Raw genomic sequence first — 57,671 nt, forward strand, 5'->3', positions numbered from 1 at the left:
GTTTTCCGTGAATTTTTGTTTCGAAATTGACGTTTCCTATTCAGTTTTAAAAGATCTAATCACTTCTTTTTCGCATCGGTTATCTCAACCGTGCCTGTTAATAATACCACTCTCACGCTAGCAAATCAATCACTTTTTTCAACTTTTTTGAAAAAGTTTTCTGAGCGATTATTTCGCATTGTTTCTCGCTTGAGCCTCATAGATATTATCATTTACATCACCCTGTGTCAACAACATTTTTTCAACTTCTTTCAGAAACTTTTTTACTGAATTTTCAATTGATTTTTTATGTGTTTTGCAGAAGCAACTTTGAAATAATACCATTTTGATTTCATAGTGTCAACAAGTTATTTTCACTTTCTGAAACTTTTATTTTTCTATATCAAAAATTCGTCTTTTTTCAAGAAAAAAAGGTACCGAAGTACCTCTATCTTGCATATTCTTGTTCATCACCTTTACGAAGCGATCCACATATTGGATAGTTCGGACATGATGGATTACATCCACAGTCCGCAATGTTTCTCAACTCTTTAGGGACAAACGCTGTGATTTCATCATCATCATAACCTACTAAGAAGTTATCTTCATTAATGATAATTGGGCGTTTCATTACAGATGGATTTTGTTGGACAAACCGAATGGTTTCCTCCATCGACATTTCATCCAAATCTTTAACAAGCTCTTGATATGGGCGTGAGCGTGTACTGATAAGGTCTTCCGTTCCATTATCACTACGACTAAGTAAATATTTGATTTCATCAGCTTTTAGAATTGTTGCGAAGATATTCTTTTCAACAAAATCAAGATTGCGTTCTTGTAACCAACGTTTTGCTTTACGACAAGAAGCACATCCTGGAGATGAATATAGTATAATCATAATATTTTTCCTTTCCTTATAAGTTCTCTATATGTATAGTATATCAAACTGTATTCAAAGTATAGAGCGAAGTAATCAGAAGTTCAAGATTTTTTTTCGTTTCTTTATTCTTATATATATAAGGGATTTTCTTTGCGCACTATATCAATAGTTACAAAATAAAATCATACGATAATTATAAAAAGTATATTTCTTATTTACTTGATTCTTGTTTTCCGTTACAATCTACTGCGTGAATAAAAGAGGAACACTTATGGAACGCAAGACAATGAAAAAACAATTTGGTTTACCTACTGCAATTAGTATGATTGTTGGAATCGTAATCGGTTCTGGAATCTTTTTCAAGACGGATGATATTCTCATGGATACAAATGGAAGCGTGTTGTATGGAGCAATTGCTCTAGTTCTTGGTGCAATTGGAATTATTTTTGGTGGATTAACCTTATCCAAGCTTTCAGAGAAAAGTGAAAAAACTGGCGGACTTATCACCTATTGTGAACTTGCCTTCGGTAAACGTTTCGCATTTGTTGCTGGATTTTATCAAATGGGAATTTATTATCCTGCTTTGTTAGGTGTGATTTTATATGTTGCTGCTAATTATACATGTATGCTATTTGAAGATGCACAACTTAATGTTTGGATAATTACCATCATTTACTTTATCGGTACATTTACCGTTAACTATTTGTCCGCTAAAATGGCAAGCTACTTTCAAAATCTAGCAACAATTATCAAGATCCTACCTCTAGTTATTATTGGATTTCTTGGTATTCGCTACGGAAGTTTTCATTCCATGCAAAACGAAAGTTTTCACATAACTGGAATTATCGCTTCAAGTAGTGCAATTGTAAGTGTTGCTTTTTCCTACGATGGGTGGACCGTCGCTCCTGCAGTTGCACATGAAATCAAAAACGCAAAACGTAACCTATCCTTAGCTCTTGCGATTTCTCCGGTGATTATTATGGTTATTTATTTAATCTATTTTATTGGTATGTCAAGTATACTTGGTCCGCAACAAATCCTTGCACTTGGTGATTCGCATGTGCAAGTTGCTAGCGAGCGATTGTTTGGATTACAAGGAAGCAAACTTGTTCTTCTTGCGATTATCATATCTGTATTAGGCACAGTTAATGGATTAACTCTTGCTGCAATTCGTGTACCTTATGCATTAGCGATTCGTAAAGAACTTCCTTTCAGTCATGAACTTGCTAAAATCAATCAAAAGACAAATATTCCTGGACGCTCTACATTACTGACTGTATTGCTAACGGCATTTTGGATGTTTGCACATTTTCTTACGACGCAAATTCATGCACTGCATCAAATTGATATCTCTAGCATTCCAATTTTTATGATGTATGTAATTTACCTAATCCTCTTTATTAGTGTGATTGGCAAGTACAAACAAAAGCAGTTGCATGGTCGCTTTCGTGGTCTAGTATGTCCAATCTTCGCCATCGTTGGAGCACTCCTTGTAATTAGTGGTGCACTCTATTCACCCATGTTCAAAATTTACTTGATTGTATCCTTACTATTTCTAATAATCAGTGGTATAATATACAACGTAGCGAAGAAACAAAGATAGTAGATATCCTGTATGAAAGTAGAGATTTGCCGGATGCTGCAAGGCAAACATCACTTGATATCGAATTGGGTTTGTGGAGCTTAAGCGTAAAGCCGGTCATTCCGTTATCATGAAGCGATTCATTTTTACACAAATATAAAATGAATAAGTCGGGTGGTACCGCGTATAAAACTATACGTCCCAACATATTGTTGGGACGTTTTTTATTTAACAGGAGGAAAAAGAAAGATTATGAAAAGATGTTTGAGTGGGATTCAACCCTCTGGACAATTAACCTTAGGAAACTACATTGGTGCAATTCGTCAATTTGTACAATTGCAAGATGAATATGAAATGTTTATCTTTATTGCTAATATGCATGCAATCACTGTTGCTCAAGATCCAAAGAAATTAAAAGCTAACACAAAAGACTTAGTTGCTTTATATTTAGCATTTGGTCTTGATCCAAGTAAAGTAAACTTGTTTGTACAAAGCGATGTTGTACAACATGCAGAATTAGGATGGGTTCTTAACTGTCACACATATATGGGTGAACTAAACCGTATGACACAATTCAAAGATAAAACCGCAAAAAAAGAAACAAATATCAGTGCAGGGCTTTATACGTATCCCTCACTTATGGCTGCAGATATATTATTGTATGATGCAGATGTTGTACCTGTAGGTGTTGACCAAAAACAACACGTGGAATTAACACGTGATTTAGCACAACGTTTCAATAACTTGTATGGAGAAACATTCGTTGTTCCTGAACCAGTAACTGCTAAAATCGGGGCAAAGGTTATGTCACTTCAAAACCCAGAAAAGAAAATGTCGAAAAGTGATGAAAACCCGAAAGCTTGTATCTACTTATTAGATGAGCCAAAAGTTGCACGTAAGAAAATTATGTCAGCTGTGACAGACTCAATCGGTATTGTACAATATGATCTAGAAAACCAACCTGGAGTATCAAACTTACTCACAATTCAAAGTTCACTGTCAGGTGAATCAATTGATGAACTGGTCGCTAAATTTGAAGGAAAAGGATACGGTGACTTTAAAGGATATGTTGGAGATACAGTGGAAGCATTCTTAAGTAACTTACAAGAAAAGTATCGCGCGATCCTACAAAGCGGTGAAATTGAAAGCGTACTTGAACAAGGTGCAAAAAATGCTGGAAATATCGCTTTCAAGAAAATGCGTAAAGTAAAAAAGAAACTTGGATTCCAATTATTTTAAAAGCGTGTTGCTTCTACAATGAAGCACACGTTTTTTTATAAAGAAAACCTATATATGGAACACAACCACATACAGGTTCAAACGGTTAGATAGAATACTTTCGCTTATATAAACATTAATAATAAAATGATGATTCCAAGAACGATACGGTAGTATCCAAAAATTTTGAAATCATGTTTGCGAATGTAGTTTAGTAAGAAACGAATCGCAAAGATACTTACGATAAATGACACAAGGGTTCCAATAAGTAACATGGCAATTTGTAATCCACTAAAGTTTAATCCAATTTTGATTAACTTTAATAAACTTGCCCCAGCCATCATTGGTACCGCTAGAAAGAATGAGAACTCACTAGCTACCGAACGTGAACAACCTAAAATCGTAGCACCAATAATTGTAGATCCGGAACGACTCGTTCCTGGAACTAAGGCAAGCATTTGGAAACATCCAATTCCAAATGCCGTTTTATAGTCAAGTTCTTCAAGCTTTGTATATTTTGGCAAGCGTTTGCGATTTTCAATAATGATAAAGATAATTCCATAGAAGATTAAGGCAATTGCAATAACAACAACTCCACTTAAGATATCTTCAATAATATCATCTAAGAAGACTCCAGCAATTCCCCCAGGAATACAACCAATAATGATTTTTAGCCATAAGTCCCAAGTCGCCTTTTTTTGAACTTCATTTTTTCTTTTTGTAAGTGGGTTCAAGCGATTAAAGTATAAAATACAAACCGCTAAAATCGAACCAAATTGAATGATGACTTTGAATAGTTCAAAGAACTTAGCATCACCAAATGGCATAATTTGTTCAAACAAGATCAAGTGCCCTGTACTACTGATTGGCAACCACTCTGTAATACCTTGAATAATTCCAAGAATTATTGCCTTAATAATTTCAATTAGTATATTCATTTTCTTTCTCCTAACAACTCATGTACACATTCTTTGAATAGTTCTCCACGTTGTTCATATGACGTGAATTGATCATAGCTTGCACATGCAGGAGAAAGTAAGATCACATCTCCTGGTTTTGCAATTGCATATGCTTCATGCACTGCTTGTTGCATTGTCTCACATTCATGTGTATTTGTAAAAATATCTTTAAATGCATGTTTGGTTTCACCAAAACTAAAACACATTTTTACTCGATCATCATAGGCTTTCAAAATATCAAATGATAACTTTTTATCATATCCTCCTGCTAGAAGGATAATGTTTTTATCAAATGCTTCCAATGCAGGAACAACTGCTTCAGGATTGGTTGCCTTTGAATCATTGAAGAAGCGAATATCATTGATGCTTGTTACATACTCCAATCGGTGTTCTACACCTTTGAAACTTGCAAGTACATTTTGAATCGTAGTAGTATCTACACCCATCAAATATGCCATTGCACTTGCAACCATTGCATTACTGATATTATGTTTACCAACAACTTGCAATGAATTTGTATCAAAAAGTTTTACATCGTGGTAATACACTTGATTTGCTTGCAAATAAATGTCAGCTTCTTTATCTAAGGAATAATCTAGAACACGACAAGGTATGTTTTTTGCATATGCTACAACTTGTGTATCATCTAGATTTCTTAGAAAATACGCATCAGGATCTGCATGTTCATAGATCTTCATTTTTGATTGATAATAAGATGCAACCCCATCCATATAATCTAAGTGATCTGGACTTAAATTGGTTACGCAGCTCACTTTTGCTTTAAATGTATCCACACCGAGTAATTGAAAATTACTTAACTCTAGCGCAATATTTGCAGTTACATTTTCATGTTGTAATACTACTTCACTAAGTGGTATTCCAATATTTCCAGCAACAAAACTTGTACTATGTGCTTTTAATATTTCATATAACATCGTAACCGTTGTTGTTTTCCCATTGGTTCCTGTGATTGCTCCATACGTAAAATGCTTCGCAAAACGATATCCAATTTCAATTTCTGTATAGATTGGAATATTTTGCTTCACAAAATAAGACACAAAATCCCCATGATATGGAATTCCCGGATTTTTCACAATGAAATCATAATCCATTTCTTTTAGAGATTCTGGATGCCCTTGATCAAATACTTGAATGCCAAGTGCTTCCAGTTCAACTTTTTCTTTGATTTGATTTTGATCAGTCAAAATGACTTCATATTGATGTTGTTTCAGTAATTTACTTACTGCAATTCCACTACGGGCAGCACCAATCACAAGTACCTTATTCATCTATATCACTCCAATCACATATCCTAATATAGCTAATACTACAGAGATTCCATAGAACATCCAAACAACCTTCGTTTCTTTCATCCCACCCATTTCAAAGTGGTGATGTAATGGTGCCATTCGAAATACTCGTTTTCCTCTAGTTTTAAATGATAGAACTTGAATAGTTACTGACAGTGTTTCCATTAAGAATAATCCACCAATAATTACAAGTAATATTTCTTTACGTAATACAAGTGCAATTGCTGCTAGTAATCCACCAAGTGCTAGTGAACCTGTATCACCCATAAAGATTTTAGCAGGATGAATATTAAAACGTAAATAACCAATTAAGGAACCAGCAACTGCTAAGATAAAGTAGAATAAGTTCATTTGATTATCTTGATATGCAAATGCTGCAAATGGAATCAGTGCAATTAATACCGTTCCAGCACATAATCCATCAAGTCCATCGGTTAAGTTTACAGCATTGCTTTCTGCAGTAAACATTAAAAACACCAACAAGAAGAAGAAAAATCCAATATTGATATCCATATGTAAAATTGGAATCCAAAGTGTATTATCTCCATAACTTTTGTAGATTAAATATAAACAAATAGCTAATGCAGCTTGTAATAAAAATTTAATTCTTGGAGGCAATCCATTATTGTTTTTTTGAACAACAATAATAAAATCATCAATAAATCCAATAAGTCCATATCCCACATATGCAACAAGAATGGTAATCATTTTTACATCTTGTAAGATCGAAGGATTTATTGCAATTGCAAGGATGACAGGAACTACGATAAAAATGAGTCCACCCATCGTTGGTGTGCCAGTTTTTATCTTATGCGACTCAAGTCCCTCTTCACGTTCTGATTGTGAGAATTTGATTTTATGTAGTACCGGAATAAGTACAGGCATAATCAACAATACCGCGATCAAACTTACCCCAAAATATAAGATTGCTTCCATGTAAACTCCTTTATTTTAATTCAACTTCTAAATTTGCTCCTTTGACAATTGCGCTCCCTGGTGCAATGGACTGTCCACTCACATTTCCAGAATTTGTAAATGTGGCATTAAGTCCTGTCATATTGGCAAATACACTTACATCACGCCGTGACCAGCCATTCATATCTGGCATCGTAATGTTTGCACCATCAGTTAATAGGAAGGTATTTTGTGCATTTGAGACTTTCTCCCCTTCAAGTGGGAATTGCTCAATAACTGTCGTACCATCACCGATGACTTGCTTCTTAATTTTAAATCCATCTAGTTTACGATTCACATAGTCTAGTGAATGATTTACTAAGCTTGGCATAGTATATTCTACATAGTTATCTGTAACTTGTACATTATTCTCTGTAGTTTGATTACTTGATTCTGTATATTTGTTTAAAGATTGTAGTGATTCACGCACAATATCTTTAAAGAAATCTGTACTATAGAAACGGAAGTTCTCACTTTGGAATCCATAGTAAATGAGAATTTGTGGATCATCTGCTGGTGCAGCAGCAATAACTCCGGATGTATAGTACGAAGGTGAATATCCTTTAATTTCTGGATCATACATTTGCCCTGTACCTGTTTTGGCGATGATTTTTACATCACTCATTTTATATTGTGAAGCTGTCCCACGTTCATCTTCAACAACTTGTTGCATCAAATGTTGCATTTGTTTTGCTGTTGCTTCAGAAATTACACGCTCACCTTTTTTCGTTTCCGCTTGATATGTTGCTTCTCCTGTCGTAGAATCGGTAATTTTTTCCACAATGTATGGTTCCACAATTGTACCATCTCCTACGATTGCACTTGTCGCACGTAATAATTGATATGTATTCACTGTACTTGCTTGTCCAAACCCAAGTGACATAATATCGAATGGATGATTTTCATTTAGGGTACCATCCACTTCATTTAACCCATAAATATTCAACGGTTCAAAAAGTTTAAATTTTTTCATGTACTCAATCATTGTAGTCGGACTAATGTAATTTGTAATTAATGAAGCAATCCCAGTATTTAGTGAATAGATAAATCCTTGATCGAATGTCACAATCCCATTATCTTTTCCTAAAGCATCACTTACTGTACCAATTACTTGTGCACCTGTTAGTGAATCATTACGTACAGGAAGTCCATTTTCATTTTGTCCAATAATAGCAGTTCCAGATTTAAAGGTATCAGAACCTACATATTTTCCTTCATTCATCGCAGCAGCGTAAACAAAGGTTTTCATTACAGAACCTACCTCAAAAGGAAATTCACTAGGAACATTTAAACTGTTTGTAATGTTCTCTCTTGTATTTAAATCAAATGTTGGATACCCTGCTTGTGCAATAATACGTCCGGTTTTGATATCCATTACAATACACCAAGCATATTTTGCCTTATTACTTTCCATTGTATCAGCTAGTGCTTTTTCTGTTGCTAATTGTGTATCATAATCGATCGTTAACCATACATCATTTCCATTTTCTGCTAGACGTACATATTTTTGTGTATCTGGTAAACGGTTATTTTCACTATCGGTTTGATAACTTACTTGCCCATTTTTACCAGTTAATTCTTTATTGAAATATGCTTCTAACCCACTTACACCATATAAGTTGCGATCATCATCATAATTTGTATATCCGACAAGTTGACTTGCAAAGTGTCCTGTTGGATATGCACGTGCAACACTCTTTTCAAAATCTAAACCTGGAAGTTCTAATTCCTCAATTCGCTTTTTTTGATCTGCGGTTAGATTTCGTGAATAACTACCTAAGTTGGTTTGATACTGTCCAGCTGCTTGTGCTTCTGTTATTTTGTTGAGAATATCCTGATATGCTTTTTCTTGCGTTTCTGGGTCTGCAGAAATAACTTCAGCTAGTTTTCTAGCTGTATCATCTGCATCAACAACATATACTGGTTTCTTTGTTGCATTTATACGGCTTTTATCCACATACGCAATAACATCATAACTTTCGACATCTTGCGCAATGATTTCTCCTTTGTAGTCTCGAATGTATCCACGATTTGCCACAATCGTTTCAGTAGAACTCCCACTTCCGGATTTGTGAGCCAATACATTTTCCCCACTTCGTAAATGCACACCTGTAATCATAGTAAAAAGGACATTTGCGACAACAAGTGACACGATAATGCCCATAACTATCCCGATTCGACCTGTAGTTTTTACAGACTTTTTAAAATTCAGTACCTTCCTTTTTGCTTTCATGTATATCCTTTAATCTATTCGTTTTCGCCAGTCACAACTGAAACAATTTGACTTTCGTTTTGACGCAATTCGTGTTTTTCCGCAATTTCGATAATACGATCACGGTTGGCAAGTTTTTTAACTTCTAACTCCAAGTTTAACACATCATTTTTCGTTTTTCCGATTTCATGTTCCAATTGTGTTTCTTGTGATGACAATACTACATTGTATGAGTGCAAAAGTGTTACAGATGCAAAATACATAAGTAATGATAATACGAACACAAGTGATACAATTCCTTCTATACGAATTCTACGATTCTTTTTTACAATTTTCATGGTTTAACCTACCCTTCCCAAGAACTCTTAATTTCGCACTATGCGAACGATGATTCTCATCCAACTCTTCCTCGTTGGCGACAATCGGTTTCCTCGTTATTAGCGTATATGGTTTTTGCTTTACCTCATCAGGCATTAACGGAATACGCTTATCTGTTTTTTCCGGTTTTGCATATTTTTGAAATATTTTTTTCACAATCCGATCTTCTAATGAGTGGAATGTGATAACACACACACGTCCTTGGTTATTCAAGTGTTGAATTCCCGTTTCTAACACTTGTTCTAGGGCATGCAATTCATTGTTTACTTCAATACGTAATGCTTGGAACACCTTTTTCGCTGGGTGTCCTTTTTTATTAAGCACTTTACTAGGTAATGCGCTTTTGATCACATCAACAAGTTCAAATGTTGTTTCAATTGGTTTGTCCATTCGTGCTTGTTCGATCTTTCTTGCAATTTGTTTGGCAAATGCTTCTTCACCATAGTCTCTAAAGATATGCATTAAATCATGAAACGAATAAGTATTCACAACTTCATATGCACTTAGACTTTGACTTTGGTCCATTCGCATATCCAATCTTGCATCGTAGCGATAACTAAATCCTCTTTCACCATCATCAAACTGTGGTGAACTTACTCCAATATCAAGCAATAAGCCATCAATTGCTGGAATCTTATATTCTTCAATCACTTGTTCTAATTCTTCAAAACCTTTATGAATAATCGTGAAGTTATCACCAATTTCTAATAAACGCTTTGTTGATTCAGCAATTGCTGTTTCATCTTTATCAAAAGCATACAAGTGACCATTTGGAATGCGTTTTAGTATTTCACTACTATGTCCCGCACGTCCTAACGTTCCATCTATATAAATTCCATCTTCTTTAATATCAAGGTATTCAATCGATTCTTCTAAAAGTACAGAGTAATGTTTCATCACTGTAGAAACTCCGTTAAGCCTTCAGCAACTTCTTCAAAGTCATCACTGTGTTCATCCATGAATGCATCCCAACGTTCTTTGCTCCAGATTTCGATAAGATTTCCCACTCCTGCGATCACACATTCCTTTTCAATTTTTGCTTCTGCCACAAGAACTGAAGGAATCAATATTCTTCCTTGACTGTCGATTTCACATTCACTTGCTTTCGCCAAAATATTACGACGATATACACGTGCTTCTCTTTTTGTGTTTGGTAAACTAGCAAGTTGTTCCATCAGCACTGCCCATTGCTGTTGTGTATAGATGTTTAAACATCCATCCAAACCTTTGGCAACGACGATTTTACCGCTTAGTTCATCACGAAAACGTGCCGGAATGATAATACGACCTTTTTTATCTATATTGTGTGCATATTCACCAATAAAATTGGCTTGTGCTAACACATTTGTCATATCATCACCCACTTTCCGCCATTTTCTTACACTTTTCGCTACTTTCTACCACCATTATAGCGAATATGGAATAAAAATCATAGTCCAAAACATGAAAATGTGAAAAAAATTAAAAAATATATTATGTAATATAACTTTTAATTTTCCATGGTTTTATGCAAACAAAAAAAAGTAAGTAACAATTTTACTCATTACTTACTTCTATCGTGTGTATCTATATAATTTAATAATCTTTCGGGTATATATCCCTTTACTTACATCACTTTCAACTACATCATTTTACGAAAAAAGATTTTATATTTCGTATACACGTATATACAAATACAAAATCTTTCTTTTTAGAATAATGACATTTGATTTTCGTCTTGCAATCCTTCAAGTGCACCTAGTTGATCAAGTTTATCAACTAGTGTTTTACTTAATTGCGTACGATTTAATAAATCTTCTTTTGAAATGAATGGATGTTCTTTTCTTGCTTCTACAATACTAATTGCAACGTTGGTACCTAGACCATCGACACTTGTAAATGCAGGGAGCAAACTATCATCACGCGTCTCATCAACAACAAATCGTGTTGCTGGTGAACGGTTGATATCCAGTTTTTGAATTTTGAATCCACGTAAGTACATTTCTAATGCAAGTTCTAATGCATCATACACATTGTGTTCTTTTGCACTTACTTCATTTTTTGTCTCTGGATTATTACGGCGTTGATCGATGTCGCTCATACGTGCCTTGATTGTTTCAAGACCTTTGGTCATTGCATCAATATCGTATGCATCACAACGAATTGAGAAGAACATTCCATAATAATGAAGTGGCTTATGTACTTTAAACCACGCAATACGAACAGCCATCATTACATATGCAACCGCATGGGCTTTCGGGAACATGTACTTAATTTTCTTACATGAATCAATGTAGTATGCCTCTACATGATTTGCTTGCATGTCTTCAATCCATTCATCACGTAATCCACGTCCTTTACGAACACTTTCCATGATGGTAAATGCAGTTTTTGGTTGCAATCCTTTTTTCATCAAATCGACCATAATATCATCACGACAACCAATAACATCGCGTAGTGTTAGCTTATGATCTAATCCTAACTCTTGACGGTATTTTGCTTTATCATCATCAACAAGGTTTTTTGCGTTATTTAACCAAACATCCGTACCATGACTCAGCCCTGAAATCGTAACTAACTCACTAAAGGTCTTTGGTTTTGTTTCTTCAAGGATTCCACGGACGAATTTTGTTCCAAACTCAGGAATTCCAGCAGCTCCTGTTTTCTCCGTGTTTTGTGTTGTATCAATCATCAACGTATCTGGTTTTGAGAAAATAGCCATCGTATCTGGATCATTCATTGGAATTTTACGAACATCAACCCCACTACTTTCTTCCAAGATTTTCATCGCAGTTGGATCAACGTGACCTAGAATATCAAATTTCAGCACGTTAGCTTCAATATCATGATAATCAAGGTGTGTCGTTTTCATATCTTCATATGGGTTATTACTTGGGAATTGTACTGGTGTAAATTCATTAACACTCATATCTTGTGGGAAAACAATAATCCCACCCGGATGCTGTCCTGTACTTCGTCGTACTCCATCACATTGCTCTGCTAAATAGGTTATACGAGCATTGTTCATCGTACCTTCTTTTCCCATTTCCTCTAGATATCCTTTTACATACCCAAAGGCAGTTTTACTAGCAACTGTGGCAATGGTCCCAGCACGATATGCATGTGCATCCCCAAAGTATTCTTGTAAGAACTTATGTGCTTTTCCTTGATATTCACCTGAGAAGTTCAAATCAATATCTGGAACCTTATCCCCTTCAAATCCTAAGAAGGTTTCAAATGGAATGTTTTGTCCATCTCCACGCATATGGGTTTTACAGTGTGGACATTCTTTATCTGGTAAGTCAAATCCTGAGTTGATCGATGGATCATCCATAAACTCACTATATTTACATTTTGGACATATATAATGTGGAGCCAATGGGTTTACCTCAGTAATGTTTGCCATTGTCGCAACAAAACTACTACCAACCGAACCTCGACTACCTACAAGATATCCATCATCAAGGGAATGTTTTACTAGCAAGTGACTTACATAGTAAACAACCTCAAATCCATTTCCAATAATACTGTTTAATTCTTTTTCTAAACGATCTTTTACAATTTGAGGTAAATCTGGACCATATATATCATGCGCTGTATCGTAGCAAATATCTCGTAAGATTTGATCACAGTTTTCAATTGATGGTGGATATAAATCTTTTTTTACTGGATATGTATACTCGATACTATCAGCTATCGCATTTGTATTTTCAACAACGATTTCATATGCCAATTGTTCACCAATAAACTTAAAGCAATCTAACATTTCTTGTGTCGTTCGAAAATGTTGATCTGGTGCTGAAGTAGAACGACGAATTTCCTTTTTATAAATATATAGGGGGTGTCGTACTCCACCAATTCCTTGCGCATTGATAAAGATATCGCGCACTTCTTTCTTTTCTTCTTCTACATAGTGAGCATCACCAGTAGCGACTACCATTTTGTCCATATCTCTTGCAAGTTCAATGATATTACTTACGATCATCTCTACTTCTTTGATGGAATTAAGCGCACCACGATTCACTAAGTTCATATAGTTTGCAGGTGGTTGCACTTCAATATAGTCATAGAATTTCATTAATTCCTTAACAATTTCATCACTTTTTGTCATCGCTGCATCAAAAACTTCTCCGTTTTGACACGCACTTCCAATATATAGATTTCCTGCTTGTTTTTTCTTTTCGATTTCTTTACGTGGAATTCTAGGCTGACAAATTGGTTTATTATTACTTTTACTAACGGCAGCTAAGTATTCCGTATGAGAACTACTTACCAATTCGTAGATATCTTGTATCCCTTGTTGGTTTTTGGCAAGCACAACAATATGCTTATCACGAATACTACCAATCTCTTTCACTTTGTTTAGCTTTAATACATCCATGAGTGTTTTCTGTGGCTTCATTTGTTGAAGCATACGTAAGAATACTTCTGCTAGTACTTGCGCATCATAATCTGCTCTATGGGCAACATCTGCATCGTAGGTAATTTTATAGTGACGAGCAACATTCCCTAAGGCAAAACGCTTGGATTCTGTTAATAGCGCTTTTGCTAAATCTAGTGTATCAATCACTGGGTTTGTCAGTTTTTCTTTTCCCATGCGAACAAGTGCTTCATTCATAAAGCCATAGTCAAATCCTGCATTGTGTGCAACAAGTATACTATCACCAATAAAGTCTAGAATATCATCCATTGCTTCTTCAATGCTTTTTGCATTTTCTACTTCTTGATTACTAATATTTGTTAAATCAGTAATCTTTGCTGAAATTGGAACCGGTGGCTTAATAAACATTTGCATGGTTTCTTTTGGCATGTTGTTTTCAATAATTTGTGCCCCAAATTCGATAATGTGATCATACTTACTTGATAGACCTGTCGTCTCAAGGTCAAATACACAATAGCGAGCATTATGAATATCAACATCTGTAGGATTGTAAACGATATTTAACTCATCATCAATCATACTCATTTCAATTCCATAGATCATTTTAAATTTCTTTTCACGATCACTATTGATACCATTCACCAAACGTTGTGCCGTTGGATAGCCTTGAACAACATTATGGTCTGTAATTGCAAATGCATCATGCCCCCATGCATTTGCTTGCTTAATATAATCAGCAATTGCACTTACTCCATCCATTTCACTTAATTTTGAATGCGCATGAAGTTCTACACGCTTTCTGCTTGCATGATCTTGTTTTCTTACTTTTGGCACTTTAACAATCGAACGTCCACGTCCATTTGCATTAAATACAACATCTTTATCCCAAGTGGAATATTGAACTTTTCCACTGATTTCAACTGTATCTCCTTCTTTAAAATTATCTTCAGGTAATACATCTGCGGTTTTCTCAAAACGTTGTGCTTTGATACACGCATCTTTATCTACTAAATATAATGAACGAATTTGTTTTCCATTTTGAATTTCTTTAATTTCCGTTAAGAAGATTTCTCCACGAATTTTCACTTCTTCCATTCCATCCATCAAATCACGAATCGGTGTTAATGGATAGTTTTCCATTTTCATTCGTGGTTGATAACTCATTGGTTTTACACTTTCTTGGACAACTTGACGTTGTTCAGGATCATAATCCACCTTCACAACTTCTACTTCTGTATCCACTGTAAAATCTTCTACTACAAGTGGCAAACAGATTCCATAGTGTTCTAACTCATGTGCCATTTGTTGGGTTTTACTTTTTGCCTCATTTTGCGCTTCTACACTTTCATATGAGAATACAATTTTTTCACCTTCGATTTTCGCAAATGTCTTGGCAAAAACAGTAAGTTCTTTTTGTTTATTTGCAATAAAACGTATGTATTGATTCAGTGCAGTTGCATTCATGGTTTGTTTATGACATGAAAGTTGCATATCCACTTTACATTTAAAGTGCACAATCATCTTATTTACAAACTGTTCATAGGTTTGTAATCCAATCGGTGCTTGTGTTTGAATTTCCATTGCTAAGGTATTCTTCTCACGATAAAAAACCGGTTTTTTAGTAAAAACCGCATCTTTAAATTCATCTACATCCATTTCGTTTACACCAATTTGCAGTGCAATTTCATATACTTCTTGATTCATATTCCTACCACCAATTTCTGTCTTCCATTATAGCAAAATACACCACCCTTTGAAAGGGTCGCTCACATAAAATATGAAAAGAAATGCATCTTGATGTGCACCTCTTTATTTTACGATTGTTTATATTTTTTATAGATGTGATATCCAGCAAAAGCAATTGCTGCAACACCGATAAGTGCAAGATACCAATACAGCTGTAGATAATATAGGATGTATGCAAATACACTATATGTAGCTGCATTTGCAGCTACTGCTTCTACATAGATTGGCTCACTTAAACTTTCACTTTCAATTTTTATTTGTGCTAAAGTTTCACCAAGAGTAATTGGTGCATCAAATGATTCTTGTGTATCTATGATAATCGAGTAATTCAAATCGTTTGGCAAGACACGTGATACTTCTTCATTTGCCATTAGCTCAATCGTTTTGCGGTCGCTAAAACGTACGCCTACCTCTTTTACAATATCACCTTTTTCGACAAATGTGATTCGTTGAAAGTTTTCATCAATATAATTAAATAATTCCTCCGTCATCGTAATGACATCTGCACGATTATCTTCATCCACTTTGGCAATAACAGATACCATCAATCCATCTTCAGTTTCTTGAAAACTGGCTAAACAAACACCTGCTTCTGGTGTGTATCCAGTTTTTCCACCTTCAATGGATCCACTGCTTTGATTGAGTTCCTCATATAGTCCTGAAATCGTACTATGCAGTCTAATATGTAATGATTTTACATCATAGACATCAAGAGACATGATTTCCTTAATCTCAGGAATCGAAATCGCATATGCAGCGATTTGCGCCATTTCATGTGCAGTACTTACATGTGTATCTTCATGCAATCCAGTTACATTATCAAAGTGTGTACTTACTAAATCCAGTTGCTTTGCCTTTTCATTCATTGCTTCAACCATAGATTCTTGACTACCAAACAAACTAATTGCAAGTTGATTTGCTGCATCTGCACCACTTGGCAATAGCAAGCCTGCTAATAAGTCTTGATACGATACAGTTGCACCTATTGGAAAGTTAGCTACACTTGCATTTGCTTCAACTAAACCCGCCCATGCTTCTTCACTCATCGTAACAGTATCTTCTACGTTTTCAATTTTCTCAAAAGCAACAATTGCACTCATCATTTTGGTCATACTTGCAGGATACATCAAAGCATCCCCATTTTTATCATACAGCACATGTTGATCTTCAACATTATATACAACCGCATACACTGCCTTTAGTTCGATTTGCTCATTATGCTTCTGTATACCTAGAAACGATAGACACAGTTGTAAAGCGAGTAATACTTTCATCTACCGTGCAACCTTTAAAAATGCATCTTTAGCAGCAGCTTGTTCTGCTTTTTTCTTGCTTGATCCACTTCCTTTTCCAAGCACAATTGTATCCATTCGAACTTCCATTTCAAAATGCGGATTGTTGCTTGGTCCGGTTGAGCGTAGTAAATGATACGTTACAGTTTGTCGCGTATCTGCTTGAATACACTCTTGTAGTTTTGTTTTGTAGTCAACAACTTCATCTGCTTTTGGTGCATCTACATATTTTGGGATTACCTCTTGGAGAATTTGAGCAACATATGAATATCCACAATCAATATAGATAGCACCAAGAATTGCTTCAAACAAATCACAAAGTAATGAGTTTCGCTCTCTTCCTCCTGATTTTTCTTCCCCAACTCCTAGCAATAAAAACTTATCCCAACCAAGTTCTTTTGTATATTCTGCTAGTGCTTCCTCACGAACCAACTGTGAACGAAGCGTTGTCATTTGTCCTTCATTCAACATTGGTTCATGATGAAACAATAAATCCGTTGTCCATAATTGTAATACTGCATCCCCCATGAATTCCAAGCGTTCATTATCTCCTGGTAATTCTGCATGTTCATTTAAATAGGATGTGTGTACACATGCTTGTAAAATAATATCCTTATTCGTATATGGAATATTATGTGCATCAAGCCATTTAAAAATTGCATTCATTGATTTCACCTCTTCTCAAGTATACCTTAATCCATAGTACTTGTGTATTCTTTTTCCTTAACATACCTTGCGATGTTTGGATAGTTATCCAAGTGTTGTAATAACACCAAAGCATCCTTTTTTGCGACTTCTAATATATTTTCATCCATGATGACATCACCAAGGATAAAACCAGGAATTCCACTTTGTCTGCTACCTAATAAATCACCAGGACCACGTATCATTAAATCCTGCTTTGCGATTTCAAATCCATCATTACTTTCGCATAGTATTTCCATTCTGCGAATACTATCTGGATCTTTACTGTTTGATAGTAAGTAACAATATCCTTGTCCACCAGCTCTACCAATACGACCACGCAATTGGTGTATTTGACTTAAGCCAAAACGCTCTGCATCATAGATAATCATGATGTTCGCATCTGGTACATCAACACCAACTTCAATCACACTTGTCGCAATCAGAATATCAATCTCTTTACGCTTAAATTGTTGCATGATTTCATCTTTTTGTTCGCTACTCATCTTTCCGTGTAAATAATCAAGATGATACATCTTTCCTAATACCGGAAGTAAGTTATGGTAGATTTCTTCTACATTTCTCAGTTTTAAATCATTATTCTTTTCAATTGCAGGACATACGATATAGCATTGATTACCTGCATCAAGTAAATCTTTTAATTCACCCATAATGCTACGAATGCTGCTTTCTTTAATTAGTTTTGTAATCGATGGCTTTCTTCCTGCTGGCATTTGTTCAATACTACTTACATCCATATCTCCATACAATGAAGTTGCTAGTGTTCTAGGAATCGGTGTTGCACTCATTAAAAGAAAATCAACATCATTTCCTTTTTCAATCAGTTTTCTTCGTTGTTCCACACCAAAACGATGTTGCTCATCTGCAATAACTAAACCAAGGTTTTTATATTGTATTGCTTCTTGAAATAATGCATGGGTTCCTATAATCACATCCATATCACCTGCTGCAATCGCATCGATAATTTCATGTTTTTCTTTTGCAGGTAGTGCAGAGTAAAGTAAGCCTACCCGCACACCATAGGGTTTTAATACACGCTCCACATTGGCATAGTGTTGTTTAGCAAGTATCTCTGTTGGTGCAAGTAGAGCAGATTGCATACCAGTTAGCGTGTTTGCATACATTGCAATAGTCGCTACAATTGTTTTTCCACTTCCGACATCCCCTTGAACTAAGCGATACATTATATGTGTAGATTGTAAATCAGCTAAAGTTTCTGATATCGCTTGTCTTTGATCATCGGTAAGCATATAAGGTAATCCTTGGATTAATTGCTCAACTTTGTCTATCGCAAACACTTTGGCTACCTTACTTTTTTCAACATTTACCATTTTGTAATATTGAATCGTTAATTGGAATTTTAAAAATTCTTCATATTTCAAATACCGAATCGCTTGCTTCACTGACTCATAGTTTTTTGGAAAATGAATATCATGTAGTGCTTGCTTGCGTGATACTAACTTATAGGTTTCTTTTAAAGTATCAGGAATAAACTCTTCAATCATGCAACTATCTAATGCATTTGCTAGATACTTGCGTAAATCCTTTTGCGAAAGTCCATCTTTTGTATTATAGACAGGAATAATCCCTAGTTGTTCTTCAATCGGTTGCGTATTATATGACATGACTAGTACTTTACCATTCCCTTGATATTTACCTGAAACCGTAATCGTATGTCCGATGCGAAACGCTGAAATCCATGGACGATTAAATAATGTTAGACTCAATTCTTCTTCATCGTACATCGCTTTAAAACGTGTCACACTTCGTTTTCCACCAAAGTATTGAACTTTTGCCTGATTGATAATCGTACACGAAAAAAAGACCTTTTCTTCAAGTAACCAATCCGCAAAAGGTTTTACATTTTGATCTTCATAACGAAACGGATAATGCACCAATAAGTCTTCCACAGAATCAATATGCATCAGTTGCAAAATCTCACGTTTCTTTGGTGTCACTTTAATACTTTTCAAATCCATATCTAGATTATACCATTTGCAAACAAGAAAATGAAAAGTTTACACTCTTTGATGCTTTCATCCATTTATACAACATAAAAAGACTTCTTTACGAGAGAGAATTACTTGGAAGAAGTCTTTTTATGTTTACGCATTATAATCTTTTTTATATCTTAAGAAAAGTGATAGAGCAACATCTACCACTTCTCCAGGTAAGGATCTTTTGGCAAAGATCATCAGATATAATTACGTCCCTTCCCTAATAGCTAAATAACTATATCCTTAATTAAATTATAAATTATTTTTTTATAATGTCAATAATATAATGATAATATGCTTATATTTATATAACATTCAATTAACATAAAACCCTGCATATATACAGGGTTTATATAGGATGACTATTCTTCGCCTTCCTCAAATTGTGCATTGTATAGTTTTGCATAGAAACCATCTTTTGCCAATAGCTCATCATGGTCTCCAATTTCCACAATATCACCTTTATCCATAACGATGATTACATCCGCATTACGTATCGTCGATAATCTATGCGCAATTACAAAACTTGTACGACCTTTCATTAACTCATCCATTCCTTCTTGAATAAGCACTTCGGTACGTGTATCTACATTACTTGTTGCTTCATCAAGAATAAGGATTTTTGGATCCGCTAAGAATGCACGAGCAATCGTAAGTAGTTGTTTTTGTCCTTGTGAAATATTACTAGTTTCTTCATCAAGCATCGTGTTATATCCTTGATCTAACGTTTTCACAAAGTGATCAACTCTTGCTGTTTTACTTGCTTCGTAAACTTCTTCATCCGTTGCATCTAGTTTTGCATAACGCAAGTTTTCCATTACGGTTCCACTAAATAGCCAAGCATCTTGTAATACCATTCCAAACACACTACGTAAGTCTTCACGTCTAAAGTCATCAATGTTGTGATCACCTACATAAATGGCACCACCATTCAATTCATAAAAACGCATCAATAGTTTTACTATAGTTGTTTTACCAGCTCCAGTTGGACCAACGATGGCAACTTTTTGCCCTTCACCAACACGTAAACTGAAATCATTAATTACCATTTTATCTGGTGAGTATCCAAATTTAACGTTATCAAATGTAACTGTACTTGGAATGATGATATTCCCTTTTTCATCATAGATTTCTACATGGGTTGCTGTATCTGGTTCCATTTCTTTTTCACCAAGGAATTCAAAGACACGTTCACTAGCTGCCGCTGCAGATTGTAATTGGTTCATAATTTGTGCCATTTGACTGATTGGTTGGTTAAATGAACGTACGTATGTAATAAAGGATTGAATTCCACCAATTGAAATTCCAACACCTGTAATTGTTAAACCAAGAATCGAAACGGTCGAGTTTACACTTAAGTATCCTCCAACTAAACATACAAGAACATATCCAACGTTTCCAATAAATTGCGTAATTGGCATCATAAGTCCACTTAAGAATTGTGATTTCCAACCTGACTTATAAAGTTGATCATTGTATTCTTTAAATTGTTGGACGCTATCTTCTTCACCATTAAAGGCTTTCACTATCATGTGTCCACCATACATTTCTTCAACGTGTCCATTTAATGCACCAAGTGATTGTTGTTGGGCAAAGAACAGTGGTTGTGAACGTTTGGTAATCATCATAACAATGATTGCTGAAAATGGTAAGACAAGTAAAGCTACAATTGTCATCATCCACGATACACTAAACATCATGATTGCATATCCAATAACTGAAATCACAGATGTAATTAAGTTTGTTACGGATTGTTGTAAACCTTGCGATAAGGTATCCACATCATTGGTTACACGACTTAACACATCTCCTTGACTTGTTTTGTCAAAGTATGAAAGTGGCAAACGATTGATTTTTTCAGTAATTTCATTACGCAAGTTATAGGCGATCTTTTGGGTCATACCTGTCATCATAAATCCTTGAATATAACCACATAATGCACTAAATAAATACATTCCTAGCAATTTCACAATAATGTCTAAGATGCCATCAAAATCAATACCACCTTTACCCGACATTTTATTGGTAATTCCGGTTACTAATAAATCGGTTGCTTCTCCAAGAATCTTTGGACCAACAATCATAAAGATTGTACTTAAAACCGCAAATACCATAATTACGATTAATTGAATTTTATATGCAGAGATATATCCCATCATCTGTCGTACAGCTTTTTTGAAGTCTTTTGCTTTTTCTGTACCGCCGCGGTTTCCACCATGGCCAAAGCCCATTTGAGGAGCTCTTCTTTGTTTTTGTTGTTGATTACTCATTGTCTAGCTCCTCCTTACTTAATTGAGAATACGCAATTTCTTGGTATACTTCACATGATTTCATAAGTTCTTCATGTGTACCTTTAGCAACAATACCTCCTTCATCAAGCACGATAATTTGATCTGCTTGCATAATTGAAGAAACACGTTGTGCAACCACAAGAATCGTACTTCCTGTTTTTTCAACAAGTTTATTTAATGCTTCACGAACTGTTGCATCCGTTTTAAAGTCTAAGGCACTAAAACTATCATCAAAGATATAAATCTCTGGATTTTTAGCAACTGCACGAGCAATCGATAATCTTTGTTTTTGCCCACCAGAAACATTGGATCCACCTTGCGCGATTTCACTTTCAAATCCTTCTGTTTTTTGTGAGATAAACTCAGTTGCTTGTGCAACATCTGCAGCAAGTTGCATTTGCTCATCACTCATGTTTTCATCACTATATTTAATATTGCTTTCGATTGTACCAGAGAATAACACTCCTTTTTGTGGTACTAAACCAATTTTCTTACGAAGTTCTTGTTGGGTTACATCTTTGATGTTTACACCATCTACTTCGATTGTTCCATCAGTTGTATCAAAGAAACGAGGAATCAAGTTCACAATTGTACTTTTTCCAGATCCCGTACTTCCGATGAATGCTGTTGTTTGTTTTGGTTTTGCCACAAAACTAATGTCATGTAATACATCTTCTTCCGCTCCTGGGTAACGGAACGAAACATTTTTGAATTCCACATATCCTTTTTCATTTGTATCAAATGCTTTTGGAGTTTCTGGATCTTGAATATGTAATTTTGTATTCAACACTTCAAATACACGTGCAGCTGATGCAGATGCTCTTGGTAGCATTATAGAAATAATCGCAATCATCATAAATGACATAATGATTTGCATTGCATATTGAATAAATGCAATCATTTGACCAATTTGCATATTTCCTAAATCAATTTGATGTGCTGCAACCCATACAATAAGTAAACTTGTTGCGCTAAAGATAAATTGCACTAGTGGCATCACTACTGCCATCGTACGTCCAGTAAATAGTTGTACTTTCATTTGATCGCGGTTTGCTTTTTCCATTCTTGCTTCTTCATACTTTTCAGTATGGAAAGCACGAATAACTAACATTCCACTTAAGTCTTCACGCATAACTAAGTTGATTTTATCAATTAGTTTTTGAACGATTTTGAATTTTGGACCAGCAACTGCAAATGTAGTAGCCATAATACCCATAATAACTGCAACGACTAACACAATAATCCAAATCATACCCGAACCATCATTCAACACTCTCATAATCGCACCAAAGGCTAGAATCGGTGAATAAATAATCATTCGCATTCCCATAATTAGAATCATTTGAATTTGTTGAATATCATTTGTTGTACGAGTTATTAAACTTGCTGTTGAGAATTTATTGAATTCTTCATTTGAAAAACTTTCCACTTTTTCAAATACATCTTGACGCATTCGTCTAGCAACACCATTCCCAATTAAACTTGCTAAAAATCCAACTAATATTGCACAAATTACTCCACCTAGTGAAATTGCAAGCATCTTTGTTCCTGTGGCAAAGATGTAATTGTTTTGAACCCGTTGTGTATCTACACCTAAGCGTTCATATTCACCTTTCACCATGGACATACTTGCTACCGAACCAAGTTCTTCCAATTTTGCTTTTTGCTCATCAACCATCTTCAAGGTATCTTCTTTTGGTTGCATTTGTAAGGCATCAAAAATACTCATACCTTCTGGAAGTTGATCTATGACTTCTTGCATTTGCTTTGCTTGGTCTTCGTCTATATAACTTGTATTTCCTTCGTTGATGCTTTCCATCCCATTAACCATAAGGAATGGAACATTCATCACTTCATCTAATTTTTCAAATTTTGCATCACTAAGATCTTTTAGTACATAAATCCCACTATCTTTAATAACACTTGTATTTGATAAATCGATTTCTTCAGGTAGTTCGTCATTTTTAATATCTTCAAATGCGATAAAATCATAACTATCTTCCATCACTTTTGCATCTTTTTCATCCATGAAAATCAACGTATGGTCATACGTATCCTTACTCATCATCTCAGGGACACCGCTATCGAATCCACCAGCTTGTATTCCGTTGCTGATGATGTCACTCATATAATCCGGCAGGGCTAATTCTGCTTGTGCTTGTCCATATAATAAACCCACAACCAGCAGTAACATCCACCAATACTTCTTTAAGTATTTAAACGTTTTAATCATTTACAGTTCCTTTCCTTCTCTTCTTCATCGAGGTATTTCACCATTTTTTCCATAATACGTAATAGTTCATCCGTATCCTCATCACCTAAATAATCAAGAATTGCATTTAAGCGTTGATTCATTTGAGTTTCGATTTTGCGGATTTCTACATTTGCTAATTCAGATACTTGGATGTAAACACTTCTTCGGTCGTCATCTCGAATAATACGTTCAACCAAGCCACGTTCTTCAAGTTTACGCACAACTTGTGTCGCAGCCGGTGCACTAAAACGGAATTTTTTGGCAATTTGACTAATTTTAATTGGTTCTCCATTTCCAATTTTCTTAATTCCATTTAAAAACATCATATCTTGATGCTTTATTTCATGGCAATCATCTCTTGGTTTTAAACGACGTGCCATATACATCATTTCTCTAAATTTTCTCGCACGATCTTTACTTGGCATACTCACCTCCACGATACTTAAGTAACTTAACATTTAAGTAATTGAATAATACACGCACTTAACTATTATGTCAACCTATTTTTTTCTCTTCTAATAAAAATATTTTTCCTTTTTACTTGAACAAGTATATCAAGTTTCACATAACACGTCCTTGAAAGCACTCATATCAATATATGGACTACAAAAAAAGCAAGGACTTTACATCCTTACTTCTTTCATTATTCTTTTGGAAGACAATACCATCAACCAATATATCTAATTTACTCCCCTCCTATTCTTTTGAAGTTTTACTTTTCTTTGGCTGTTGTCTATGATTTCAACATCCATCGCAACACCTCCATTTATGTTTGAACCTTTTGGGGTTCTTTGTTTATACATTCATTATAGTCGATATAAAGAGAAGTAACATACATTTACAAAGATTTGGTATTTTTGTCTACATTGTTGGCAAATTTGGTGTTTCACTCACTTCTTCAAGTTCAACTGCTTCAATTTGTCTAAAGCGTTTTTCTATTTTATTTGCAGTAATTAGTACTTGTTGCATATCTTTATGTGTTCGTTGTAAATCATTAGCAACTGCTTGATAACGATCAGTAAAACGATCAAACTCCACTGCAAGTTTATTCAACTCCATTTGAATATCTTGCATCTTTTCATTTTTTTGTTGACCTAAATAAAGTGCTTTAATCGCAGTAATATATGCCATTAAGGTTGTTGGTGAAACTAAATAGACATGTTTTTGATATGAGTACGTTATAACTTCTTCCATGTTTGAACTAATATATGAAAATATCGCCTCTGCAGGAATAAACATATACGCAAACTCACTGGTTTCATCTTTAATTAAATACTTTGTCGCAATTGCATCAATATGCTTTTTCACATCGTGTTTAAACATATTGTAAACTGTAGTTTTTTGAGCTTGTAGTAATTCAGGATCCATTAAACGATTGAAATTCTCTAAGGGAAACTTTGAATCTACTGGAATTTTACCTAAAGCATCATTTCCAAAAATAATCGCATCTACAATATGTCCATTTGATAATTTATATTGCTTTTGATAGCGTGTTTGATCTAAACCAAAGGCATTTTCTAAAATTTGATATAATTCTACTTCTCCATAAATTCCACGCGTTTTCTTATCATTTAATATGTTATGCAAACTTGATATGTCATGTGAGAGCAATGTTAACTGTTCTTGTGTTTTATCAATCTTACCAATTTGATTCATCACTTCACGAAACACTTTCCCTGTTGACTCAAAAGATACATTGACTTGTTGATTCAAGCTTTGTTGCATCTTATTTAGTTTCTCTGCCGTATTCTCATTTAACATATTCATATCATTTCGTACACTTTGACTTATTGCGAGTTGAAAATCAAGTAGTTGTTTTTGTAGTCGATCAAGTTCTTCATGATCTTCGTGTTTTTGTTGCTTCAACACAACAAAAAGCACGACAAGTAGCAGTACAATTAATATAATAAGTAATCCAATCAGTATCATTTCTGTGTTCATAATATCACCTACGTAAGTATATCATACTATCTTTTGGCTAAAATAAAAACGCACGATTGTGCGCTTTTCTACTTTCTTCCAAAAAATAAAAACTCTTGTTGGTTTACTTCTGGATCTGCCATTAAACGATTGATTTCATCAAATCCTTTAACTTCAATAATTTCGATTCCTTTTGTTATCATATCTGGATTCCAAGCAGCATAGAAATCTTCTACTGCTAGTTCTTGTGATACTTCTGGAACCATTACCATCGAGAACGAATTATCATCTAAATAGTTCCAACCAGCAATAAAATCTCCTTCAGGTAATGGATCTTTATATAAAATCGACAAATACTTCCCTTCACGTCCATTATGGATAAATGAGTGGGCAAGATAACGTTCACTTCCATTGAAATAAACCATAACTAAACTACGATAATCTAAGTTTGGTTGCTTTTGATATATAGTTTTTTCCATAATTCAACATTCCTTTCCTAATATATATAAATTACTACACGTTTATTGTATCTAATTTTATTGATTTTGTCTTTTGCATGGCTCCACTTCTTTAGTTTTATACTTGTTAAACTATGTATAATAAAATGTATAGCTTTAATCAACTCATTTTAATACACTTTTACATTATTCAGAAAAATCTTGGTCACGAATATCTTGTTCGTATTTTGTGATGTTCGCTTTACTTACATTACGTATTCTTCCTTTGATTGGCAAGTTTTGTAGTGCATCAAATACTTTCTGACCTTTACCATTCAAGATTTCAACAAATGTAGAAACATCAACAATTGCAATCACGCCAATATCTTCAGCATGAATTCCTTCAATAGAAGTAATTGCACCTACAATATCACCAGCACGCATCTTCGTTTTCTTTCCAGCATTAATATGCAACTTCATAATATCATTGTTAAATGCTAGACTCTTTTCTTTAATAAGTTTGCGTTTTTGTTGTAGTGTTTGTTCATATATTTGTCGTTTATCTTCTACATCTTCCATATGTAATGGTGTCTGCATTTGAATTATTGTCTGTAGTTCATCTTCAAATGATTTGATCTGCTTTCTTTGTTGCGGCTCAAATAATGTTATTGCTTTTCCTTCATGATCTATACGACCTGTTCGTCCAATACGATGTACATAGGTTTGTACATCTGTGGGAACATCATAATTTACAATCAATTCAACCTTTTCAATATCTAGACCTCTAGCTGCAACATCAGTTGCAATTAAATAACGAAAATATCCCAGTTTAAAGTCTGTAATTACTTTGATTCGATCTTTTTGATCCATTCCACCATGTAACTTACGCGCAACTTTTGTATCAAATAGAATTTCACTTGCTACATGATTTACTGTTTCTTGCATATTACAGAAAACAATTGCACTTTCAGGATTTTCGTTTATTAAGATAGCCTGTAGCAATTCATCTTTATTGTCTGCTTCGTATGCATCTTGATGTATCAAATCAAAGACATTTCGCTCACTTGTCACTTCAATATACGTAGGCTTTTCCATATATCTTGAACAAAGTTTTTCAATATGTTCATCTAGTGTTGCTGATAGTAATATATTCACACGATTTGATGGCAGTTGTTGCAAAATTTGATACATTTCTTCTTCGAAACCCATTGTAAACATTTCATCTGCTTCATCAATCACGACAAACTTAATATTGCTTACATCGAGTGTATTTTGTTGTAAATGATCAAGTACACGTCCAGGAGTTCCAACGACAGCATGTGTACGTTGTGCTAATTGTTTTCTTTGTCCTTCAAAAGACATCTTTCCAAATATAGCTTGTGTATTTAGTCGTTTATATCTACCTAGATTAAACATTTCATCTTTTACTTGTAAAGCAAGCTCTCTAGTGGGTACTAAAACAAGTACTTGTGGTGTTCGAATATCCCATTGTAGTTGATTTAAAATAGGCACTGCAAAAGCAGCAGTTTTTCCACTTCCTGTTTGTGATTTCACAATCGCATCTTCATTGTTTAAAATCACAGGAAATAACTGCTCTTGAACCTTTGTGGGTTGTATATAACCTAACGTATCTATTGCTTTTACAATATCTTTTTCAAATCCGTATGTATTAAATTTCTTCATTATCTTTACTTTCTTTGGTTTGCACTCCCAAGTATACTTGCAAAGCATCATTTCGTCCAGTTACAAAAGAAAACAAGTAGTTTCCTACCTGTTTCTCTATATTATAAATTATACATCCTTACCCGTCTTTTTTGCATTTCTCACTTGAAGCACAAGAAGCATGCATCCTGCAAGTACTGCTAGGGTAAAATAAACACCTACAGATGTTGTATCACCTGTTTTCACAGTTGTTGTTGCGCTTGGATTCGCCACACTTGGACGTAATTCTGTATTTTTATCATTTCCTGGTTTTACTGGATCTACTGGATCAATTGGATCTACTGGGTCTACTGGATCTACTGGGTCTACTGGATCAATCGGATCAACCGGGTCTACTGGATCAACTGGATCAACTGGGTCCACTGGATTAACCGGGTCTACTGGATCTACTGGATCATCATTCTTTTCCCATACTGCATAGATAGTTACATCATCATCCACTTTTGTTTTATCTGTAAATGTATATCCTGAACCATCTGATTCTGTATTCCATTCAACGAATGTATATCCATCACGCACTGGGTCTGAAGGTAATGAATCAATTGTTTCTTCACTAGGCGTAAGGCGTGGCTCATCATCTTCTAAAGAACCACCATTTGGATCAAAAGTAACCGTCTTTAAATAGTCTCGATAGCTTATATCATTATTATTGTATGCATGTGTAAATGGTGCTGTAAATGTAGTTGTTTTTATTTTATCTGCATGAAGCGCTTCATGTTCTTTACGAAGTCTAGTTGAGAATGAAGCTTTATTGTTTGAGAATACAACATCAGCACCGATTTTAATCTTCTCTAGTTGTGATGCATGTGAAGGTTGTACTTGCTTTGGATCAATATATCGTATCAAGATTGCTCCACCGTCAATTGAAGCCACATTATTTGAAATTGTTGCTTTGTCGATTTTGATCGTAGCACTTGTTTTTGATTGGAAAATCGCTCCTCCATTTTTCGCTGTATTTCCGCTAATAACTCCATCATGCATTATCATTTCTACACCATTATCAATCGCACCACCAAATTCAGCAGCAGTATTATTTAATAATTCAACATTATAAATCGTAAGTGAAGAAGAATTGTCACTAATACTTATTCCTCCTCCACGAAGATCTGCTGTGTTCCCATCAATATGGCCACCATAAATTGTCATTGCTGTACCAAGTATTCCATAGAGTCCACCACCACTATTCGTTGCAGTGTTATTTGAAATTGTTCCTCCATAAATAGTAACCGGTGAACCAACACTATGAATTGCTCCACCACATTCACCAGCATTGTTAGAAATTTCACCACCTGTTATTACTACACTTGATGATATTTCAGTAAACGCATCTACAGTACGTGTATGCGCATATATCGCACCACCACTTGTGGTAGTTCTGTTGTGAGAAATCTTTCCTCCATTAATGACAACACTTGCACCAGTAGTTTGAATTGCCCCACCAGATTGCTTTGTTGTGTTGTTTGATATTTCACCGTTTTCCATAATAAATGTCGCACCATTGTAGTTTTGAACTCCACCACCATTTGCTGCTTGATTATTACGAATTACTCCACTTTGCAAAGTAAACATTCCCTCATTATATACTGTACCACCAGACATTTTATTGATAGTCACATCATGTAAACTACCTCCAGTATGTACATTGTCTTCAATGATCGCACCTTGTTGTACAAGTACTGCACTTGCTTCATTATAGATTGCTGAACCGCGATCTGGATGAAGTCCATTTTTAATTACCATATCTTTTACATACAATGTTCCATAATTATGAATTACACGAACTGCACCATTCCCATCTAGTGCAACTGTATTTGTTGAAGATGTAAGTGCAATCACTTTATCCGTAGGAATTGTAATTGTGGAAGTCAGTACAATGTCCTGACTCAATTGAATCGTTGTTGGTTGAGTTGCACTTACAATTGCGGCTTCCAATTCTGCTTGTGTACTTACACTCTCATTTGCACTCCAACTTGGTTCATTAATTGTTCCATTTTTCGTTGTACCTGCTTGCATTACATCAACTTCTGATGCATATGTATGTGCTACCATGCTTGTTAAAGCAATGATACACACAAGTAATACCTTACTTGCATTATGTATTCTCTTTATTTTTCTTGTCATCATATATTTCCATCCTTTTTCTTTTTAATGAATCACTATTTCTAACTCATTTCCGGCATAATCACTAATATAAAAATAATCTATACTTTTCCCTGGAGAAACAATTCTCAAAATGTGATTTTCTGCATCATATGTGTACGATGAACTTCTTTGTTCATCACGATAAAACCGTATGCTGTTACTATCGATAGCTGATGCATCATCATATAGGTAATACGTAAATGTATCACCCTCTTTTTTATAAGTTCCATTTGGACTATGAATATCAATATTTGATATTTCTATTTCCTTTTCATCAATAACTTTTCCCTTTGATACTAACTGAACTTTATGTTTCCCATTTTCTGTAATGGCATCTTCTTTTTTGCCATCAATCCATAACTCATCGTACTGCCCATCTGTTGTTTCCACATGTAATGGTACAGCTTTATTTGTCCAAGCCTCGTTATATGTAATATTTTTTATTTTTGCATAAACTACTTCTTGCTTTACTGGCTCTTGTTTTACAGGTGTTGGTTGAGAAGATGGGATGAATATAATTGCTCCAGCAATCACACCTGCCCCAATAGCTCCTCCAAACAATAGTTTTAACAAGACTGCAGTTTTCGCAACATGTTTTGGTTGCAATATGGATTGTAATATTTCCATACTAGCTTGTTGGTTTAATACAAATCGTGTACTAAATTCCCGATACAACGTTTGTAAGATCATCGGTGATAAAGCAAACACGTAACTGTTTGGTGATATCCCTTGGTTCTTTAAATCTACTTGTAGCTTCTTACGAATTCGATTCAATCTTGAATTCACTGTTCCTTTTGGAATCACTAAAAGTTCAGCAATTTCTTCAATTTGTAATCCTTCATAGTACCGCAACAATCCTACCTCTTTTAATGAATCACTCATCGTATCTAATGATTCGAAAATAACTTCTTTAATTCTTGTATTTTCGAATTCTTTGGCAGCTGATACGCCTTTCTGATCTTTAAAATCTTCAATACTCTTATTTTCACCTAAGTCAATAATTTGCATCTTTCGTCGTCCCTGATTCATACATACTGAGTATGTTATTTTTCGCAACCATAAACTAAAAGCCTCCGGGTTTCTTAGCTCTTTGATTTTTCGAAAAACGAGAATGAATACTTCCTGAACGATATCTTTTGCAATTTCCTCATCCCTGTAATATTGACATGCTACAAAATACACTTGATTGTAGTGTGCTTTGTAGATTGATGAAAATGCATCTACATCCCCGTGTTGCGCTTTTCGAATCACCGTCTCATCAACATAATTAAATTTATTTTTCACACCAATTTCCTTCCTTTCACATCACATTTCTACATCACTCCTCACATTTTTTCCTCTTGGTATAATGAGTGACACATCGTTTTTGCAAAAACTTCCACACTTTTTGAAAAAATTATTCTATCCATTAAAATACAGGAATTGACACAATTGACATAGACAGTTCATTTTCAGTCATATACAACCTTTCCTTTATAAAATACATTGTTTCTTATCTATAATACGCTTATGAATACATAAAAAGTAGGCGACTGAATTACTTCAATCGCCCCTTATCAAACCGTACGTACGCTACTAACGTATACGGCTTTCCAACATGTTTCGATAGTTTATGTTGTAATGACAGTTATTTTGCTAGTTCATATCTAAAGAATCGGCCGCCACTTTTAGTTCGCTTCTGATTCTTTCTTTTTGTTTTCATACAGTATTCTTCATGCAGTGGGTTTACACACAAGCGGTCGTTTTGAGTGCTTGCGGTCTTTCTCATCACACATGGGATTTCCCAACTTTTTCGCGAGGTCATCACCTTACTCATGCCACATCACCTTGATATATTCACGCCTGTCAATTTGTCCGTTGCACCCTTTTGAGACGCACCATCCATTTCCTTGGCACAGTACCTCACGATACCGCACTAAACTTCACTATACAACATGGCTGCACCCTTTGTTGTTAGAGGTCTTTCACCTCATAGAGAATATCCTCTCCTTCAACTTTTGACTAGTTCTACTTTTTACTTTGCCAATTTCCATTGCAGTTTGAGGACTATATGCATGACTGCCCGTCACACGAAAAACTGCCGCTCTCACGACAGTTTAATTTAAGATTTTGTAAATGTGTAAGATGTTGTAGAAACAAAAGGTTCATTTGCTTTACATATAACATCTGGATGTTCTTGGTTATGAATTGCATCAGGTGCATAACTTGTTTCGATACATAAGGCACAATTTCCAAGATATGCATGATTTTGTTTGCCTTGAATTGCTGGTTCATAGTTAGGAACATATAAGTGAAATCCAGGTAAATCCGTTTTCACAATCAGTTTATTTCCACTTTTTGCATCTTTTACAATAACTTCCTTTCGTTGGTCTTCATCAAACATAAAGAAATTATCAAATCCATCACATGTTTTGATTTGTTCATCTTCATCATGTTGCAATGCATCTACAATCGAACTTGTTGTACGAAAATCATGTGGTCGACCTTGTACAGATGCAATTTTACCTGTAGCTAAATGATCTGTTTGGTTTTCCATGAACGTGCTAGCTTGCACTTGCAGCGTTTGATATTCAATACTGCCATTTCCTTCACCTTGCAAAGCAAAGTACATATGATTGGTTAAATTAATCAATGTATCTTTTGAAGGTGTTGCATGATAAGAGATGCTTAATGTTTCTTTATCTAATTGAAATACAACTTGCACATCTAAATCACCAGGATAGCCTTCTTCACCATCCGCACTTAGATATTGCATGCTCACACCGTTTGCAATGGTTGTCGCATGAAAGATCTTCTTATTAAATCCTTCTTTTCCACCATGCAAAGAATGAATTCCATCATTTGGATATAATTCGTAATCTTTACCATCTAATGAAAAGGTTGCATTTGCAATTCGATTTGCACATCGTCCAATTGTTGCTCCAAAATAATTTGGATTCTCATCATATGAAAGAATATCATCATAGCCAAGTACGACATCCGTGCCATCTTTATACATCACAGAAACAATACTAGCACCTAAGTTTGTAATTTTGATGGTTAGGTATTCGTTTTCAAGTGTGTATAATAAAATATTTCTTTTCTTATCAATGACTTCATTATGTATATTCATTTTGTCCTTCTTTCCTTTGATGACTAATCAATTGTTTTTAAGAATCGTGTAAATGCTTGTTGTCCTTCTTCATCTTGTTTAAACACACCAGCATTTTCTAATACATGTAAAAATACCTGTCCTACTTCATCTTGTAACATCGTATCTACTTTGTTAGCATCGATATTTGCATGTTTTTCCAATAAGTTTTCATACCAGTTTTGATGAACACGAATTTCTGTTGGCAAGTGTGCCTTTCCTTGAAGAAAACTTTCTTTAATCACATCTAATTCATGTACAAGACGTGCAGGTAACACTGCAAGTCCCATTACTTCAATTAAACCAATATTTTCTTTTTTAATATTATGATATTGGCTGTGTGGATGGAATATTCCATCTGGATACGTATCACTTATTCGATTATTACGCAATACCAAATCCATTTCATATGTATCATTTACTTTACGAACAATTGGCGTAATCGTATTGTGTCTTTCTCCATTTGTATTTGCTAGAACATGTACCTTTTCATCTGAATACTTCTTCCAATGTTCAAGTACATCACAAGCAAATGAAACCATATCTTCTTTATTTTTAGAGGTTGCGCGGATTACAGACATTGGCCAATTTAGACGACCATAATGTAAGTCTGCATATCTTGTGCTTCCATATTCATCAAGTGTGTTTGCTTTTGCCATTGCAAAGGTATAGTTTCCACCTTGGAAATGATCATGACTTAAAATACTTCCTCCCACAATTGGTAAATCTGCATTACTACCAATAAAGTAATGAGGTAAGAAATCCACAAAGTCACATAACGCTTGAAACGCATTTTGATCAATTGCCATCGGCTTATGTTCCTTATTGAAGATAATGCAGTGCTCGTTGTAATACACATATGGTGAATATTGCATAAAATATGTTTGCTCATTTAATCGTAAAGGAATTATACGATGATTGCTTCGTGCTGGATGACTAAGTGTTCCAGCATATCCTTCATTTTCCTTACATAACAAACATTTTGGATACTCTGTAGATTTTACATGTTTTGCGGCTGCAATATCTTTTGGATCCTTTTCTGGTTTTGCTAGATTGATTGTAATGTCAATTTCTCCATATGGTGTTGCAGTTTTCCACTTACGATTTAAACCCATTCGATCTTTTTGAATATAGTTTGTATGAATCGAAAAATTATAATAATGGTCACTTGCTTGTTTAGGATGTTGCTCATAGTCCACATAAAATTTTTCAATAACCGTATGTGGTCTAGGAACCATTGTATTCATTAGTTTTGCCCGAAAGATCTCTTTTGTTGCTTGTAAATCTTCTAATTTACCTGCTTCTAGTTGTTGTGCTTGTATATCATCAAGAATCTCCACCAATTCTCGATTTTCATGAACTTCTTGTAATGTAAATGTATCAAGTCCTAGTACATCCAATATTAAATTTGCACTATATACAACTTCCTCATCCCCAATGAGTTTTGTATGTATACCATAATTTAATAATTCACTTACTAGGTAATCCATTAGTTTTGTCCTTTGTGAAAGTTCCAAGCACTTTCAATAATTGCTTTTACGTCTGTCCATGCTGGATCCCATCCAAGCACTTCTTTTGCTTTTTTGTTTGAAGCAATTAAACGAGCGGGATCTCCTGCACGACGTGCTTCGATTTTACGATTGATTGAATTACCAACAACTTCACTAGCTGCATCAATGATTTCAAGCACAGAGAAACCAACACCATTTCCTAAGTTAAATACATTACTTTCATTTCCTGCTTTTAAATATTCTAGTGCACGTATATGTGCATCAGCTAAATCTAGAACATGAATGTAATCACGAATACAAGTACCGTCAGGTGTATCATAATCATCACCAAATACAGAAATGAATTCACGTTTTCCTAATGGGACTTGTAGTACAAGTGGAATTAAATGCGTTTCTGGTTGATGTAGTTCTCCAATTTTTCCATTTGGATGTGCACCACATGCATTGAAGTAACGTAGTGCAACATATTTTGTTCCATATGCAACATCACACCACTTCATCATTTTTTCCATTGTTAGTTTTGTTTCCCCATATGTATTTGTTGGATTCGTGATATCTGTTTCTTCAATTGGCATTTTTTTAGCATCGCCATATGTTGCTGCTGTTGATGAGAACACAATATCCTTCACACCTGTTTCATGCATCACTTCAAGTAATATTTGTGTCCCATAGACATTATTATCATAGTAAGCTAATGGTTTTTGCATACTTTCACCAACTAGTGAATTTGCCGCAAAGTGAATGACTCCATCGACGTTTTCTTTTTTAAATACATCAAGTAAAAATTCTTTATCTCTTAGATCACCTTTGTAAAAGGTTGCTTTTGGATGAATTAAACTTTCAAAACCCGTTTGCAAGTTATCCACGATAACAACTTCATACCCGCGATCAATTAATGTGTAAACCGTATGTGAACCGATGTAACCAGCTCCACCCAATACTAGTACTTTCATCTTTATTCCTTCTTTCCTTACGCAAATACTTTATGTCCACCAAATGGACGCACTTTCAATACATAACAACTACCTTCACCAAATACTGCCTCAATTCCTTGTTTGTATGTTGTAAGCATTTCATTTGGCACAAATGCTTGAATCGTTCCAGCAAATCCTCCACCATGCACACGACATACACCTTTTCCTTGAAGTATGTATTCACTCATTGCAAGACCAGTTGAGATATTTTGCTCATTGATGTTTTTATTTGAGTATACGTTTTGTAAGTATTTAAACGAACTATCTCCACTTGCCTTTACTAAGTTTTTAAATGTTTCAAAATCATTTGCCTTTAATGCAGCTACTTCATCAACCACTCGATCATTATCGCCAAAGAAATGATATGCACGAAGTACTGGGCGATCACCAATCGCATTACGGATATCTCCTACATTTGCATAGAATTCATTTGAATCTACTTCACGTAATACATCTTTTCCAAAATAGTTTGCTACTTTTTTCATATCTGCAGGTACAGCTGCATATTCATCTGTTAAATCTGCATGACTTCCTTTCGTATCAACAATACATAAACTGTGATTTGAAGAGTCAAAATCAAAGTCTACTTTTTCGACAATTGGGTTTTTTGGATCCTTGAAGTCAATTGTAATAAAACTTCCTACAGAACTAGCCATTTGATCCATCAAACCACAAGGTTTCATAAAGTATTCATTTTCAGCATATTGTCCAATTTTCGCAATATCGACAGCAGAAATACTTCCTTCGTTATATTCATGTGAAAGAATCGTTCCAAGTAAGGTTTCAAAAGCAGCACTACTTGATAATCCTGCCCCTTCAAGAACATCACTTGTCATATACGCTTCAAATCCACCAATAATACCACCTTTGTTTTTGATACCTGCTGCAACCCCACGAATAATTGCTTCAGATGTTCCTGCTTCTTTTTCATTGATGTCTAAGATTGCAGCATTTACTGGTTTGATATTAAACCCTTCTGAATCTACCACGATAACATCGTCATCACGTTTTGCAACTACAGCAATCGTATCTAAATTTACTCCAGCAGCAAGTACACGTCCACGTTGGTGATCTGTATGATTTCCACCAACTTCACTACGCCCAGGTGCAGAGTATACACGAACCTCTTTATCACCAAAATGATCTTTGAATGTTTCAAGTGCAAGTACATAACGTGCTTTTTGACGTTCAATTACACTTTCATCCACATATAATTCCAATAAATCTGCATCATGTTTTCCGGTTTTCATTTCTTCAATGAGTGTTTGAATGTTTGCCATTTTATTTTCTCCTTTACGATTTGGCTGCTGATTCACGAACAATCAGACTTGTATTTAAGACAATGCGTTTTCCACGTTGTCCTGTTTCAATATTTTCTAAAACCAATCCACCTGCATTATAGCCAAGTAGATGCATATGTTGATCCACGGTAGTAAGCATTGGACTACAATATTTACTTAGTAAGGTATTATCAAACCCAATAAGTGCAAGATCTTGAGGTATTTGAATTTGTAACTTCTTACATGCACTCATACATCCCATTGCCATCAAGTCATTACAACAAAAGATTGCATCATATCTTTGCTTGGATAATACGTCATAGAGTAGTCTAGCTGTATTTTCAATTACTTGCGCACTATTTCCATCTCCACTAGTCACAATCCGGTTTGTTGCATCTAGTGAATGTTGTGCACAAAACTCGATGAAAATTTCTTGTTTGATATCGTATGAATAACTATCATTTCCTCTAACAAAAAGAATATCTTTATGTCCTATTTCCCAAAGAAAATCAAGTGCTTCTCTAGTTCCTTTTACTTCATCACTTAAAACAAAAGAGAAATCACTGTGACTTGGATCTCCGTTAATAAAGATTAGTGGAACATTTCCAACAATACTTTTGAAATTTTCTTGATCCATATTTTCCGTAACCGGGTCAGCAATAATAATCCCAGCAACATTTCTTGCAATTAAGTTACGTACACAAGCAAGTTCCATATCCTTTTGGTTTTTTGAAAACGTTAATAATAACGAATAGTTTTTCTCATTTAAAGCGCGTTCGACTCCATTTACAACCTCAGAGAAGAACATGTTATCAATACTAGGTACGATCACTCCGATTGTTTTTGATGCACCAAGCTTAATTTCTTGTGCTTGTACATTTGGCACAAACTGTAATTCATCAATTACTGCTTGTACTTTTTCCTTCGTTTTTATATTTACTGGATAATTTCCATTTACTACTCTTGATACAGTAGCTACAGATACACCAGCTTTCTTTGCGACATCATGTATTGTTACTTTCATAGACTACCCCCTTACACATTTATAGTAAACGTTTACTATAATCGTGTCAATATGTTTGTTAATTTATACAAATGACTTGTTAAATAAGACAAATATGCATAGATATCGTTTACTATTTCATTTTAATAAAAAGGTTAGTCATAAAACCAACCTTTTTATTGATTATCATAAGTCAGAGATTCGAAACTTTTATCTATTACGATAGTTTAGTCTTTTTCTTACTGTGATGCCTACTATACTAAGTGAAGCCAGCACAAGAAGTAACCATGCGGCTTTATTACTTGCATCAAAAGTTGCAATACTTGGATTCTTTGATGCTTCGTTGTTTTTTGTATTATCATTTTGATTATTAATATTTTGATTTTTGTTACTTAAATCATTATTTTCTTTATCACTTTGATTATTCTGTTTATTTTCGTCACTGCTATCTATTTGAAGCTTCTTAAGATCTGCTTGCTTTTGTGTTAATAATTGAATTGCTTCATCAACTTGTTCTTGTGTTGCTTGCACATCATTTAACACAAATTTTGCATGATCTAAAGCAGTTACATAGTTTAACCAAGTTGATGATGTATAAAGATCTGCTTGTTCTAGTGCAATTGCTTTGTCGATTAGCTCTTGTAAGATATCTTTATTAACTATGCTCAATTTCTCTTTTGTAACAAGTTGCCAATCATCACTAGTTCCCCAACTGAACGCTTCTGCTTTTACATATAAACCAACTTTTACTGTCGCTTCGGATTCCAAATCAAAAGTAATCGTTGGTTCTTGCCAATTGCACCAACCATCAAGTTCGATACGTTGTTTGTGATTTTTCTCTCCATCGATTTCAATAAATGAATAAATATCTGAAGTATCTGTATTTGCCCCTCCTTGAATATGTAGTGTGAATTTATGTTTACCTGCTGGTAGACTCACTTCTTGACTTATCTCAAATTCAATTGGTTCCTCATTATAAAAGTGCACACTATAATCACCAGTAAGTGGATCATCCGTTTTACGAGATACATAACTTTGCGATATATCATACATTGTCATATCTTCATCTTCAAATCCTGGATTTTGGAGAAGGTTTATTACATCTACTTCAGGTTCTTCGTTGTAACCTGTAAAAACATACTTATATACATTCAATGAAGGTAAAGCATGTCCAGCAAAATCAAACATCGCTTGATTATCAACTTCAGTACCACCATAGTTTGAAGTAGTTGCAATCCCACTACCTGTAGGACTTTTATCATATGATGTTGCAGCTTTTGTTGCCCATCCTGATCCATACGTTTCCCATAACGCTAAGTTATCAGCGCGTTTTCCTTTTCCTTCGTTTACTGGAATCCAAGTATTCTCCCAATAAAAGACACCAATCCCTTTATTGTTCTTTACATCATTATTTACGGTATTAACAACATCTCTAAACATATCCGCTTGGCCATCAACTGAAGCTTCATATCCTTTAAGTTGGTTTGTGTTTTTAATTAAGTTTGCTTGATCATCACCATCTGCCAATGTATAAGGATACGCTGTTTCGGCTACCATCACCTCTTTATCAAAATCATCAGCAATTCGATTTAATTGCGTTGATAATTGTCCTAAAGTTCCATGCCACACTGGATAGTATGAAGTAGCAACAACATCAAAGTTTACTCCTGCATCATATAATTCTTTTGTATAATTATATGGATTTCCTTTTTCAGGATTTGTAAAATGTACTACCACTTTAATATCTGAATTTACATCACGAATCGCTTTGCTTCCCGCATGAAACAACTTAACTTTATTTTCAAGTTTTGTTTCTCCACAGATTCCCTGACCTGTTGTCTCATTTCCTACTTGAACCATACCAACATCAACACCAGCTGTTTGAAAAGCTTCTAAACTTTCTTTTGTATAATTGTATATTTCAACAGCTTTTTGATCTGCTGATAATCCTTCCCATGCTTTTGGTGCATTTTGACGACCTGGATCTGCCCAGAAATCTGAATAGTGAAAATCAACTAAGAGTTTCATTCCATTTGCAGTTGCACGTTCTCCGATTTCAATCGCTTTCGCTAAGTCGGAGTTTCCTCCACCATACCCATTGCCATTTTCATCATATGGGTCATTCCATACTTTTACACGAATGTAGTTGACCCCTGCATCTGCCATAATCTCAAACACATCTTGTTCTACTCCATCAAAGTTATAGTACTTCCCTCCACTATCTTCAACAGATATTACACTTGATGCATCTGCACCCAGTATAAAATCACTACTCAAATTATCTACTTTTTGAACACTTATTTCTTCATTTGCATCTTCATCTTTCATCATTGTAGGATGTTTATAGTTCGCTAAACATGTAAGCACAATGAAAACACCCATTAAGAATATGGTTCCATTTTTAATTATTTTATTCATTTTTGTCCCCTTTTTTCACACATGAATTTTACTTATACTAATTCTGTAAAATCCTTAATTACCTTTTTTACATAAGGCAGTTTCTTATAAATCTCATATTGATTTGCTGAATCGACCACAACAATATTGCGACATCCAGCTTCTGCTGCATTGTTTATACCACTAATAGAATCTTCGATAACTAGAATATCTTCAATTGGTGTGTGTAATTTTTTTGCTGCATTTTTAAACATTGCAACTTTGTTTTTATAAGTTCCATCATCAAATATAATATCAGATGGTTGAATCCAAGCATCTAAGCCAAAAGATTCTATAAAGAAATCTATGTTTTCCTTTATTGATGCACTTGCTATTGTAAATGGTATATTTTGGCTTTTGAGTTTATCAAAATATTCTACACTCCCCTTAACCAAATGAAATGTATCCGTATCTTTCTTACAAAAGTCTCTATATATTTCTTCTTTTAGTAAGGAATACTGTGCCATCTGTTGGTCAGTAGCTTTACCATCCAACATATATTGGATAACTTTGTTGTTTGGAACACCGTTAATGTGTTCCAACAACTCAGCTTCTTGAAGTTCGATTCCGCGTAGTTTTTTTGAAATTTCTCCCCACGCTTTAATATGTTTGTCGTTATCAAAAAACAACGTTCCATTGAAATCGAAAATGACTGCTTTATAATCTATATTCATTCTAACTCCTTTGTTTGTGAGATACGCTTATACCAATATGCTGATGCTTTTGGATAACGTTTTTGACTTTCATAGTCAATGTAGAATAGACCATAACGCTTATTGTATCCATTTGTCCATGAGAACATATCCATTAACGACCAGATAAAATATCCTTTTACATTTACTCCTGATTCTACTGCTTTAAGCAAGTAATATAAGTGTCTTCTTACATAGTCAATTCTTGGTGTATCATCAATAATCCCATCTTCAAAATCATCTTTGTAACCCATACCGTTTTCTGTGATATAGATTTCTTTATAGTTTGGATACTGTAACTTAATTCGAAGTAACATATCAAACATACTTTCAGGATGGATTAACCAATCCCAATCCGTACGATCAATTCCATCTTTTTCCATACGTTCCCCAACACCTTGCAAACAGAATCGAGAGGTACCTTTCTCACCAGTTCCATTATGGAAAATATCGTTTTCTCCATCATACGCTTGAATGAAACGACTTTGATAATAGTTCATTCCAAGATAGTCATTTAGCTTTGCTGCTTTACGCATCACTTCTAAATCTTCATCACGAATGATAATCTTCCCACCTTGTAAAGATGCTAATTTATTTGCAATTTCTAATGTCTCACAACTATATTCACCTAAGAATGTAGCATCAAGTAAAAATTGATTTTGCAACACATCTTCATTTTTGGCTGCTTGAATATCTTCAATTTTCAACTCATTAAACGGATATTTATACTCAAGTGATTGTACAACACCGATTTTTCCTTCATAGTTTTTTTCTTTATATACTAGGACTGCTTTTGCATGCGCTAGCATCATATTATGCATGGCTTGAAATGCTTTGGTTACATTGTATTTTTCTCCATATGGAAACGTCCCTTCAATATATTGATTTGTAGCAACTGCCCATATTTCATTGAAAGTAAACCAATATGTGACTTCATCTTTGTATTCTTCAAAGCAGAATGCTGCATATTTCACAAATGCATCAATGGTATCATTACTTAAGAAATCTCCGTTTTTGTACAATTCGATAGGTGTATCAAAATGATGTAATGTAACAAACGGTTCAACCCCATTCTTGCGACATTCTTTAAACACATCATGGTAGTAATCAATTCCTTGTTGATTGATAGCACCAGTTCCATCTGGAAAGATTCTTGCCCACGAAATAGAAATACGAATTCCATTAACTCCAAACATTTTGCACAACTTCAAATCAACTGGATATTGATGATAGAAATCACTTGCTGGATTTGCTTGGAATCGTCCTTTTTCTTCTAAAAACTCATCCCAAGACACCGCTCCTTTTCCATATGCTCGAGTGCTTCCTTCACATTGATATGCTGCAGTCGCTCCACCAAAAATAAAATCTTCTGCGAATTTCATGTTTACCTCCAAATTTCAAACCTATATTTGGAAAGTAACAGTTAAGTTACTTTCCGTATTCATTATTTTTATTTTTCTAATACATCCAAAATGAAGTTCACAGCTCCTTTTGGATCTTTTGTTAGTGCGATATACTGTGCACCTTTAGTTGCTACAACTTTAATACCTAAATCTTTTGCTGCATCTTTGACTTCATCTAAATGCGATTGAACTTGTGGTGATAAAACCACAACATCGAAGTTTTTAAGAATATCATAATGTGACCCATATGCTCCAGCTTGCGCAGTCATTGGTGTTCCAGATTCTTTTGCACCTTCTTCAATTGCATTTGCAAACATTGCACTTGTTCCTGCACCAACGCAAAGTACAAGTACATTTACATTATCTGTAAGTTCTTTACGTACTTTTTCTACTGTAACTGTTTTTTCTTGCGAATCCATCGTTTCAAGTTCTTTTGCCTTCTGCGCTTCTTCGATTAGTAAACTATCATCATACGCTTTAATAAATGGTAGATATATTATTGAATCCACAACAATAAGAACAACTGCTAATACAACTGCTAGAATACTAACTCCAGTTCCAAGGATCAACCCAACTGGTGCTGGCGTTGCCCATGGAAGTACATACATAAATGAATCCATATTTAAGACATCAACAAAGAACTTGAAAATACTAACATTTACCATTGGTGCTAATAAAAATGGAACAAAGAAGTATGGGTTCAATACAATCGGTGTAGCAAATAGCAATGGCTCATTTACTGCAAAACATACAGGTACAAATGATGCTTTACCAACTGCTTTTAATTGTTTTGATCTTGCAAATAACATGAATAAGAATGGAACAACTAATGTAGCTCCTGTACCACCCATCGTACCAACAAAGTTTCCTAATCCAACTGTAAGTACATTTGATGCATGTTCACCTGCTTTGAATAACTGTAAATTTGTTTCTACATTTGCATAAATGATTGCGGCAATTGCAGGTTCAACAATTGATGGTCCATGTACTCCAACAAACCAGAACATTGCCATAGCTCCCCAAATAATACAAATCCCTAAATATCCATCAGCAGCACTAAATAATGGTTGTAATAATGTAATGACTGCCTCAGCAAATGTTGTTCCTACTGTATATGTAGTAATAACATCAATAATCACACAAATAAGTACTGCAAATGAGAATGGGAAAATATCTCTAAACATTTGTGATATTGTTCCTGGAACTTCTTTAGGCATACGAATCGTAATGTCTTTCTTAACACAGAAACGATATACCCAACATGTAATAAATGCTGCGATAAAACTTGCAATTAATCCTTTTGTTCCCATGAACGCAGTTGAGAAGTTTCCATCAATTTGCGCAACACTTAGGAATAAGAATCCACAAATACTTGCCAACATAACGGATACTGGATTGATCTTTTTGTTTTGTGGCATTTTACGGTTCATTGATTCTGCTAAACAACGTGCGGTTGTTGCTGTTACAAGCAACCCAACAACTCCCATCGTATATCCATATACTTTCCATAACCAAGTAGATACTTCCTCTGGCCATGCAAATCCGAAAATTTCAGGAATTGCTGCTGCTAGAATGAATACACTAGAGAATAGAATTGCAGGCATAGCTGTTAAAAATCCATCTCGAATTGCCCCTAAATAAATGTTTTGCGCTAATTTATCAAAAAACGGTTTTGCTTTTTCAATTTGACGAATAATTCCCCCCATATTTATTTCTCCTCCTTTTGTTTATAAAGTTCAATAAAATCAGTAACGATATCTCTTAGTAAAATCGTAGTCATTAAATGGTCTTGTGAGTGAATAAAAATAAATCCAAGTTCCATTTCTTGACCAGCTGCTTCTTCAGCTAAAATCTTTGTTTGTGCTTGATGTGCAAGATTAAGATTTTCATCAGCTTCTTGTAGTCGCTCATCCACATTTTCAAAATTTCCTTTTCTTACTTCCTTTAGTAATTCAAGAAGTGAACTTCTTGCATCTCCTGCGTAGGCTACGATTTCAAAACCTACCATAATCAATTCGTTTTTTTCCATCGATTATTTCTCCTTACTTTTAAATTTTGATACATCGGTAATTCGTTTCAAACAATAGAAGCTCTTTCATATATATAAGATTCATATGCATAAGAGCCAACACGTATCAATCTCATATATACTTCCCCTATGAAGCAAAAGTTTGAATTCCTTGTATATTCAAATTGTAAACGCTCACAAAACAGGAGTCAACACTTCCAAACATTTTTAATCAAATAAAAACACATTAATTTCAATATTTGTTTGATTTTCGACACATAACTATAATAATTGTTTGTTTTTGTTTGTTTCTTGTTGACTATGAGTATATCAGGGTGTATATTCAAAGTAGATAGAAACTATAAATATAGGAGATAGAACATGTTAAAAAGAGAACGTTTATTAAAAATATGCAACATGGTAAACGAATTTGGAATTGTAACTGTAAACGATATTATCAATGCACTTGATGTATCAGATATGACTGTACGACGTGACTTAGATGAACTTGAGAAATCCGGAAAACTTCTTCGCATTCATGGTGGTGCACAGAGTTTAACCTTTTCATTAGACCATGAATTATCACACGTTGAAAAAGCAACTGTTCAATCTATAGAAAAACAACAAATTGTAAAACATGCGAGTTCACTTATAAAAGAAGGTGAGACTATTTTCTTAGGACCAGGAACAACAATCGAAATGTTGGCAAACCGAATTCGTGGTAGAAACATTCGCGTAGTCACAAACAGTTACCCTGTATTTGAAACACTTATTAATCACAAACCAACGGAAGTAATTCTTACAGGTGGTGAATATCGTAGTCATACGGGAGCCTTTGTCGGTCCTATTGCAAATTCCATATTACTTAAATTGAAATATACAAAAGCTTTTATTGGTTGTAATGGTATCTTTAATAGTCAAATTACAACATACTCTCTTGAAGAAGGTGAAGTACAGGCAATTGCCTTAAGTAATTCTCGTAATCGATATTTACTTGCGGACTATAAAAAGTTTAATCGTGAAGATTTTTATGTATACTATGATTTACATGATTTTGATGCAATTATCACTGATCAAAATCTAAGCAAGGATACGCGAGAACACTACCAACAATATACTGACATTATTATCGCTAGTACAAAGTTTTAAAAAAGGATGAACTCCGATATGAAGTTCACCCTTTTCTTATACCCATTGATTATTGTTTTTAGAATAACGATTCATTATGTAGCGATAAATGATTAACAGAAATAAAGCAGCGGTAATCCATGCCGCTGGACTTGCTAAACAAATCACATCATAGCTTTTCATACCAGCACCAATAAACCCTACAACAATTCGTGCAAGTAGTTCAACGACACCTGCAAACATCGGTAGAAAACCAAATCCCATTCCTTGAATTCCACTACGATACGATAAGATAATATGTAATGGCACAAAGGTTAATCCTACATACATCATATATGTATCAACATAGCCAATAATTCGGTCTACATGATTACTTACAAATAAATACGTTACGTACTTACCAAAAAAGATGACAACGATTCCAATAACTACGGAATATGTAATTCCAAAGAAATTTGCTGCTTTGAATCCTTCTTTGATTCGATCTAAACGACTTGCTCCCATGTTTTGTGCACAATACGTTGCCATCGTTGTTCCTATAGATGCTAACATTTGTGTTGCAACTTGTTCAATTTTTACAGCAGCGGCAAAACCTGCTGCAGGAATACTACCAAGCGTATTTAGCGCACTTTGTACAACAATGGTTCCAATTGCGGTAATTGAAAATTGTAATGCCATGGGTAATCCAATTGCAAGTTCACGACGAATCAAATATCCATTGATTTGCCAATGGTTCTTACGTGTATGAAACTCTGGCACTTTCTTAAGTATGTAATACAAACATAAAAGTCCAGACACGCCTTGTGAAATTACAGTTGCTAGTGCTGCACCATCTGCTCGCATTTTAAATACAATAATGAACACTAAATCCAAAACGACATTCAAAACTGCAGCTAACACAAGAAAATATAAAGGACGTTTACTATCACCAATTGCACGCAATAGTCCAGCTAGTAAATTATAGAGTACTTGCCACACAATCCCTAAACAAATGATATACATATATCCATACGCATCTTGATACATATCTTGTGGTGTATTCATAAGTTCTAATATTCCATCAAGAAAATAGATACTTACAAATGTTAGGATAACAGAAACAACAATAGAAATAATACATGCCATAGCAAAAGACTTTTTGATTTCTTCATGATTTTTAGCACCAAAGAAGTTCGCAACAACGACACCAAACCCACTTGTTAGTCCCATCAAAAAACCAATGATTAAAAACACAAGCGTTCCACAAGATCCCACTGCCGCTAATGCTTCATGACCAACAAATTGACCAACAATTAACGTATCAGCTAAGTTATAAAACTGTTGAAATAATCCACCTAAAAATATCGGCATTGTGAAAGCCACAATTATACGCATTGGCTTTCCAGTTGTCATATCACTTCGTCCACTCATAAGCTTTCCCCCAATAAAATCTTTTCCCATTATACTTCTTTATACTACATGAAACAATATGTGCATCGCATAATTCGCACACTATTTCTTTATAAAGCGATTGCTTTCTGATAGCCATAATCCAAGTAAGGTTAAACCTGCCCCAATAAGTAAAACCGGTGTTAATTTCTCATCAAGAATGATAACTGAAGAAACAAGTGTTACCACCGGAACTACATAGATATACACACTACTTTTTATAGCACCAAGAATTCGTACTGCTTGATTCCATGTCACAAAACAAATCGCAGAAGCTCCGACACTCAAAAACAGTAGATTTGCAATTACAGGTACAGACTGAAAGTCTTTAAGTTGAATATGAAAATCCATGAAAAATAAAAACGGTATCATAAATAGCAATCCATACATAAAAATATGACGTGTCATTTGTATAGTCGGAAACCCCAAATCACTAATTTTACGAATACATATGGAATAGACTGCCCATGCTAATGCAGCAAGTAAAGCTAGAAAATCTCCCATCGGATTCAATGAAATACTTTGATCACCAGGCAAACTAATAAGTATTACACCAATCATTGCCGCAACAAAACCGATATAAAACTGCATTCGTGGCTTTTCTGTTTTAAGAAATATAGTGGCAAGAATACTTGTAAAAAATGGTGCAATCGTAATAATAATGCCAACGTTAGAAGCACTTGTCATTGTAAGCGCAATGTTTTCAAGTAAATAGTACAGTGTAATCCCACTAATTCCTGCTCCTACAAAAAGCAATTGATGCTTTGCTTCCATCTTGATTGGTTTTGGATACATCAAGCAAAGTAAAATGAACGCAATCACAAAACGAATAAACAAAATTTCAACAGGAGAAAAATATTCCAAAAGCACTTTTGTTGAAACATAGGTAGTTCCCCAAATAATAATAGTTATCATAGCCAAGATATGACCTATAGTAGAACTTCTTTTCATGATATTTTTCTCCTTTAAATTATGCATAATCGTTATTTAATACATGTACAACTTATCTTACTACAAAACAGGACTTGTTTCATCAGACAATTTTGCTTTTTCGAGCTTCTTAATTTCTTTATTTAATTGTATGCCCATGACAACAGCTACTATAAATGAAAGAATGTCTGCGACTGGCTGTGCATATACAATACCATCAATTCCAAAATATTCTGGTAACAATAGTATCATAGGTATAAAGCATATCCCTTGTCGACATGCACCTAAAATGAAACCCTGTAAACCTTTTCCTAGTGCAAGATACAGTGATGAGTAGACTGTATAATAACCAAACAAAATAAATGAAAGTCCGTTCAGTTGCAAAGCATGAACACCAACCTCAATCAAATGTACATCATTTGATGTAAATTGCATAATAATCTCTTGTGCAAATATACTTGTTAGCACCCCAAAACATATGCAAAATATGGTAGACCAAATACATGATAGTTTAATTGAAGCTCGCAAACGTTCAAAGTTTTTTGCCCCAAAACTATACCCCGCAATCGGTTGAAAACCCTTAAGAAATCCAAAAACAATTAAACTCCCCATTGATATAATACGTGTTGTTGCCCCTAAAGCTGCAATAACAGAATCACCATACGGATTTGCTTTTAAGTTCACTAAACTAATCGCAACACTTGTAAGTAATTGAAAAATTAGTGTTGGTACTCCAATTTTCATGATTTGCGTATAAATTTCTTTTGATATCACAACATCTTTCAACTTAAAACTAAATACACTCATTTTTTTGAGAATATAGCATACATATACACAAGTTGAACATATTTGAGAAATTGCTGTTGCAATTGCTGCTCCAGCAACACCAAAACCAAGCGTGTAAATACAAATTGGATCTAATATAACATTCATACAAGCACCTAGCAATAATGCAAACATGGTAATTTTTGGTGATCCTTCACTAGTAACAATATTGTTCATTGTGACATTAAAAATATTAAAGATACATGATGCAATATAAATTGTAGCATATGTATAGGCATAAGGCATAATACTCTCTGTCGCCCCTAATGCAAATAAAATTGGTTTCATAAAAATAAGAGAAAAGCATATTACGATAATTCCAACGACCAAACTGCTATAAATTGATGTACTTGCAACCTGATTGGCTTTTTTTAGATCCTGTGCTCCTAAAAGTCGTGAAATATACGATGAAGCTCCATTACCAAACAGCAATCCGATTCCAACTATTGCTTGTCCAAGTGGAAAAGCAACTGCAATCGCCCCCATTTGACTCGTTCCTAGTCCCCCAACAAAATATGCGTCCACAAGATTATAAATTGCATTTACCATCATTCCGACCATCATAGGTAAACCCATCGCAATCAGTGCTTTTGACACTTTCATGCTCCCTAACATTTGACTTCTGTTTCTTTTTTTACTCATAACTTCCTTCTTTCTTGACTAAAGTCCTTACTTGTAATACTATAATTTATAGTATTACAGTAACATACACTACTATAAATTATAGTAGTTGTCAAGAGAGGAGATATATGGCAACTATCGATCTAATCGTACTAGGTATGATTAAACAAGAAGCACTGAGTGCTTATGATATTCAAAAACTTGTTGAATATCGAAACATTTCAAAATGGGTAAAAATAAGTACACCATCGATTTATAAGAAAGTTATTCAACTTGAAAAAAAAGGATATATTCAAGGTGAAATATTAAAAGAAGGCAAAGTTGAAAAAGTAATTTATCACATCACAAAAATGGGAGATGAAGTTTTTTCTACCTTAATGAACGAAATTACAAATCAACCAATTAATTTCTATCTAGATTTCAATGCAGTAATTGTTAATCTTTTAAGTACACCAAAAGACCAACAAAACGTATACATTGAAAATATAAGATTAAAACTGATGGATCTTCAAAATGAAATCGATAATAATTTAGAAACAAAAGAATCAGATAAACAAATCCCAGTAGTAGGTATGGAAGTATTAAAACAACAAAAACTACTAACAAATGCCATTATGGAATGGCTTTATACATTACAAAATACATTAAAAGATAATAAGGAGATACTATGAACTGGGAACCATGGACTGGATGTTATCCATTAAGTGATGGATGCAAAAACTGTTATTTTTACGGACCACACGCGAAACGTTATGGTCAAAATGAAATAATAAAAACTGATAAATTTGATTGGCCAATTCGCAAAAAGAAAAATGGCGAATACAATATCAAGGGAGATAAAATACTCGCTACTTGTTTTGCGACTGATTTTTTCTTGCCAGAAGCGGATGAAATGCGAAAAGAAGTTTGGGCGATGATCAAAGAACGACAAGATATCGATTTTCTAATACTCACAAAACGAATTGATCGTTTTTATGAATCGCTGCCTGAAGATTGGGGAGATGGTTATGATAATGTCAATATTGGTTGTACGGTTGAAAACCAAGAAATGGCAGATCAACGCTTACCTTTATTTATTTCATATCCGATGAAACGACGCTTTGTTGCGTGCGCACCATTACTCGGCCCTATTGATTTAACAAACTACATACATGCAATTGATCATGTTTCGGTCGGTGGTGAAACAAGCCGGGAAGCACGTGTTTGCGACTATCAGTGGGTATTAGACTTGCACGAACAATGTAAGCAAGCAGATAAAACCTTTTGGTTTAAAAACACAGGTTCACATTTTTTACGAGATGGCATCATTGAAAAAGTAAATCCATTTAAACAAACAACGTATGCTAAAGAACTTGATATTAACATATCCGATGGAAAACCATTATTCTAAAAAAGCCTGAAGATCCAATTCTTCAGGCTTTTACTCTATTATTCGTTATACGCTTTTTTGTATACTTCAAGAACTTCCTCATAATTACAAGCTCTTGGGTTTCCTGGTGTACATGCATCTGCCATTGCTGATGTTGCAAGTTCACCTAAATCTTCTTCTTTCACTCCAATTTCTTTTAATGTCGCTGGAATGTTTACATCTTTTGATAATTGTTTTACTGCATCAATTGCTGCTTGACGATATTCGTCTTGTGACATTTGATCTACATTTGCCACACCCATTACACGTGCAATTTCACGATATTTTTCGCCAGTGTAATCTTTGTTGTATTCCATTACATATGGAAGTAATACTGCATTTGCAATACCATGTGCAGTTCCATAGAATGCTCCTAGTGGGTGCGCCATTCCATGTACAACTCCAAGACCAACATTTGAGAATGCCATACCTGTCATATATTGAGCAAGTGCCATGTCTTCTCGTCCTTTTGGATTATTATTTACTGCATCACGTAAGCTTCTTGAAATGATTTCAATTGCTTTTAAATTTAACGTATCCGCTAGTTCCCATGCTGCTGCAGTTGTAAATCCTTCAATTGCATGTGTTAATGCATCCATACCTGTAGCAGCAGTTAATCCTTTTGGCATACTTGCCATCATATCAGGATCAACAATCGCAACCACTGGAATATCATGTACATCTACACAAACGAATTTACGTTTCTTTTCTGTATCTGTAATTACATAGTTGATTGTTGTTTCTGCAGCTGTACCAGCAGTTGTTGCTACTGCAATCATTGGTACTGCTTTATTTTTTGTAGGTGCAACACCTTCAAGACTTACTACATCACTAAACTCTGGGTTGTTGATGATAATCCCAATTGCTTTAGCTGTATCTTGTGGCGAACCACCACCGATTGCAATAATGTAATCCGCATCTGCTTTTTTAAATGCTTCGACTCCATCTTGTACCATTTTTACTGTTGGGTTTGCTTCTACTTCATCAAAAATTTCATATGGTAATGAAGCTGCATCTAATAAATCTGTTACTTTTTTAACGACACCAAATGTAACCAAATCCTTGTCAGTAACTACAAGTCCTTTCTTAAATTGACGTGCTTGTACTTCAGTTACAATCTCATTGATTGCACCTTTTCCATGATAACTTGTTTCATTTAAAATAAATCGATTTGCCATAACCTGACCTCCTATATAAAAAACGATACGCCTTTTTCTTATTCCTTGCAAGTATTTCGTCTACGCGTTCATGAGATTTTTCTTCACGGCATCCAATAAAAAAGCAACCCATTCGGCTGCTTCAATTTATTTATCTAAACGTCTGTATACGTCGATAAATTCATTTGCTAGAATTTTAAATGCTTCTGCACTCATTAATTGATCTTCCGCGTGAAGCAATAATAAAGTAACTTTTTCAAGTTCTCCATTTGCTTCTTGTTGGATCAATTTTGCGTGTGCGTGATGTCCTTCTGTAAAGAACTTTTCACCTTCACTAATTGATGCTTCTGCTTTTTCATAATCCCCTACTTTCGCATGTTGAATCGCTTCAATAAAACAACTTCTTGCGCCACCAACATTTGAAATAATTTGAAAACAAACTAATTCTAATCCTTCCATACATTCCTCCATTTTTATGTCATTTTGACTTTTGTATAGTATACCATATCTTGATTCTCGCTACACAAAAAAATAGAAATACCGAAGCATTCCTATTTCAAAGTTATTTACTTGTACTTCCAAAACCACCATTACGAACGCCAGTTGCATCATCATCTTCAACGATTCCATATTCCATGAAGATTCCTTGCATGAATCCATCATGTGCTTTTAATGAAATGGTTTTATTTTCATTTGAATCGTTTGTGATTTTCGCAAAGATGTGACCTTCATTATCACTATAGAAATAATCAGCATCAATAATACCTACCGTATTATTTAGTTGTAGACGGAATTTAAATCCAAGTCCACTACGTGGATATAATTGCAATACCCAGTTTGCTAACATTTCAACACGAATTCCAGTTGGAATTAATTTGGTTTCATTTGGTGCTAGTTCTAAATCAAAAGGTAAGAAAAAGTCATACCCTGCACTTTGTGCAGTTGCTCGTTTTGGCAAACAGATCGCATCATACAATTCATGTACATCTTTACCATCAAAACTTGAACTAAATTGTTCATAACTCACCTTGTGAAATTTCGCTACTTTTTTCATGGATTCTCCTTATACTTCAACAATTTTCTCTTGTGCTCTTGTGGCTTTCACATCAATCACTTTTTGATTTGATGATCCTACCCAAGGGGTTGTTGGTGAAAGTTGAGCTTCAATAAATTTCCCATCAACTAACACATCGATGTATGCCATTAATTCAAGATCTTTGACATCATCGTATAGATATCCAGTATACACCCAAATACTTTTCTTTGGAAATTTTTCTTTTAATTCTTTAACCAATTCGGTTACATCTTTACGGTTGTGTAAGTTTAGTGGATCTCCTCCACTTAGGGTTACACCATCAATGTAATCATTATCTAACGAAGCAAATAATTCTTGTTTTGCATCCTCATCAAATGCGATTCCACCTTGTAAAGACCAAGTGATTGGATTGTGACATCCAGGACACGCATGATCACAACCAGCTAACCATAATACTGAACGTAATCCCTTTCCATTTAGCATATCGTCTTTTGTAATATTGTGATATCTCATAAACTACATCGATTTTCTCTCTTTTATTTCTGCCATTTTCGCATCATTTAAACGAGAATCTCCTTTTACACGTGAGTATGATAAATATCCATTCATACGATCAATTTTTGTTAGGTTTGCACTTCCACATTTTGGACATACTTCCATTTCTAATTCTTCATGTCCACATTCTTCACAATATGCTAATGATAAGTTAACTCCTTCATAGAATCCCATTCCCATGGCTCTACGTACTAACGTTTTAATTGCATCCGTATTGTATCCAATTGGATATTTTACGTATTGAATTTTACCACCGTTAGCTAAATCCCAGAAACGTTTTTCTAAGTTTTGTTTTTCGATTGGTGAAATATCTTCTGTAACATGACAGTGGAATGAATTACTTACATATTCACGGTCACTTACATTTTCAATTACACCGTATTTTTTACGGAATTGTTGGATTTGTAATCCACATAGACTTTCTGCTGGAGTTCCATAAATTGCATAAAGTCTTCCATCTTCTTTTTTGAATTGTTCAATTTTCTTATTGATGTATTCAAGTACTTTTAAAGCAAATCCTCCATCTTGAACTAATGAACGTTTGTTGTAAAGTTCTTGTAGTTCATTTAATGCAGTAATTCCAAAAGATGCTGTTGCACTTTCAAGAATTGGTTTGATTTTGTCATGTAAACCTAAGTTTCCACCAGCAAAACCACCTTCACAGTATGCAAGAGGATTCACACTTGCTTTCATTTCTCCTAGGTAGTCATAGGTACGTAAGTGTAAGTTACGAATAAGTTCCATATATCCATCTAACACTTCGTAGAAATCACGACTTTCTTGTTGGGCTTTCGCTAAAATCATTGGTAAGTGTAATGAAATCGCACCAATGTTAAAGCGACCAACGAAGAATGGTGAATCGTTTTCATCTGCTGGTTCAAGTCCACCACGACGGTAGTAAGGACTTAAAAACGCACGACATCCCATAGGTGAAATAATTTCACCATATTTTTTGTAGATGCTAGGTACATATCCTTCACCAGTTAAACTCAACCAATCTGGATACATTGTTTTTGAACTACATTCAATACCTTCATTGAATACATTTTCTAATGGCTTTCCTTCACCGTGTAAGTTTTCATCATATAAGAATACAAGTTTTGGGAATAACACTGGTTTTTTGTGTCCTTTCTTTCCTTGTCCTTCTTTACGTACACGTAACATTTGAATGCTTGCCATTTGTTCGAATTCACTTTGTCCAATTCCCATTGACATCGTAATAAATGGGTAATCTCCACGGCTACTTGAAACAGAGTTAAACTTGTATTCCCATCCTTGGAAACCTTGTCTAAAGTCTCTTTCAATGTCTTTCATTGTGATTTCTTTTGCTTTTTGTTCATCTAGACCTAAATCTGTGTAATGTTTTAAATAAATCTTGTATGATTTTTCAGCATATGGTTTTAAAATCGTTTCTACATTAGGAACGGTAAATCCACCATATTGTTGACTTGCTGCACTAAGGACAATATCCCCAATAACATCAAATGCAACATCTAATGTTTTTGGTTCATTGTACCAAAGGTTTCCCATTTCAAATCCACCACTTAGTACATTTTGCACATCAAATAAACAGCAATTCATCGTATCACGACGTGCACTCATGTCATGAATATAAATATATCCATCACGAATTGCTTGTAGTTCTTCTGTTGTTAAGAAGAATTTTTTGTATAGTTCCTTATTTAATTCATTAAAAATTAATGAACGTTTTGTCGAAACTAATGCACTGTCTGTATTTGAGTTTTCTTTGTCTCCAATATACATAATGCTTTGACTTTTTTTATACACCTCATCAAGCATATGTACAAAGTCAATTTTGTAGTTACGGTAATCACGGTAACTCTTTGCGACTTTTGGATTTGTAAGTTCAAGTGCAGCTTCTACGATATTATGCATTTCTTGAATCGTAATCTTTTCATTCTCCACTTCACTTACTTGTTTTTCTACATCTTTACAGATGCGATCAATTTCCGCACTCTTAAATGAATATAAGGTACGGAAAGCACTTTTATTGATTGCTACTACGACTTTATTTATGTTAAACACTTCTAGTGTTCCGTCTTTTTTAACAACCCTAACTTTTGATAGTTCCATAACACTTCCCTCTCTCTTTCAAAATTTTTGCCTGCTACTATTGTACACATTTTCAAGCAAGAATGGGCAACATCTAACTGAAAACTTTCACCCTTTTTTACAATCGTTTTCATAGAATTTTCATGAATGCAAAAAGTGCCGAAACCATCGACTTTTATGAATGCGATAGATTTGTCAACGACTTTTTATCATGAACTTTCACATAATTTATCGTTGGTATTTTATAAGCATTTTATACGTTTCTTACATAAGAGATGATACATTGACCCCAAATTTCTTACATCTTAGTCTTGGTTAATAACCACTTAACCTGAAAATGTATCCGCAAAGTCCAAATCACGATATAGTTTACACATGTTCATGCGTTAACTATGACGGATGTATAGTGAGTATAGAGGAGAAAAACATGCTAAAACTAAAACATATAAAGAAAAGTTATAAAACCGGAGATTTTCAACAACATGCTTTGAAAGATGTTTCCTTGAGTTTTCGAAAAAATGAATTCGTAGCAATCCTTGGACAAAGTGGTTCAGGTAAAACAACCATGTTGAATATCATTGGTGGATTAGATCAATATGATAGTGGTGATTTAGTAATCAATAGTAAAAGTACAAAAAACTTCAAACAAAAAGATTGGGATGCATATCGCAATAACTGTGTAGGGTTCATCTTTCAATCGTATAATTTAATCACACACATTAGTGTACTATCCAATATAGAAATGGGTATGACACTTAGTGGTATTGATAGTAAAACACGTCGCAAAAAGGCAATGGAAGTATTAGACAAAGTTGGCCTTAAAGATCATGCACATAAAAAACCAAATCAACTATCCGGAGGACAAATGCAACGTGTTGCGATCGCTCGTGCACTTGCAAATGATCCTGATGTAATTTTAGCGGATGAACCTACAGGTGCACTTGATAGTGATACCAGTGTACAAATCATGGATTTGATTACGGAGATTGCCAAAGATAAACTTGTTATTATGGTGACTCATAATCCTGAACTTGCTAATGATTATGCAAATCGCATCATTGAACTTAAAGATGGATTGGTTACAAGTGATTCTCGTCCTGTACAAGAAGATAGTGAGAAACCTTCAACATTTTCAATACGTAAAACTGCAATGAGTTATCTTACTGCCCTTGCCTTATCTTTCAACAATATCAAAACGAAAAAGGGTCGTACTTTACTTACTTCATTTGCTTCAAGTATTGGAATTATAGGTATCGCATTAATTCTGGCATTGAGTAATGGATTTCAAGTAGAAATCGATAACTTTGAAAAGGATTCTTTATCTAACATGCCAATACAAGTTGCTAGTCAAGCTATGCAAATGGATGCAGCATCATTTTCAAATACATCTGAAGCAAACGATCGCAAAAAATATACAAGTGAAAAAAGTATATATGCACAAGATGATGTGATGGATAGTATGATTCATCAAAATAAAATTGATGAAGACTATATCGATTATATTAAGAAAATGGATACAGATTTACTTTCAGGAATTTCATACCAAAACACAACACAACTAAATATGATTACAAAACAACAAAATGGAACCTATCAACCAATTTTTTTTGATATGCAAAGTGCATGGATGCAACTACCAACACAGTTCAAGAACGATGCAAATCAAAATGTCCTGACAGCAAAAAAAGAAACTGGAATCATTGACTCTTTATACGACACATTAGTTGGAGAGATT

Annotated in this window: 44 protein-coding genes (1 of these 44 running past the window's edge); 6 read left to right on the forward strand and 38 right to left on the reverse strand. The window is 34.5% G+C overall.

Annotated features, from left to right (window positions below):
• Positions 1 to 427: 427 nt before the first annotated feature.
• A complete protein-coding gene (locus M2098_RS05795) occupies positions 428 to 877 on the reverse strand; it encodes a Spx/MgsR family RNA polymerase-binding regulatory protein (protein ID WP_280682619.1) in 450 nt (149 codons plus the stop codon).
• Positions 878 to 1,130: 253 nt separating this feature from the next.
• On the opposite strand from M2098_RS05795, the gene M2098_RS05800 reads away from it, so the two are divergent.
• Together M2098_RS05800 and trpS are read left to right on the forward strand one after the other, a co-directional pair.
• Positions 1,131 to 2,462, forward strand: coding sequence for an amino acid permease (locus M2098_RS05800; protein ID WP_280682617.1), 1,332 nt, complete (start codon positions 1,131 to 1,133; stop codon positions 2,460 to 2,462).
• A 231-nt stretch (positions 2,463 to 2,693) separates the two neighbouring features.
• Positions 2,694 to 3,680, forward strand: a complete 987-nt coding sequence (gene trpS, locus M2098_RS05805; protein WP_280682615.1) for a tryptophan--tRNA ligase — start codon at positions 2,694 to 2,696, stop codon at positions 3,678 to 3,680.
• A 104-nt stretch (positions 3,681 to 3,784) separates the two neighbouring features.
• Here trpS and M2098_RS05810 read toward each other — a convergent pair whose 3' ends face one another.
• The 29 genes from M2098_RS05810 to M2098_RS05950 all read right to left on the reverse strand — a co-directional run bounded on the left by M2098_RS05810 (position 3,785) and on the right by M2098_RS05950 (position 44,796).
• Positions 3,785 to 4,597, reverse strand: coding sequence for an undecaprenyl-diphosphate phosphatase (locus M2098_RS05810; RefSeq protein WP_134170385.1), 813 nt, complete (start codon positions 4,595 to 4,597; stop codon positions 3,785 to 3,787).
• Entirely contained in the window at positions 4,594 to 5,907 is a 1,314-nt protein-coding gene (murD, locus tag M2098_RS05815; RefSeq protein ID WP_280682612.1) for a UDP-N-acetylmuramoyl-L-alanine--D-glutamate ligase, read from the reverse strand. The genes M2098_RS05810 and murD overlap by 4 nt, the downstream gene beginning before the upstream one ends.
• Positions 5,908 to 6,864, reverse strand: coding sequence for a phospho-N-acetylmuramoyl-pentapeptide-transferase (gene mraY, locus M2098_RS05820; protein ID WP_280682610.1), 957 nt, complete (start codon positions 6,862 to 6,864; stop codon positions 5,908 to 5,910).
• 10 nt (positions 6,865 to 6,874) lie between these two features.
• Positions 6,875 to 9,115: a penicillin-binding transpeptidase domain-containing protein gene (locus M2098_RS05825; RefSeq protein ID WP_280682608.1), complete on the reverse strand. Its 2,241-nt coding sequence runs from the start codon at positions 9,113 to 9,115 to the stop codon at positions 6,875 to 6,877.
• Between the two features lie 14 nt (positions 9,116 to 9,129).
• Positions 9,130 to 9,432 carry a hypothetical protein gene (locus M2098_RS05830; RefSeq protein WP_134170390.1) on the reverse strand — a complete coding sequence of 101 codons (303 nt, stop codon included), beginning with the start codon at positions 9,430 to 9,432 and terminating at the stop codon, positions 9,130 to 9,132.
• Positions 9,407 to 10,372, reverse strand: a complete 966-nt coding sequence (rsmH, locus tag M2098_RS05835) for a 16S rRNA (cytosine(1402)-N(4))-methyltransferase RsmH (protein ID WP_280682605.1) — start codon at positions 10,370 to 10,372, stop codon at positions 9,407 to 9,409. Before rsmH ends, M2098_RS05830 begins: the two co-directional genes overlap by 26 nt.
• The gene (mraZ, locus tag M2098_RS05840; protein WP_134170394.1) at positions 10,369 to 10,824 is read right to left on the reverse strand and encodes a division/cell wall cluster transcriptional repressor MraZ; all 456 of its coding nucleotides are present in this window, start codon (positions 10,822 to 10,824) and stop codon (positions 10,369 to 10,371) included. The genes rsmH and mraZ overlap by 4 nt, the downstream gene beginning before the upstream one ends.
• A 338-nt stretch (positions 10,825 to 11,162) precedes the next feature.
• The gene (locus M2098_RS05845) at positions 11,163 to 15,536 is read right to left on the reverse strand and encodes a PolC-type DNA polymerase III (protein WP_280682602.1); all 4,374 of its coding nucleotides are present in this window, start codon (positions 15,534 to 15,536) and stop codon (positions 11,163 to 11,165) included.
• Positions 15,537 to 15,646: 110 nt separating this feature from the next.
• A complete protein-coding gene (locus M2098_RS05850; protein WP_280682600.1) occupies positions 15,647 to 16,852 on the reverse strand; it encodes a D-alanyl-D-alanine carboxypeptidase in 1,206 nt (401 codons plus the stop codon).
• Positions 16,853 to 17,536, reverse strand: coding sequence for a ribonuclease III (gene rnc, locus M2098_RS05855; RefSeq protein ID WP_280682598.1), 684 nt, complete (start codon positions 17,534 to 17,536; stop codon positions 16,853 to 16,855). It abuts the gene before it with no gap.
• A 26-nt stretch (positions 17,537 to 17,562) separates the two neighbouring features.
• Entirely contained in the window at positions 17,563 to 19,554 is a 1,992-nt protein-coding gene (gene recG, locus M2098_RS05860) for an ATP-dependent DNA helicase RecG (RefSeq protein WP_280682596.1), read from the reverse strand.
• Between the two features lie 380 nt (positions 19,555 to 19,934).
• Positions 19,935 to 21,842 carry an ABC transporter ATP-binding protein gene (locus tag M2098_RS05865; protein WP_280682594.1) on the reverse strand — a complete coding sequence of 636 codons (1,908 nt, stop codon included), beginning with the start codon at positions 21,840 to 21,842 and terminating at the stop codon, positions 19,935 to 19,937.
• A complete protein-coding gene (locus M2098_RS05870; RefSeq protein ID WP_280682592.1) occupies positions 21,835 to 24,096 on the reverse strand; it encodes an ABC transporter ATP-binding protein in 2,262 nt (753 codons plus the stop codon). The genes M2098_RS05865 and M2098_RS05870 overlap by 8 nt, the downstream gene beginning before the upstream one ends.
• On the reverse strand, positions 24,093 to 24,542 hold the full coding sequence (locus M2098_RS05875; protein ID WP_280682591.1) for a MarR family transcriptional regulator: 450 nt from the start codon (positions 24,540 to 24,542) through the stop codon (positions 24,093 to 24,095). The genes M2098_RS05870 and M2098_RS05875 overlap by 4 nt, the downstream gene beginning before the upstream one ends.
• Positions 24,543 to 24,978: 436 nt before the next feature.
• On the reverse strand, positions 24,979 to 26,058 hold the full coding sequence (locus M2098_RS05880) for a DNA recombination protein RmuC (protein WP_280682590.1): 1,080 nt from the start codon (positions 26,056 to 26,058) through the stop codon (positions 24,979 to 24,981).
• 68 nt (positions 26,059 to 26,126) lie between these two features.
• Positions 26,127 to 26,516 carry a hypothetical protein gene (locus tag M2098_RS05885; protein WP_134170414.1) on the reverse strand — a complete coding sequence of 130 codons (390 nt, stop codon included), beginning with the start codon at positions 26,514 to 26,516 and terminating at the stop codon, positions 26,127 to 26,129.
• Between the two features lie 165 nt (positions 26,517 to 26,681).
• Entirely contained in the window at positions 26,682 to 28,157 is a 1,476-nt protein-coding gene (locus tag M2098_RS05890) for a DEAD/DEAH box helicase (protein ID WP_280682589.1), read from the reverse strand.
• A 108-nt stretch (positions 28,158 to 28,265) separates the two neighbouring features.
• The gene (locus M2098_RS05895; RefSeq protein ID WP_280682587.1) at positions 28,266 to 30,320 is read right to left on the reverse strand and encodes an InlB B-repeat-containing protein; all 2,055 of its coding nucleotides are present in this window, start codon (positions 30,318 to 30,320) and stop codon (positions 28,266 to 28,268) included.
• Positions 30,321 to 30,341: 21 nt separating this feature from the next.
• Positions 30,342 to 31,622 (reverse strand): sigma-70 family RNA polymerase sigma factor, encoded by a 1,281-nt coding sequence (locus M2098_RS05900; RefSeq protein ID WP_280682585.1) that lies wholly within the window; start codon positions 31,620 to 31,622, stop codon positions 30,342 to 30,344.
• Between the two features lie 817 nt (positions 31,623 to 32,439).
• Entirely contained in the window at positions 32,440 to 33,450 is a 1,011-nt protein-coding gene (locus tag M2098_RS05905) for an aldose epimerase family protein (protein ID WP_280682583.1), read from the reverse strand.
• Positions 33,451 to 33,473: 23 nt separating this feature from the next.
• Positions 33,474 to 34,958 (reverse strand): UDP-glucose--hexose-1-phosphate uridylyltransferase, encoded by a 1,485-nt coding sequence (locus M2098_RS05910; RefSeq protein ID WP_280682581.1) that lies wholly within the window; start codon positions 34,956 to 34,958, stop codon positions 33,474 to 33,476.
• Entirely contained in the window at positions 34,958 to 35,932 is a 975-nt protein-coding gene (gene galE, locus M2098_RS05915; RefSeq protein ID WP_280682579.1) for a UDP-glucose 4-epimerase GalE, read from the reverse strand. Before galE ends, M2098_RS05910 begins: the two co-directional genes overlap by 1 nt.
• A gap of 17 nt (positions 35,933 to 35,949) precedes the next feature.
• Positions 35,950 to 37,233, reverse strand: coding sequence for a galactokinase family protein (locus tag M2098_RS05920; protein ID WP_280682577.1), 1,284 nt, complete (start codon positions 37,231 to 37,233; stop codon positions 35,950 to 35,952).
• A 13-nt stretch (positions 37,234 to 37,246) separates the two neighbouring features.
• Complete coding sequence (locus tag M2098_RS05925; protein ID WP_134167694.1) at positions 37,247 to 38,257, reverse strand: LacI family DNA-binding transcriptional regulator; 1,011 nt, start codon at positions 38,255 to 38,257, stop codon at positions 37,247 to 37,249.
• Positions 38,258 to 38,446: 189 nt separating this feature from the next.
• Positions 38,447 to 40,654: a glycosyl hydrolase 53 family protein gene (locus tag M2098_RS05930; protein WP_280682574.1), complete on the reverse strand. Its 2,208-nt coding sequence runs from the start codon at positions 40,652 to 40,654 to the stop codon at positions 38,447 to 38,449.
• A gap of 32 nt (positions 40,655 to 40,686) precedes the next feature.
• Positions 40,687 to 41,346 carry an HAD family phosphatase gene (locus M2098_RS05935; protein ID WP_280682572.1) on the reverse strand — a complete coding sequence of 220 codons (660 nt, stop codon included), beginning with the start codon at positions 41,344 to 41,346 and terminating at the stop codon, positions 40,687 to 40,689.
• Positions 41,343 to 42,746, reverse strand: a complete 1,404-nt coding sequence (gene lacG, locus M2098_RS05940) for a 6-phospho-beta-galactosidase (protein ID WP_280682570.1) — start codon at positions 42,744 to 42,746, stop codon at positions 41,343 to 41,345. The genes M2098_RS05935 and lacG overlap by 4 nt, the downstream gene beginning before the upstream one ends.
• 68 nt (positions 42,747 to 42,814) lie before the next feature.
• Complete coding sequence (locus tag M2098_RS05945) at positions 42,815 to 44,473, reverse strand: PTS transporter subunit EIIC (RefSeq protein WP_280682568.1); 1,659 nt, start codon at positions 44,471 to 44,473, stop codon at positions 42,815 to 42,817.
• Between the two features lie 2 nt (positions 44,474 to 44,475).
• Positions 44,476 to 44,796, reverse strand: a complete 321-nt coding sequence (locus tag M2098_RS05950; RefSeq protein ID WP_280682566.1) for a PTS lactose/cellobiose transporter subunit IIA — start codon at positions 44,794 to 44,796, stop codon at positions 44,476 to 44,478.
• A 360-nt stretch (positions 44,797 to 45,156) separates the two neighbouring features.
• Here M2098_RS05950 and M2098_RS05955 point away from each other — a divergent pair, with 360 nt between their 5' ends.
• Positions 45,157 to 45,924 carry a DeoR/GlpR family DNA-binding transcription regulator gene (locus M2098_RS05955; RefSeq protein ID WP_280682564.1) on the forward strand — a complete coding sequence of 256 codons (768 nt, stop codon included), beginning with the start codon at positions 45,157 to 45,159 and terminating at the stop codon, positions 45,922 to 45,924.
• 36 nt (positions 45,925 to 45,960) lie between these two features.
• Here M2098_RS05955 and M2098_RS05960 read toward each other — a convergent pair whose 3' ends face one another.
• The 3 genes from M2098_RS05960 to M2098_RS05970 form a co-directional block, all read right to left on the reverse strand.
• On the reverse strand, positions 45,961 to 47,313 hold the full coding sequence (locus tag M2098_RS05960) for an MATE family efflux transporter (protein ID WP_280682562.1): 1,353 nt from the start codon (positions 47,311 to 47,313) through the stop codon (positions 45,961 to 45,963).
• An 81-nt stretch (positions 47,314 to 47,394) separates the two neighbouring features.
• Entirely contained in the window at positions 47,395 to 48,282 is an 888-nt protein-coding gene (locus M2098_RS05965; RefSeq protein WP_280682560.1) for a DMT family transporter, read from the reverse strand.
• Positions 48,283 to 48,342: 60 nt separating this feature from the next.
• Positions 48,343 to 49,728 (reverse strand): MATE family efflux transporter, encoded by a 1,386-nt coding sequence (locus tag M2098_RS05970; protein WP_280682558.1) that lies wholly within the window; start codon positions 49,726 to 49,728, stop codon positions 48,343 to 48,345.
• Between the two features lie 107 nt (positions 49,729 to 49,835).
• Here M2098_RS05970 and M2098_RS05975 point away from each other — a divergent pair, with 107 nt between their 5' ends.
• Positions 49,836 to 50,378, forward strand: coding sequence for a PadR family transcriptional regulator (locus tag M2098_RS05975; protein ID WP_280682556.1), 543 nt, complete (start codon positions 49,836 to 49,838; stop codon positions 50,376 to 50,378).
• Positions 50,375 to 51,097 (forward strand): DUF5131 family protein, encoded by a 723-nt coding sequence (locus tag M2098_RS05980; RefSeq protein ID WP_280682554.1) that lies wholly within the window; start codon positions 50,375 to 50,377, stop codon positions 51,095 to 51,097. The genes M2098_RS05975 and M2098_RS05980 overlap by 4 nt, the downstream gene beginning before the upstream one ends.
• Before the next feature lie 38 nt (positions 51,098 to 51,135).
• Here M2098_RS05980 and fucO read toward each other — a convergent pair whose 3' ends face one another.
• From fucO to nrdD, 5 genes are all read right to left on the reverse strand, one after another.
• Positions 51,136 to 52,293, reverse strand: a complete 1,158-nt coding sequence (fucO, locus tag M2098_RS05985; protein WP_280682552.1) for a lactaldehyde reductase — start codon at positions 52,291 to 52,293, stop codon at positions 51,136 to 51,138.
• Positions 52,294 to 52,419: 126 nt separating this feature from the next.
• Complete coding sequence (locus tag M2098_RS05990) at positions 52,420 to 52,731, reverse strand: PTS lactose/cellobiose transporter subunit IIA (protein WP_280682551.1); 312 nt, start codon at positions 52,729 to 52,731, stop codon at positions 52,420 to 52,422.
• Positions 52,732 to 52,834: 103 nt separating this feature from the next.
• Positions 52,835 to 53,326, reverse strand: a complete 492-nt coding sequence (locus M2098_RS05995; protein ID WP_280682549.1) for a deoxyuridine 5'-triphosphate nucleotidohydrolase — start codon at positions 53,324 to 53,326, stop codon at positions 52,835 to 52,837.
• A gap of 9 nt (positions 53,327 to 53,335) precedes the next feature.
• Positions 53,336 to 53,821, reverse strand: a complete 486-nt coding sequence (gene nrdG / locus M2098_RS06000) for an anaerobic ribonucleoside-triphosphate reductase activating protein (protein ID WP_280682547.1) — start codon at positions 53,819 to 53,821, stop codon at positions 53,336 to 53,338.
• Between the two features lie 3 nt (positions 53,822 to 53,824).
• Complete coding sequence (nrdD, locus tag M2098_RS06005; RefSeq protein ID WP_134167668.1) at positions 53,825 to 55,957, reverse strand: anaerobic ribonucleoside-triphosphate reductase; 2,133 nt, start codon at positions 55,955 to 55,957, stop codon at positions 53,825 to 53,827.
• 406 nt (positions 55,958 to 56,363) lie between these two features.
• Here nrdD and M2098_RS06010 point away from each other — a divergent pair, with 406 nt between their 5' ends.
• Positions 56,364 to 57,671: the 5' portion of an ABC transporter ATP-binding protein/permease gene (locus M2098_RS06010; RefSeq protein WP_280682544.1), read on the forward strand. It continues 1,029 nt past the right edge of the window; the window shows 1,308 of its 2,337 coding nt (coding positions 1–1,308); it begins with the start codon at positions 56,364 to 56,366; its stop codon lies beyond the right edge, outside the window.

This window comes from Breznakia sp. PFB1-19 (assembly GCF_029893935.1).
Taxonomy (GTDB): domain Bacteria; phylum Bacillota_I; class Bacilli_A; order Erysipelotrichales; family Erysipelotrichaceae; genus Breznakia; species Breznakia blatticola.

What these genes read in the sequence shown, in the direction of transcription:
- M2098_RS05810 (WP_134170385.1), bottom strand. Translation starts at nt 4,597, where the DNA reads ATGAATATACTAATTGAAATTATTAAGGCAATAATTCTTGGAATTATT.
- M2098_RS05910 (WP_280682581.1), bottom strand. Translation starts at nt 34,958, where the DNA reads ATGGATTACCTAGTAAGTGAATTATTAAATTATGGTATACATACAAAA.
- mraZ (WP_134170394.1), bottom strand. Translation starts at nt 10,824, where the DNA reads ATGACAAATGTGTTAGCACAAGCCAATTTTATTGGTGAATATGCACAC.
- M2098_RS05830 (WP_134170390.1), bottom strand. Translation starts at nt 9,432, where the DNA reads ATGAAAATTGTAAAAAAGAATCGTAGAATTCGTATAGAAGGAATTGTA.
- fucO (WP_280682552.1), bottom strand. Translation starts at nt 52,293, where the DNA reads ATGGCAAATCGATTTATTTTAAATGAAACAAGTTATCATGGAAAAGGT.
- M2098_RS05825 (WP_280682608.1), bottom strand. Translation starts at nt 9,115, where the DNA reads ATGAAAGCAAAAAGGAAGGTACTGAATTTTAAAAAGTCTGTAAAAACT.
- M2098_RS05885 (WP_134170414.1), bottom strand. Translation starts at nt 26,516, where the DNA reads ATGGAAAAAACTATATATCAAAAGCAACCAAACTTAGATTATCGTAGT.
- M2098_RS05975 (WP_280682556.1), top strand. Translation starts at nt 49,836, where the DNA reads ATGGCAACTATCGATCTAATCGTACTAGGTATGATTAAACAAGAAGCA.
- M2098_RS05795 (WP_280682619.1), bottom strand. Translation starts at nt 877, where the DNA reads ATGATTATACTATATTCATCTCCAGGATGTGCTTCTTGTCGTAAAGCA.
- lacG (WP_280682570.1), bottom strand. Translation starts at nt 42,746, where the DNA reads ATGAAATTCGCAGAAGATTTTATTTTTGGTGGAGCGACTGCAGCATAT.
- M2098_RS05880 (WP_280682590.1), bottom strand. Translation starts at nt 26,058, where the DNA reads ATGAACACAGAAATGATACTGATTGGATTACTTATTATATTAATTGTA.
- galE (WP_280682579.1), bottom strand. Translation starts at nt 35,932, where the DNA reads ATGAAAGTACTAGTATTGGGTGGAGCTGGTTACATCGGTTCACATACG.
- trpS (WP_280682615.1), top strand. Translation starts at nt 2,694, where the DNA reads ATGAAAAGATGTTTGAGTGGGATTCAACCCTCTGGACAATTAACCTTA.
- M2098_RS05800 (WP_280682617.1), top strand. Translation starts at nt 1,131, where the DNA reads ATGGAACGCAAGACAATGAAAAAACAATTTGGTTTACCTACTGCAATT.
- M2098_RS05990 (WP_280682551.1), bottom strand. Translation starts at nt 52,731, where the DNA reads ATGGAAGGATTAGAATTAGTTTGTTTTCAAATTATTTCAAATGTTGGT.
- M2098_RS05935 (WP_280682572.1), bottom strand. Translation starts at nt 41,346, where the DNA reads ATGAATATAGATTATAAAGCAGTCATTTTCGATTTCAATGGAACGTTG.
- nrdD (WP_134167668.1), bottom strand. Translation starts at nt 55,957, where the DNA reads ATGGAACTATCAAAAGTTAGGGTTGTTAAAAAAGACGGAACACTAGAA.
- rnc (WP_280682598.1), bottom strand. Translation starts at nt 17,536, where the DNA reads ATGAATGCAATTTTTAAATGGCTTGATGCACATAATATTCCATATACG.
- M2098_RS05945 (WP_280682568.1), bottom strand. Translation starts at nt 44,473, where the DNA reads ATGGGGGGAATTATTCGTCAAATTGAAAAAGCAAAACCGTTTTTTGAT.
- M2098_RS05970 (WP_280682558.1), bottom strand. Translation starts at nt 49,728, where the DNA reads ATGAGTAAAAAAAGAAACAGAAGTCAAATGTTAGGGAGCATGAAAGTG.
- M2098_RS05895 (WP_280682587.1), bottom strand. Translation starts at nt 30,320, where the DNA reads ATGATGACAAGAAAAATAAAGAGAATACATAATGCAAGTAAGGTATTA.
- nrdG (WP_280682547.1), bottom strand. Translation starts at nt 53,821, where the DNA reads ATGAGATATCACAATATTACAAAAGACGATATGCTAAATGGAAAGGGA.
- M2098_RS05980 (WP_280682554.1), top strand. Translation starts at nt 50,375, where the DNA reads ATGAACTGGGAACCATGGACTGGATGTTATCCATTAAGTGATGGATGC.
- M2098_RS05870 (WP_280682592.1), bottom strand. Translation starts at nt 24,096, where the DNA reads ATGATTAAAACGTTTAAATACTTAAAGAAGTATTGGTGGATGTTACTG.
- murD (WP_280682612.1), bottom strand. Translation starts at nt 5,907, where the DNA reads ATGAATAAGGTACTTGTGATTGGTGCTGCCCGTAGTGGAATTGCAGTA.
- M2098_RS05845 (WP_280682602.1), bottom strand. Translation starts at nt 15,536, where the DNA reads ATGAATCAAGAAGTATATGAAATTGCACTGCAAATTGGTGTAAACGAA.
- M2098_RS05950 (WP_280682566.1), bottom strand. Translation starts at nt 44,796, where the DNA reads ATGGAAAAAAACGAATTGATTATGGTAGGTTTTGAAATCGTAGCCTAC.
- M2098_RS05995 (WP_280682549.1), bottom strand. Translation starts at nt 53,326, where the DNA reads ATGAAAAAAGTAGCGAAATTTCACAAGGTGAGTTATGAACAATTTAGT.
- M2098_RS05960 (WP_280682562.1), bottom strand. Translation starts at nt 47,313, where the DNA reads ATGAGTGGACGAAGTGATATGACAACTGGAAAGCCAATGCGTATAATT.
- mraY (WP_280682610.1), bottom strand. Translation starts at nt 6,864, where the DNA reads ATGGAAGCAATCTTATATTTTGGGGTAAGTTTGATCGCGGTATTGTTG.
- M2098_RS05930 (WP_280682574.1), bottom strand. Translation starts at nt 40,654, where the DNA reads ATGAATAAAATAATTAAAAATGGAACCATATTCTTAATGGGTGTTTTC.
- M2098_RS05955 (WP_280682564.1), top strand. Translation starts at nt 45,157, where the DNA reads ATGTTAAAAAGAGAACGTTTATTAAAAATATGCAACATGGTAAACGAA.
- M2098_RS05850 (WP_280682600.1), bottom strand. Translation starts at nt 16,852, where the DNA reads ATGAAAGTATTACTCGCTTTACAACTGTGTCTATCGTTTCTAGGTATA.
- recG (WP_280682596.1), bottom strand. Translation starts at nt 19,554, where the DNA reads ATGGATTTGAAAAGTATTAAAGTGACACCAAAGAAACGTGAGATTTTG.
- M2098_RS05865 (WP_280682594.1), bottom strand. Translation starts at nt 21,842, where the DNA reads ATGAGTAATCAACAACAAAAACAAAGAAGAGCTCCTCAAATGGGCTTT.
- M2098_RS05965 (WP_280682560.1), bottom strand. Translation starts at nt 48,282, where the DNA reads ATGAAAAGAAGTTCTACTATAGGTCATATCTTGGCTATGATAACTATT.
- M2098_RS05890 (WP_280682589.1), bottom strand. Translation starts at nt 28,157, where the DNA reads ATGAAGAAATTTAATACATACGGATTTGAAAAAGATATTGTAAAAGCA.
- M2098_RS05905 (WP_280682583.1), bottom strand. Translation starts at nt 33,450, where the DNA reads ATGAATATACATAATGAAGTCATTGATAAGAAAAGAAATATTTTATTA.
- M2098_RS05925 (WP_134167694.1), bottom strand. Translation starts at nt 38,257, where the DNA reads ATGAAAGTAACAATACATGATGTCGCAAAGAAAGCTGGTGTATCTGTA.
- M2098_RS05920 (WP_280682577.1), bottom strand. Translation starts at nt 37,233, where the DNA reads ATGGCAAACATTCAAACACTCATTGAAGAAATGAAAACCGGAAAACAT.
- M2098_RS05875 (WP_280682591.1), bottom strand. Translation starts at nt 24,542, where the DNA reads ATGCCAAGTAAAGATCGTGCGAGAAAATTTAGAGAAATGATGTATATG.